Origin of the sequence: Pseudomonas sp. PDM04 (assembly GCF_014851765.1) — a bacterium.
Taxonomy (GTDB): Bacteria; Pseudomonadota; Gammaproteobacteria; order Pseudomonadales; family Pseudomonadaceae; genus Aquipseudomonas.
In genome coordinates this window covers 285212-341595 of sequence record NZ_JACVAI010000004.1, presented here as the reverse complement: position 1 = coordinate 341595, position 56384 = coordinate 285212, and the positions used below count along the sequence as shown (strand labels likewise).

Genomic DNA, 56384 nt, shown 5'->3' with positions numbered 1-56384 from the left:
GATATATCGAATCAGATAATCCAACATTAACGAGATCATGGGTTTTTTTATGCAAAGCGAGCTGGATGGCTACGACCGCAGGATTCTTGCCCTGTTGCAGGAAGACGCTTCTCTCTCCAGCGCGCAGATTGCCGAACAGGTGGGGCTTTCGCAGTCGCCGTGCTGGCGGCGGATCCAGCGGATGAAGGAGGAGGGGATCATTCGCGGGCAGGTGACCTTGCTGGACCGCAAGAAGATCGGTCTCAACACCCAGATCTTCGCGCAGGTCAAACTCAACGCCCACGGACGTTCGAATTTCACCGAGTTCACCGAGGCGATTCGCGGTTTTCCCGAAGTGCTGGAGTGCTACGTGCTGATGGGGGCGGTGGATTTCATGCTGCGCATCGTGGCGGCGGACATCGAGGCGTATGAGCGGTTTTTCTTCGAGAAGTTATCGCTGGTGCCGGGAATCCAGGAAGTGAATTCGATTGTGGCGCTGTCGGAGATCAAATCGACCACGGCCTTGCCGGTCTAGGGGCTTGTGGGGAATGCGCGGGCTTCTTCGCGGGGCCCGCTCCCACACCGGACGGTATCAATCCTGTGGGAGCGAGCCTGCTCGTGATGGACATCAGCCGCGCAGCAGCATTTTCCAGGCACGGTTCTGGTACACCGCAATCGCCTGCTGCTTGCGCGCATCGAGCAACTCATCGCTGATCGTCGGCTCGCTGGCCAGCAGGGCGAGCTGCTTGAGCTCACCGTACAGGCGATCCATCTCGGCAATCTCCAGCACCTGCCGGGCATGGTGCAGCCAGACCTGGATACGCTCGATGCGCGGCAACTGCTCGGCCAGGTCTTCCGGTTGTTGCTGGTAGCGCTGCAATTGCAACGACGTGGCTTCCTCAGCCAACAGGCGCGGCAACCAGCTGGCCAGTTGCGCCGCACCCTGGCGATTGCCACGAACGTTGCGTTCGGCGGTCCAGGTGCGGGCCACCAGCCAGCGCGACGCGTTCAGGGAGAACTGGCCCCAGCGCGGGTCTTCCAGTTCCTCGAGGAACTGTTCAGGCGCGGCCTTGCGCACGTCTTCGTCGTCGATGCCGACTTGCACCAGCGGGCGCCAGTCTTCGAGCAATGCGTCCAGCGCCACGCGCAGGTCGTGGGTGGATTGACGCGGTGCGGCCTGGCCCAGGCTGCTCAGCAATGCACGCAACTCGGCGAGGTTTTCGACCCAGTCCTGCAACAGGCGCCAGTGGCCATTGAAGCGGTACTGTTCGGCCAGGCGCTGGCTGCTGCCCAGCAGGTGCCAGCCCAGCGCGGCGAACGCGTCGTCCAGCGCCGTTTCGGCGGTCAACTGCGGCGCCGGCAGGCTCAGCGAGTAGCTGTTGGCGTCGTACAGGCGATAGCCACGCTCGGCCTTGCTGATGTCACATGGCATCAGCGGCAGGGTGGCGGCCAGCTCGGCGGCCAGTTCCAGCAGGGCCTGCGGTTCGCCTTCGCGCAGTTCGAGCTCCAGCTCGCAGATTTCTTCTTTCTGCTTGCCGACCACCACATGGCCGAGGTCCAGCGCGGCTTCGATGACCACTTTGGCCTTGCCACGGCCCCAGGCGATTTCCGCTCGCTCGCGAACGAAATCGGTGGTGAAGATCGGCTTCAGGGTTTTCTTGTCCAGCTCGGCCAGTTGCTGCGGCCAGCATTCGCCGTCGAGTTTTTTCACGTCGAGCTTGGCTTTGGGCAGGTTCCAATCGTATTCGTTGCGCTCCGACAAGCCGGCGACGCTCTGGCCACGTGTCTTGAGGGTCTGGATCACCTCGTCACCGTCGCGACGCAGGCGCAGGGCCACCTTGGCACGGGCCAGGTCGCGCTCGGGCGTGTCGAAGTACTGGTTCATCAGTTCACGGCGTTCCCAGCCATTTTTGTTGCGTTTTTTCAGGAGCGGGTGCTCGCGCAGGGCGGCGAGGGTTTCGCGGCTGACGCGGAGTTTGATTTCGGTTTCTTTCTGCATGGCCGGAAAATCCAGGATCGGGAGCGCAGCCGGGGGAATGAGAGGCTGCCAAGGTCGTGCAGTGTACAGGACTCGACCCTGCTCCGCCGGGCGACGGTTTATTCCTGTCGCCGGATGGTTCTATGATGGACCTCAATTCGCCAGTCGGAGTCAGCGATGCCTTTGCCTTCCATGAAAGATCAGTTCGCTGCGCTGATTGCCACGCCCTCGGTCAGTTGCACCCAGGCCAGCCTCGATCAGAGCAATCGTCCGGTGATCGACCTGCTGGCCGCGTGGCTGAGCGATCTGGGGTTTGCCTGTGACATCCAGCCGGTCAGCCCGGGCAAGTTCAACCTGCTCGCCAGTTACGGGTCCGGCCCCGGCGGCCTGGTACTGGCGGGGCACAGCGACACGGTGCCGTTCGATGGCGCGTTGTGGCAAACCGATCCATTGAAATTGACCGAAGCCGACGGGCGCTGGATCGGCCTGGGCAGTTGCGACATGAAAGGTTTTTTCGCGCTCGCCATCGAAGCGGTCAAACCCCTGCTCGACCAGCCGTTCAAGCAACCGCTGCTGATCCTGGCCACCTGCGATGAAGAAAGTTCGATGTCCGGTGCCCGAGCCCTGGCTGAAGCCGGGCGGCCGCTGGGTCGCGCCGCGGTGATCGGCGAGCCGACCGGGCTGCGGCCGATCCGCATGCACAAGGGCATCATGATGGAACGCATCGACATCCTCGGTCAGAGCGGGCATTCCTCGGACCCTCGCCTGGGTCACAGTGCCCTGGAAGCGATGCACGATGCCATGGGCGAACTGCGAGGCCTGCGCCTGCTGTGGCAGCGTGAATTCCGCAATCCGCAGTTCGGCGTGCCGATGCCGACCCTGAATTTCGGCTGCATCCATGGCGGCGATAACCCCAATCGCATTTGTGGTCAGTGTTCGCTGGAGTTCGACCTGCGCCCCTTGCCGGGCATGGACCCCCAGGTTCTGCGCGGGGAAATTCTGCAGCGGCTCAAGCCGGTGGCGGAGCGGCATCAGGTCAAGATCGACTACGCGCCGTTGTTCCCCGCCGTGCCACCCTTCGAACAGGCGGAGGATGCCGAACTGGTGAGGATCGCCGAAAAGCTGACCGGCCACCGCGCCGAAGCGGTGGCATTCGGCACCGAAGCACCTTATCTTCAGCGTCTTGGCTGCGAGACCGTGGTACTGGGCCCAGGTGACATTGCCTGTGCACACCAACCGGGGGAATACCTCGAAATGTCACGTTTGCAACCTACCGTGCATCTATTACGTCAGTTGATCGAGCATTACTGCCTGACGCCGGCCGAAACATCAGTCTCGGTCGGTTGAATGCAATCCCTGTGGGGGCAAATTGCCCGGTAAATTGCCGATGTCCCAACCCGTATTCATGAGGAGAGCGCGCGTGTCGCCAAGCCTGTTCCGACGATAACCATCAGCCCGCTGTGCGTTTTCCGTTCCGCCCTTTTTTTGGCTGCTCTTTGTTACAGGCCCAGGTTCATGCCCGACTACGTTAATTGGCTTCGCCACGCTTCCCCTTACATCAACGCCCACCGCGATTGCACCTTTGTCGTCATGCTGCCCGGGGACGGTGTCGAACACCCGAACTTCGGCAATATCGTCCACGACCTGGTGCTGTTGCACAGCCTCGGCGTGCGCCTGGTGCTGGTCCACGGCTCCCGCCCGCAGATCGAAGCCCGCCTCGCCGCGCGCGGCCTGACCCCGCACTATCACCACGGCATGCGCATCACCGATGCGGCGACCCTAGAGTGTGTGATCGATGCCGTCGGCCAACTGCGCATCGCCATCGAGGCGCGGCTGTCGATGGACATGGCGTCGTCGCCGATGCAGGGCTCGCGCCTTCGGGTGGCCAGCGGCAACCTGGTGACCGCCCGCCCGATCGGGGTCCTCGAAGGCGTCGACTATCACCACACCGGCGAAGTGCGTCGGGTCGACCGCAAGGGTATCAATCGCCTGCTGGACGAGCGCTCCATCGTGCTGTTGTCGCCGCTGGGCTACTCGCCGACCGGTGAAACCTTCAACCTGGCCTGCGAAGACGTCGCCACCCGCGCGGCCATCGACCTGGGGGCCGACAAGTTGCTGCTGTTCGGTGCCGACCCGGGCTTGATCGATGAAAACGGTCGCCTGGTCCGTGAACTGCGCCCGCAACAAGTGCCAGCGCATTTGCAACGCCTGGGCAGCAACTATCAGGCAGAGCTGCTGGATGCGGCGGCGGAGGCCTGCCGGGGTGGTGTGGCGCGCAGCCATATCGTCAGTTACGCCGAAGATGGCGCGCTGTTGACCGAGCTGTTCACCCGTGACGGTGGCGGCACGCTGGTGGCGCAAGAGCAATTCGAGGTGGTGCGCGAGGCGGCGATTGAAGACGTCGGTGGATTGCTCGACCTGATCAGTCCGCTGGAAGAGCAGGGGATTCTGGTGCGTCGCTCGCGTGAAGTGCTGGAACGCGAGATCGAGCAGTTCAGCGTGGTCGAGCGCGAAGGCATGATCATCGCCTGCGCGGCGCTGTATCAGATTGCCGATTCCGATGCCGGGGAGCTGGCATGCCTGGCGGTGAACCCGGAGTACCGCCATGGTGGCCGTGGCGATGAGTTGCTCGAACGCATCGAGACCCGCGCCCGGGCCCAGGGCTTGAAGACGCTGTTCGTCCTCACCACACGCACGGCCCACTGGTTCCGCGAACGCGGGTTCGCGCCCAGCAGCGTCGAGCGCCTGCCCTCGGCACGGGCGTCGCTGTACAACTATCAGCGTAATTCGAAGATCTTCGAAAAAGCGCTCTGAGCCGAAGGTATTCCTGTGGGGAAGCGGGCTGGCCCGCGAAGGCGTCCCCACAGGCAACCTGACGCCGGGCCTTCCTGTGGGAGCGAGCCTGCTCGCGAAGTTCGTCAACGATAAGGCGGGCGCCTGACCCCCGTGTGATCTCAGGCTCATCGCGAGCAGGCTGGCTCCCACCGCTCACGGCAGTCCCAACATTGCGGATTACTCCTTGCGGATCGACACGGAAACGACGTTGATCAATTTTTCGCCAATCGTTTTCTCGTAAAGTGCGCCGATGGGCGGACGTGCCGGGGCCCAAACAAAAATTCAACCGATACACAAACTGTAACATTCGCTGTGGATCATGCGCGCTTCGCCATGATCGCGTCGCCTTTTCGATAGGGGTTGACGTTAAACGTACGGATCAAAAGCCAATCGATCTAAGAAAAGTCCGACAAATACTATTTAGAGATTAGCTTGGGTGCCGATATGCTGTGTCCGGTTCAGGCAAAGCGCACAAAGTCATATTCCTGAACGATATGAAAACTGATGAAACAATTCTTTTTGGGTTTATGAAAAAGTCATTACCCTGAAAGGACCAACATCACGGCGATTAGACCTTGGTCGTAGACATATGTGGTTACGATTGACTTATCGGTCACGGTACGGCGCTAATCGCGCATCTTAGGATCCCGGGCGCACGACCCAGGACCAGGAACACAAGAATTAGAAACGAGAGGAGCGAAACAATGAACAAGTCCACCTTGGCCCTGGCTGTGGCCGTAGGGGTTTTGGCGCAGCAGGCAGGCGCCGCCGGTTTCATCGAAGACAGCAAGGCCACTCTGGGCCTGCGTAACTTCTACATCAACACCGATAACCGCAACGGCACTGGCGCGAACAAGAACGAAGAGTGGGGCCAAGGCTTCGATCTGCGTTTCACCTCCGGCTACACCCAGGGCACCGTAGGCTTCGGTATCGACGCCATTGGCCTGTTGGGCGTACGTCTGGATTCGGGCGGCGGCACCAACGGTGGCACTGCTGCTTCCGCGACGAGCTATGGCTCCTACGGCGGCACCGTTTTCCCAAGCAAATCCAACGGCGAAGCGGTTGATAACTTCTCCAGCCTGGGCCTGACTGCCAAAGCCAAGATCTCCCAGACCGAACTGAAGCTGGGTACCCTGCAGCCGAAGAACCCGGTGATCGTGACCAACGACGGTCGTCTGCTGCCACAAACCTGGCAGGGTGGCCAGATCACTTCCGGCGACATCAAGGACCTGACCCTGGTGGGCGGTCAGATCGAAGCCGTGAAAGGTCGTAACTCCAGCAACAACGAGCAAATGAGCATCGCTGGTGCCAACGCCCGCAGCGCGAGTGGTCGCGATAGCAACAAGTTCATCTACGCCGGTGGCGACTACAAGATCACCAAGGATCTGACCGCCCAGTACTACTACGGCAACCTGGAAGACTTCTACAAGCAGCACTTCCTGGGTCTGGTACACAACTGGGCAATCGGTCCAGGCGTGCTGAAGTCCGATTTCCGTTACTTCAACAGCTCGGATGACGGCGCAAACGGTCACGACCCGCTGTACTACAGCACCGGTAACTACAGCAGCACTGGCACCGGCAAAGGCAAGGTCGACAACAACCTGTACAGCGGCCTGTTCCTGTACACCGTTGCCGGTCACACCTTCGGTGGCGGCTACCAGGTCAGCAACGGCAGCAGCGACTTCCCTTGGCTGAATCAGGGTGACGGTTCTTCGAACTACACCATCACCGACATGCAGATCCAGAAGTTCAACCGTGCCGGCGAGAAAACCTGGCAGGCTCGCTACTCGTATGACTTCGCCAAGGTTGGCGTTCCTGGCCTGACAGCCGGTATGGTTTACCTGCGTGGTAGCGACATCGATACTAACCGTCAGAGCGCTACTGTGCCTGCGGGCAACAACAACAGTGAGTGGGAACGTGACCTGACTGTTGCTTACGTTGTGCCAGAAGGTCCGCTGAAAAACGTTGGCTTCATGTGGAAAAACGCTTCGTGGCGCAGTGGCATCCCAGGTCAGCGCGACCAGGACGAAAACCGCCTGATCCTCAGCTACTCGATCCCGCTGTTGTAATAGCGCTCGCGTAACCGCTGAAAAAAAGCCCCGCCCGGCATCACGCCGGGCGGGGCTTTTGCATTCCAGCACGGGGTCACCCCCGTAATCCCGCACTGAAATCCCTCTTTGCAGCAACTCAAGGCCTTCTCGAACCTCGAGCGCGATAGTCCTCGCGATGGCCGGGCAGGTCCAGTGAACAGATCTTTAATATTCTTTAAAGATCTAATAATGTCTTTATTTATTCTTTTTATCAGATCCAGAATACGGGCTACAGTTGAGTTCTACACCACACTCATCAGGAGCCCATCATGAGCATCAGACTCGGCGACATCGCCCCCGATTTCGAACAGGATTCCAGCGCTGGCACTATCCGTTTCCATGAATGGCTGGGCGATAGTTGGGGCGTGCTGTTTTCCCACCCGGCGGACTTCACCCCGGTGTGCACCACCGAGCTGGGCTTCACCGCCAAGCTCAAGGACGAGTTCACCCGGCGTGGGGTCAAGGCCATCGCGTTGTCCGTCGACCCGGTGGACTCGCACCACAAGTGGATCGACGACATCAACGAAACCCAGAACACCCTCGTCAACTTCCCGATCCTGGCCGACGCCGACCGCAAGGTGTCGGACTTGTACGACCTGATCCACCCCAACGCCAGCGACACCCTGACCGTGCGTTCGCTGTTCGTGATCGACCCGAACAAGAAAGTTCGGCTGACCATCACCTACCCGGCGAGCACCGGTCGCAACTTCAATGAAATCCTGCGGGTGATCGATTCGCTGCAGCTGACCGACAACTACAAGGTGGCGACTCCGGCCAACTGGCAGGACGGTGACGAGGTCGTGATCGTGCCGTCGCTCAAGGATGAAGACGAAATCAAGCAGCGCTTCCCCAAAGGCTATCGCGCAGTGAAGCCGTACCTGCGCCTGACGCCGCAACCGAACCGTTAAGCCGTACCCGTGGGAGCGAGCCTGCTCGCTTCCACAGGGGAAATGATCAGTACCGACAAAGCAGGGGATTTCCGGCCGTTTCGACGGCCTTTTTTTATGCCTGGAAAGCGTTGGAATTCATATCTCTTTATCGTATAACCAAATGAATAAATATGATTTAAAGATATATGAATCACCTGTTAAGGTCTCTCCATCGAAGCGAGATCGCACACTGCGAATCGCCTGCACCGTTCAAGGAATCGTCTGAAATGCTGGTCGTCTCACTCGGTGGCAGTCCCAGCCAACGCTCCCGTTCCGGGGTGCTGCTGGAACGCTCCCAACGCTGGTTGCAAGCGCAGGGTGTGGAAGTGGTGAGTTACCAGGTACGGGACTTCCCGGCCGAGGACTTGCTGCACGCACGGTTCGACAGCCCGAAAGTGCTTGATCTGTTGCAACAGATCGAAAACGCCGACGGCCTGTTGATTGCCACCCCGGTGTACAAGGCTTCGTTCTCCGGCGCATTGAAGACTGTGCTGGACCTGCTGCCCGAGCGTGCATTGGCACACAAGGTGGTGTTGCCCATGGCGACCGGCGGCAGCATCGCCCACATGTTGGCGGTGGATTACGCCCTCAAGCCGGTGTTGTCGGCGTTAAAGGCCGATGAGCTGCTGCAGGGGATTTTCGCCGTCGATACCCAGATTGCCTACGGCGAAGGCAGTGCTGCGGCGCAACTGGCGCCGGAGCTGGAACAACGCTTGAACGAGTCGCTGGAACTGTTCTTCGGCGCCATGGCCCGACGGCCCAAGCCGCTCGATCCGAACCTGTTGAACGACCGTCTGTTGAGTGCTCGCTGGAGCATTTGAGCAACACTCGAATTCGATGTACTCACCTTACTCAGCCGTCAACGGCCAAGCAGGTGCAGCCAAAACCCAACTGCAAAAAGGAGAGCGCTATGCGCACTGTCATTTTGCGTCGCGGGCTGGTCGCTCTGTTTGTTGCGGCTGTGTCCTTCGGCGCCATTACTCAAGCTCAAGCCGAGACCCTGCGAATCGGTTATCAGAAGTACGGCACCCTGGTGCTGCTCAAGGCCAAGGGTACGCTGGAAAAACGCCTCGCCGCCCAAGGCGTGGACGTGCAATGGACTGAATTCCCCGGCGGCCCGCAACTGCTCGAGGGTCTGAACGTTGGCTCCATCGACTTTGGCGTGACCGGCGAGACACCGCCTGTGTTCGCCCAGGCCGCCGGTGCCGATCTGCTCTACGTGGCCTACGAACCGCCAGCGCCGCACAGCGAAGCGATCCTGGTGCCCAAGGACTCGCCGATCAAATCGGTGAAGGACCTCAAGGGCAAGAAAGTCGCGCTCAACAAAGGCTCCAACGTGCATTACCTGCTGGTTCGCGCACTGGAAGACGCCGGCCTCAAATACACCGATATCCAGACCGTGTTCCTGCCGCCGGCCGATGCCCGCGCCGCATTCGAGCGTGGCAGCGTCGATGCCTGGGTGATCTGGGACCCTTACCAGGCCGCTGCCGAACAGCAACTGCAAGCGCACACCCTGCGCGATGGCCAGGGCATCGTCGACAACCACCAGTTCTACCTCGCCACCAAGCCCTATGCACAGAAAAATCCCGAGGTGATCAAAACCCTCGTGGACGAAGTGCGCGCCGTCGGCGAATGGTCCAAGGCCAACCCTGAAGACGTGACCAAGCAGGTCGCACCACTGCTCGGCCTGCCGGCGGAGATCACCCTGACTTCGGTGAAACGCCAGGGTTATGGCGCGCTGTTCCTGACCCCTGAAGTGGTCGCCGCGCAACAGAAAATCGCTGACAGCTTCTACCAGCTCAAGCTGATTCCCAAGCCGTTGAGCATCAAAGACGTGATCTGGACACCACCGGCCGCCGTTGCCAAGGCGCAGTAACTCGATTCCCCAAGGAGACCACTCCATGAGCCTCAGTATTTTCTGGTTCCTGCCTACCCACGGCGACGGCCATTACCTTGGCACCGCCGAAGGCGCTCGCGCCGTTGACCACGGCTACTTGCAGCAGATTGCGCAGGCGGCGGATCGCCTGGGCTTCGGCGGGGTGCTGATCCCGACCGGTCGTTCCTGCGAAGACTCGTGGCTGGTGGCCGCGTCGCTGATCCCGGTGACCCAGCGTCTGAAATTCCTTGTCGCCCTGCGCCCCGGGATCATTTCCCCAACGGTGGCGGCGCGTCAGGCGGCGACCCTGGATCGTCTGTCCGGTGGGCGCGCGCTGTTCAACCTGGTGACGGGTGGCGATCCGGAAGAATTGGCCGGCGACGGTTTGTTCCTCAGTCATGAAGAGCGCTACCAGGCCTCGGTGGAGTTCACCCGGATCTGGCGGCGCGTGCTGGAAGGCGAAACCGTGGACTACGACGGTCAGCACATCAGCGTGAAGGGCGCCAAGCTGCTCTATCCGCCGATCCAGCAACCGCGTCCGCCGCTGTACTTCGGCGGCTCTTCGGAAGCGGCGCAGGATCTTGCGGCGGAGCAGGTGGAGATGGTCCTGACCTGGGGCGAGCCACCGGTCGCCGTGGCCGAGAAAATCGAACAAGTGCGGGCGAAAGCCGCGAAACTGGGACGCACCGTGCGTTTCGGCATTCGTCTGCACGTGATCGTTCGGGAAACCAATGCCGAAGCCTGGCAAGCGGCGGATCGCCTGATCTCGCACCTGGACGACGACACCATTGCCCGAGCCCAGGCCTCCCTGGCGCGTTTCGATTCGGTCGGCCAGCAGCGCATGGCGGCCCTGCATGGCGGCAGTCGCGACAACCTCGAAGTCAGCCCGAACCTGTGGGCCGGCGTCGGCCTGGTGCGCGGTGGCGCGGGCACGGCGCTGGTCGGCGACGGTCCCACCGTGGCCGCTCGCGTCAAGGAGTACGCGGACCTGGGCATCGATACGTTCATCTTTTCCGGTTATCCACACCTGGAAGAGTCGTACCGTGTCGCCGAGCTGCTGTTCCCGCATCTGGACATCGAGCGTCCCGAGTTGCCGAAAGGTGCCGGGTACGTCAGCCCGTTCGGCGAGATGATCGCCAACGATGTGCTGCCCAAAGCCGCGTCCCAGAGCTGAGGCGCGCCATGAAGAAAATTATCCACAACCTGGCGCCCTGGGCGTTGCCGGTGTTGCTGCTGGCGGTGTGGCAGTTGTCGGTGTCGGCGGGCTGGTTGTCGACCCGAATCCTGCCGGCCCCCATCGCGGTGATCGAGGCCGGGGTGAGCCTGGTAAGCAGCGGTGAAATCTGGACGCACCTGGCAATCAGTGGCTGGCGCGCGGCGCTGGGTTTTGCCATTGGCGGCGGCATCGGCCTGGCGTTGGGCTTCATCACCGGCCTGTCGAAATGGGGTGAACGCCTGCTCGACAGTTCGGTGCAGATGATTCGCAACGTGCCGCACCTGGCGCTGATTCCGCTGGTGATCCTGTGGTTTGGCATCGATGAGTCGGCGAAGATCTTCCTGGTGGCATTGGGCACCTTGTTCCCGATCTACCTCAACACCTATCACGGCATCCGCAACGTCGACCCGGCGCTGGTGGAAATGGCGCGCAGCTACGGCTTGTCCGGTTTCAGCCTGTTCCGCCAGGTGATTCTGCCGGGTGCGCTGCCTTCGATCCTGGTCGGCGTGCGCTTCGCTCTGGGCTTCATGTGGTTGACCCTGATCGTCGCCGAAACCATCTCCGCCAGCTCCGGCATCGGCTACCTGGCGATGAATGCCCGGGAGTTCCTGCAGACCGACGTGGTGGTGCTGGCAATTCTGATGTACGCGGTGCTCGGCAAGCTGGCCGACCTCGCGGCCCGTGGCCTGGAGCGCGTATGGCTACGCTGGCATCCGGCCTATCAGGTCGCCAAGGGAGGTGCCGCATGACCGCTCAACAACCTCCACGCCTGCTGCGCGGTATTCCGCTGGCGGTGCGCAAGCTGCAGAAAACCTTTGGTTCGCGACAAGTACTGCGCGAGATCGACCTGCACATCCCCGCTGGCCAGTTCGTCGCCGTGGTCGGGCGCAGCGGTTGCGGCAAAAGCACCTTGCTGCGTTTGCTCGCCGGCCTCGACAAGCCCACGGGCGGCGAGTTGCTGGCCGGCTCCGCGCCGCTGAGCGACGCCCGGGAAGACACGCGGTTGATGTTCCAGGAAGCGCGCCTGCTGCCGTGGAAAAAGATCATCGACAACGTGGGGCTTGGGCTGACGGGCGATTGGCGGCCCCAGGCGCTGCAAGCGCTCGAGTCGGTCGGTCTCGCGGACCGCGCCAATGAATGGCCGGCGGCGCTGTCCGGCGGCCAGAAACAACGGGTGGCCCTGGCCCGCGCGCTGATCCATCAACCGCGCCTGCTGCTGCTCGATGAGCCACTGGGGGCGCTGGATGCCCTGACCCGTATCGAAATGCAGCAACTGATCGAGCGGCTCTGGCAGCAGCATGGCTTCACCGTGTTGCTGGTGACCCACGACGTCAGTGAGGCGGTGGCGATTGCCGATCGGGTGATCCTGATCGAAGACGGCGAAGTCGGCCTCGACCTGCATGTGGAACTGCCGCGCCCCCGGGTCCGTGGCTCCCATCGGCTGGCGGCGCTGGAAACCGAAGTCCTCAATCGCGTCCTCGCGCTGCCCGGCGAACCGCCGGAACCGGAACCTGTTTCACCCTTGCCCACGCAGCTGCGTTGGGCTCAATAACTCAAGCCTCATCCCACGACAGGAATCAACATCATGACTATCAAAGCCATCAACGTTCGTAACCAGTTCAAAGGCTCGATCAAGGAAATCGTACTCGGCGACGTGCTGTCGGAAATCGACGTACAGACCGCTTCCGGCATCGTCACGTCGGTGATCACCACCCGCTCGGTGAAAGAGCTGGAACTGGTGGTCGGCAGTGAAGTGATTGCGTTTGTGAAATCCACCGAGGTGTCGATCGCCAAGTTGTGATCGCATGCGGTACGCACAGCCCCGAAAGGCTTGAGCCCTTCGGGGTTTTTTATGCGTGTGATTCAGTCGGGCGGAGCGGGCTTGCTCGCGAAGAGGCCCGTCAGACCTGCAGAAATATCAGCGCTTGGGCAGATAAGGCGGCAAATACAGCCCCAGGTATGCATCGAACACCCGCATGCCTTCCTCGGCCATGCGCGGGGTGATCTGCCCGTGCTGCTGCACCGAGCGGGCGTAGACGCGGTCGCCCAGCTCCATGGCCAGGGCAAACACGTCGACATCGCCGGGCAACCTTGGCAGTTCGAAGTGATGGTCGAACAGCTTGTGCATCAGGTCGCCCAGCTCGATGTCGTGCTGGCGGTCGGCCTGGGTGACTTCGGTCAGCCCGTGCTGGGCGAGGATCAGTTGGCGGGCGGCGGCGTCTTCGTCGTAGATGTCGAGCATCCGTTGCTCCACCAGCCGCGACAGGTCGCGCCAGTCCTTGAGCGTCGCGTGGTCGATGGGCGCTTGCAGGCAGGCGCGAAAGGCGGCGTGGACGTCGGCGGTCAGCGCTTCGAGCAACGCCGGGACGCTGGCGAAGAAGTGGTAGACGGAGGAGGGCGGAATCTGTGCACGCTCGGCCACGCTGTAGATCGACAGGCTGGCCACGCCCTCGGCGGCCAGCAGCGTGCGGGCGGCATCGAGTATCGAATCGATCCGCGCCTGGCTGGCTGCGCGGGGTTTGCGTGGGGTGGCGGCGCGTGTCATTGGGCTCTCCTGCGGGGCAGCGGGCATTGTACGAGCAGGCATCTGTGTTGTCTTGTGGGCCACCATCGCGAGCAGGCTCGCTCCCACATTGGAAATGCGTTCTCATGTGGGAGCGAGCCTGCTCGCGATGGCGGCCGTCTCGTGCCCAATGAAAGAAACCCATAAAAAAACGCCGCAGGTTGTGAGGCCTGCGGCGTTTTTCCTGACTGCAATCGCTTACACGGTATGCAGGTACCAGTTGTACTCAAGGTCGGAGATGGAGTGTTCGAACTCCTCCAGCTCGCTTTCCTTGCAGGCCACGAAGATATCGATGTACTTCGGATCGATGTACTTGGCCATGACTTCGCTGTCGTCCAGCTCGCGCAATGCATCGCGCAGGTTGTTCGGCAGGCTCTGCTCGTTCTGCTCGTAGGAGTTGCCTTCCACGGGCGCGCCCGGCTCGATCTTGTTGGTCAGGCCGTGGTGCACGCCGGCCAGGACCGAAGCCATCAGCAGGTACGGGTTGGCGTCGGCGCCGGCCACGCGGTGCTCGATGCGCACCGCATCGGCGGAGCCGGTCGGCACACGGATCGCAACGGTGCGGTTATCCAAGCCCCAGCACGGCGAGTTCGGCACGTAGAACTGGGCGCCGAAACGACGGTACGAGTTGACGTTCGGGCAGAGGAAAGCCATCTGCGCGGGCAGGGTCTCGAGCACACCGCCGATCGCGTGACGTAGCGCGGCGTTCTGCTCGGGATCCTCGCTGGCAAAAATATTCTTGCCGTCTTTGTCGAGTATCGAAATGTGGACGTGAAGGCCGTTGCCTGCCTGGCCCGGGTAAGGCTTGGCCATGAAGGTGGTGTCCATTTCATGGTCGTAGGCGATGTTTTTGATCAGGCGCTTGAGCAGGACCGCGTAGTCGCAGGCCTTGATCGGGTCGGCCACGTGGTGCAGGTTCACTTCGAACTGCGCCGGGGCACTTTCCTTGACGATGGCGTCGGCCGGGATGCCTTGCTCCTTCGCACCTTCGAGGATGTCCTGGAGGCAATCGACGTATTCGTCGAGGTCGTCGATCAGGTAGACCTGTGTCGAGTGCGGGCGTTTGCCGGAAATCGGCGAGCGAGGCGGTTGCGGACGACCGTTCACGTTCTCCTGGTCGATCAGGTAGAACTCCAGCTCGAAGGCGGCGCAGATGGTCAGGCCCAGCTCGTCGAACTTGGTAACAACTTGTCGCAGGACTTCGCGCGGGTCGGCGAAGAAGGGTTCACCTTCGAGTTCGTGCATGGTCATCAGCAGTTGCGCGGTCGGGCGCTTCTGCCAGGGCTCATTGCACAGGGTGTCGGGGATTGGATAGCAGATTCGGTCAGCATCACCGATGTCCAGGCCCAGGCCGGTGCTTTCCACCGTAGAGCCGTTGATATCCAGGGCAAATAGGGAGGCCGGCAGGTTGATGCCTTTCTCGTAAACCTTGTGGAGGCTGGTGCGTTCGATGCGCTTGCCGCGCACCACACCATTCATATCCGCAATCAGAAGGTCAACGTACAGAACCTCAGGATGTTCCTTAAGGAACACGTTCGCTTCGTTAAGCTGAACGGCACGCGGGGGTACCGACATGATGCAACACCTTTGTTGTTAAAAATATCAATCATTGATCTCTTCGGATTCCAGTCAACCCGAACGGCATGCCGAAGTCAAGCGAGGGCGTTTTTGCCCTAAAAAAGCGCTCGTGAGGCTTTTTTGAAGCACTTTGGGGCGTTTTTATGCCTTCGAGCGCTTGCCCGGCTGCGGGCTTGAGCGGGCCGTGTTGTATTTTTTACGGGGGTGTTGTGTAAAAAAATGAACAAGGCTAAGCTCGATTCAAACCCATAACAGCAATAATACCGGGGTGCTTCATGTCTCGCCTGCCGTTAATCGGCATCACCGAATGCTTCAAGCAGAACGGTCCGCATGCCTCTCACATGAGTGACGATACGAATGTTCGCACCCTGGGCGCAGCGGCTTCGGGCTTGACGGCGATTTCTGCGTCCCTGATCAAACCGGCGCTGGCGTCCGATATTCTGGACGGCACCGATGGCACCCCCATTACGGTTACTCCTTTCAATATAGAACCGATTCACAATGGCGGCCTGGCGATCCGCGGCACGCCCGCGCTCGCGATTCTGCACGCCCGGCACGCGCCGTGCACTTGGGTGAAAACACGATAGCCTGTCGTTGACCTACATTTCAACGCGACGCCGATGCGTCAAAACATCGCCTGGCTTGCGATAGCCAGGAAACTCAAAGCCTAGAGGCATTTATGAGTCACAACCTCGACCAGCTCACCGATTGGTTGAAAGACCACAAGATCACAGAAGTCGAATGCATGATCGCCGACTTGACCGGGATCACCCGGGGCAAGATTTCGCCGACCAACAAGTTCATCGCCGAAAAAGGCATGCGCCTGCCCGAGAGCGTTCTGTTACAGACCGTGACCGGCGACTATGTCGAAGACGACATCTATTACGAACTGCTCGACCCGGCGGACATCGACATGGTCTGCCGTCCCGACCAGAACGCGGTTTACCTGGTGCCCTGGGCCATCGAGCCCACTGCCCAAGTGATCCACGACACCTATGACAAGCAAGGCAACCCGATCGAGCTGTCGCCGCGCAACGTGCTCAAGAAGGTCCTCAAGCTCTATGCCGACAAGGGCTGGCAGCCGATCGTGGCGCCGGAGATGGAGTTCTACCTGACCAAGCGCAGCGATGACCCGGACTATCCGTTGCAGCCGCCCATCGGCCGTTCCGGGCGCCCGGAAATCGGTCGCCAGTCGTTCTCCATCGAAGCGGCGAACGAGTTCGATCCGTTGTTCGAAGACGTCTATGACTGGTGCGAATTGCAGGAACTGGACCTCGACACGCTGATCCACGAGGACGGCACGGCGCAGATGGAAATCAACTTCCGTCATGGCGATGCCCTGTCCCTGGCCGACCAGATCCTGGTGTTCAAGCGCACCATGCGCGAAGCCGCACTCAAGCACGACGTGGCGGCCACCTTCATGGCCAAACCCATGACCGGCGAGCCGGGCAGCGCGATGCACCTGCACCAAAGCATCATCGACATCGAGACCGGCAAGAACATCTTTTCCAATGAAGACGGGACCATGAGCCAGCTGTTCCTGCACCACATCGGTGGCCTGCAGAAGCTGATTCCCGAGTTGTTGCCGCTGTTCGCGCCGAACGTCAACTCGTTCCGCCGCTTCCTGCCGGACACCTCGGCACCGGTGAACGTGGAGTGGGGTGAAGAGAATCGCACCGTGGGCCTGCGGGTTCCGGATGCCGGTCCGCAAAACCGTCGGGTGGAAAACCGCCTGCCGGGCGCCGACGCCAACCCTTACCTGGCCATCGCCGCGAGCCTGCTCTGCGGCTACATCGGCATGGTCGAAGGCATGAACCCGAGTGCGCCGGTGGTGGGGCGCGGCTATGAACGCCGCAACCTGCGCCTGCCACTGACCATCGAGGACGCGCTCGAACGCATGGAAAACAGCGCGACCATCGAACGCTACCTGGGCAAAAATTTCATCACTGGCTACGTCGCGGTCAAGCGGGCCGAGCATGAAAACTTCAAGCGCGTCATCAGTTCGTGGGAACGGGAATTCCTGCTCTTCGCCGTCTGATGCGCCGGGCGCTGCCGCTGTCGGGCAGCGCTTTCACCTGGATTTTTTAGGAGATTCGTATGACCAGCAACAACCCGCAAACCCGTGAATGGCAAACCCTGAGCAATGATCACCACCTGGCGCCGTTCAGCGACTTCAAGCAGCTGAAAGAAAAAGGCCCGCGGATCATCACCAATGCCAAGGGTGTCTACCTGTGGGACAGCGAAGGCAACAAGATTCTCGACGGCATGGCCGGCCTGTGGTGTGTGGCGATCGGTTACGGTCGTGATGAACTGGCCGATGCGGCCAGCAAGCAAATGCGCGAGCTGCCTTATTACAACCTGTTCTTCCAGACCGCTCACCCGCCGGTCCTGGAGCTGTCCAAGGCCATCGCCGACATCGCGCCGCAGGGCATGAACCACGTGTTCTTCACTGGCTCCGGTTCCGAAGGCAACGACACAATGCTGCGCATGGTCCGCCACTATTGGGCGATCAAGGGCCAGCCGAACAAGAAAGTCATCATCAGCCGCAAGAACGGCTATCACGGTTCCACCGTGGCCGGCGCGAGCCTGGGTGGCATGACCTACATGCACGAGCAGGGCGACCTGCCGATTCCGGGCATCGTTCACATCGCCCAGCCGTACTGGTTCGGCGAAGGCGGCGACATGACGCCGGAAGAGTTCGGTGTGTGGGCAGCCAACCAGCTGGAAGAGAAAATTCTCGAAGTGGGCGTGGACAACGTCGGTGCATTCATTGCCGAGCCGATCCAGGGTGCCGGTGGCGTGATCATTCCGCCAGAGACCTACTGGCCGCGCATCAAGGAGATCCTCGCCAAGTACGACATCCTGTTCGTGGCGGACGAAGTGATCTGTGGCTTCGGTCGCACCGGTGAGTGGTTCGGTACCGATTTCTACGGCCTCAAGCCCGACATGATGACCATCGCCAAAGGCCTGACCTCCGGCTACATCCCCATGGGTGGCCTGATCGTGCGCGACGAAGTGGTGGCGGTGCTCAACGAGGGCGGCGACTTCAACCACGGTTTCACCTACTCCGGGCACCCGGTGGCCGCCGCCGTGGCCCTGGAAAACATCCGCATCATGCGCGACGAAAAAATTATCGAACGCGTTCACGCAGAAACGGCACCTTATTTGCAGAAACGTCTGTGGGAACTGAACGATCACCCGTTGGTGGGGGAAGTGCGTGGGGTCGGTCTGCTGGGGGCGATCGAGCTGGTACAGGACAAGGCCACGCGCAAGCGTTACGAAGGCAAGGGCGTCGGCATGATCTGCCGCCAGTTCTGCTTCGACAACGGCCTGATCATGCGCGCCGTGGGCGACACCATGATCATCGCTCCACCGCTGGTGATCACCAAGGCGGAAATCGATGAGCTGGTCGAGAAGGCGCGCAAGTGCCTTGACCTGACCCTGAGTGCGTTGCAGGGCTAAGTGCTAGGCTCTGAGCGGGAGACATGAAACTTTCGCTCAGGGCAGCCATAAAGGGTGGCCTTTCCTTGAAAGACCGCCTCGGATCTTGCCAGACTAGCCGCGGTTCCAGTTGTCCGGGTTCGGCCGCTGAACAAAGTGGTTCAAAAAAGAAAAATTTGGAGCATTAACGCATGAAGGCATTAGGAAAAAAGCTTGCTGGCAAGACTCTCCTCGCCATGTCCCTGATGGGATTGATGGCGGGTGCGGTGCAGGCGGACGACAAGGTGTTGCACGTCTATAACTGGTCCGATTACATCGCTCCGGACACCATCAAGAAGTTTGAAGACGAGTCGGGCATCAAGGTGGTCTACGACGTCTTCGACAGCAACGAAACCCTGGAAGCCAAGTTGCTGGCGGGCAAGTCCGGCTACGACGTCGTCGTGCCGTCGAACAACTTCCTGGCCAAGCAGATCAAGGCGGGCGTCTACCAGAAGCTGGACAAGTCCAAGCTGCCAAACTGGAAAAACCTGAACACCGACCTGCTCAAGGCGGTATCGGTCAGCGACCCGGGCAACGAACACGCCTTCCCGTACATGTGGGGTTCGATCGGCATCGGCTTCAACGCCGACAAGGTCAAGGCTGCACTGGGTGCCGATGCACCGACCAATTCCTGGGACCTGCTGTTCAAGCCTGAAAACGCCGCCAAGTTGAAGTCGTGCGGGATCAGCTTCCTCGATTCGCCAACCGAGATGATTCCGGTGGCGCTGCATTACCTGGGCTATCCGACCGACAGCCAGGACAAGAAACAACTGGCTGAAGCCGAAGCGCTGTTCCTGAAAATCCGTCCTTCGGTGGGCTACTTCCACTCGTCCAAGTACATCTCCGACCTGGCCAACGGCAACATCTGCGTGGCTGTCGGTTACTCGGGTGACATCTACCAGGCCAAGTCCCGCGCGGCTGAAGCCGGCGACAAGGTGAAAGTCAGCTACAACATTCCGAAAGAAGGTGCCGGCAGCTTCTACGACATGGTCGCCATCCCCAAGGATGCTGAAAACGTCGAGGGTGCCTACAAGTTCATGACCTTCCTGCAGAAGCCGGAAATCATGGCTGAAATCACCAACGCCGTGCGCTTCCCTAACGGTAACGCCGAAGCCACCAAACTGGTGGACAAGGACATCACCAGCGACCCGGGCATCTACCCACCAGCCGACGTGCTGGCCAAGCTGTACGCGATTGCCGACTTGCCGGCCGCGACCCAGCGGATCCTGACGCGCAGCTGGACCAAGATCAAATCCGGTAAATAAGCGGGTTTGAAGCGGTTTCCTGTTGCCGCCGCCAACGCGGCGACGGCAACAGGAGCAAATAAATGACGGAAAGTTTTGCTGGATCGGTTTTTCGAGGGTAAGTTGCGCGCCGGTTTTGTTGCTGGGCAGGTACGACTGTCATGTAACGCGGGGCAACTTGGGCCCAACTAATTTTAGAGGACCTCCACTTGCCTATTTTTTCTTTGTTGCGCAATGCCTTGCTGATCGGCACCGGACTGACGATGGCTGTCAGTGCCCAGGCCGCCGGCACCGTGCATATTTATAACTGGTCGGATTACATCGGGGAAACGACCCTGGCCGACTTCCAGAAAGAGACCGGGATCAAGCCGGTCTACGACGTGTTCGACTCCAACGAAACCCTGGAAGGCAAGTTGCTGGCCGGGCGCACCGGTTACGACGTGGTCGTGCCGTCCAACCACTTCCTTGGCAAGCAGATCAAGGCCGGCGCTTTCCAGAAGCTCGACAAGTCGCAGTTGCCGAACTATTCCAACCTCGACCCGGTGCTGCTCAAGCGCCTGGAACAGAACGATCCGGGCAACCTGTACGCGGTGCCGTACCTGTGGGGCACCAACGGCATCGGCTACAACGTCGACAAGATCAAGGCCGTGCTGGGCGTCGACAAGATCGACTCCTGGGCCGCAGTGTTCGAGCCGCAGAACATCAAGAAGCTGCAAAGCTGTGGCGTGGCGTTCCTCGATTCCGCCGATGAAATGATGCCCACGGTCCTCAACTACATGGGTCTGAATGCCAACAGCACCAACCCTGACGACTACAAGAAGGCCGAAGCCAAGCTGCTGGCGGTGCGGCCTTACGTGACTTACTTCCACTCTTCCAAATACATCGCGGACCTGGCCAACGGCGATATCTGCGTTGCCATCGGTTTCTCCGGCGATATCTTCCAGGCCAGGAACCGAGCGGCCGAAGCGAAGAAGGGCGTGAACATCGCCTACTCGATTCCCAAGGAAGGTGGCGCACTGTGGTTCGACATGCTGGCCATTCCGAAAGACTCGGCCAACGTCAAGCAGGCCCACACCTTCATCAATTATCTGTTGAAACCTGAAGTGATCGCGCAGGTCAGTGATTACGTCGGTTACGCCAACCCGAACCCGGCGTCGGACAAACTGATGGACCAGGACATCCGCACCGACGAATCGGTTTATCCACCCCAGGAAGTACTCGACAAAACCTACGTGTCCATCGAGTTGCCACCCAACATTCAACGTTTGATGACCCGCAGCTGGACCAAGGTCAAGTCGGGTAAATAGCGCTTCAAGACTTAAACTATTCAGGGTTGGCTCACCTTGAGCGAACTGCACTCTTTTTTTTGGGAGTTTCGTAAATGGCAGTTGCCTCCGGCGCCTATAAGAAAGCCCTCGAGGGCGACCAGTCACCTAAACAGGTGCTGGTCAAAATCGACCGGGTCACGAAGAAGTTCGACGAGACGATTGCCGTGGACGATGTGTCCCTGGAAATCAAGAAAGGCGAGATCTTCGCCCTGCTCGGCGGATCGGGATCGGGCAAATCCACCTTGCTGCGCATGCTTGCCGGCTTCGAACGACCGACGGAAGGACGCATTTTCCTCGACGGCGTGGACATCACCGACATGCCGCCCTACGAGCGGCCGATCAACATGATGTTCCAGTCCTACGCACTGTTCCCGCACATGACCGTGGCGCAGAACATCGCCTTCGGCCTCAAGCAGGACAAGTTGCCCGCTGCGGAAATCGATGCGCGGGTGGCGGACATGCTCAAGCTGGTGCAGATGACCCAGTACGCCAAGCGCAAGCCGCATCAGTTGTCCGGTGGTCAGCGCCAGCGCGTGGCCCTGGCCCGTTCGCTGGCCAAGCGACCGAAGCTGCTGCTGCTCGACGAACCGATGGGGGCACTGGATAAGAAGCTGCGTTCGCAGATGCAACTGGAACTGGTGGAAATCATCGAACGCGTGGGCGTGACCTGCGTCATGGTGACCCACGACCAGGAAGAGGCCATGACCATGGCCGAGCGCATCGCGATCATGCACCTGGGCTGGATCGCCCAGATCGGCAGCCCGATCGACATCTACGAAACCCCGACCAGCCGCCTGGTCTGCGAGTTCATCGGCAACGTCAACATCTTCGACGGTGAAGTGATCGACGACGCCGAAGGGCATGCGACCATCACCTGCAAGGACCTCGACCGCCAGATCTATGTCGGCCACGGCATCAGCACCTCGGTGCAGGACAAGTCGGTGACCTACGCGATCCGTCCGGAAAAGCTGTTGGTGACGCCAACCATGCCGACCTGCGAATACAACTGGTCCAGCGGCAAGGTACACGACATTGCCTACCTGGGCGGGCACTCGGTGTTCTACGTGGAGTTGCCGAGCGGCAAGATCGTCCAGTCCTTCGTCGCCAACGCCGAACGCCGTGGCGCACGTCCGACCTGGGGTGATCAGGTCTACGTGTGGTGGGAAGACGACAGCGGCGTGGTACTGCGCTCATGAACATGCGCAAATTCAAACGCCGCCTCAATCGAATAATTCCCGGTGGCCGCCAGTTGGTCATCGGGGTTCCCTTCATCTGGCTGTTCCTGTTCTTCATGTTGCCGTTCTTCATCGTCCTGAAGATCAGCTTCGCCGAAGCCGACGTCGCCATTCCGCCGTACACCGAGATCTACAGCTTCGTCGACCAGAAGCTGCAAGTGCTGCTCAACCTCGGCAACTACGCCATGCTCGGCGACGATGAACTGTACATCGCCGCTTACCTCGGCTCGTTGAAGATGGCGCTGATCAGCACCATCCTCTGCCTGCTGATCGGCTACCCGATGGCCTATGCCATCGCCAGCGCCCGCAAGGAACTGCAAACGGTGCTGGTGCTGTTGATCATGATGCCGACCTGGACCGCGATCCTGATCCGCGTCTACGCGTGGATGGGTATCCTCAGCAACAACGGCCTGCTCAATGGCTTCCTGATGAGCATGGGCTGGATCAGTGAACCGCTGCAGATCCTCAACACCAACCTCGCGGTGTACATCGGTGTCGTCTATTCGTACCTGCCGTTCATGATCCTGCCGCTCTACGCCAACCTGGTGAAGCACGACCAGAGCCTGTTGGAAGCGGCATCCGACCTGGGTTCGAGCACCTTCAACAGTTTCTGGAAGATCACCATACCGCTGTCCAAGAACGGCATCATCGCCGGCTGCATGCTGGTGTTCATCCCCGTGGTGGGCGAGTTCGTGATTCCGGAACTGCTGGGCGGCCCGGAAACCCTGATGATCGGTAAAGTGCTGTGGCAGGAGTTCTTCAATAACCGTGACTGGCCGGTGGCGTCCGCCCTGGCAGTGGTGATGCTGGCGATCCTGATCGTGCCGATCATCCTGTTCAACCGTAGCCAGGCCAAAGAAATGGAGGGCAAGGAATGAAGCGCTTCCGTTTTTCCAGCCTGATGCTGGTGTTGGGCCTGCTGTTCATCTACCTGCCGATGCTGATCCTGGTGATCTACTCGTTCAACGCCTCGAAACTGGTGACGGTGTGGGGTGGCTGGTCGATCAAGTGGTACGTCGGCCTGATGGACAATACGCAGTTGATGGGCTCGGTGGTGCGCTCGCTGGAGATCGCCTGTTACACGGCGGTGGCAGCGGTGGCGCTGGGCACCCTGGCGGCGTTCGTCCTGACCCGCATCACCCGCTTCAAGGGCCGCACGCTGTTCGGTGGCCTGGTCACCGCGCCGCTGGTGATGCCGGAGGTGATCACCGGTCTGTCGCTGTTGCTGCTGTTCGTGGCCATGGCGCAGATGATCGGCTGGCCGCAGGAGCGCGGCATCGTCACCATCTGGATCGCCCACACGACGTTCTGTGCGGCCTATGTGGCGGTGGTGGTGTCGGCGCGTCTGCGTGAGCTGGACCTGTCCATCGAAGAGGCCGCCATGGACCTGGGGGCGAAGCCGTGGAAGGTGTTCTTCCTGATCACCATCCCGATGATTGCGCCATCGCTGGGCGCGGGCGGCATGATGTCGTTTGCCCTGTCGCTGGATGACCTGGTGCTGGCCAGTTTCGTTTCCGGTCCGGGTTCCACGACCCTGCCGATGGAAGTGTTCTCGGCGGTGCGCCTGGGCGTGAAGCCCGAAATCAACGCCGTGGCCAGCCTGATCCTGCTGGCGGTATCGCTGATGACCTTCCTGGTCTGGTTCTTCAGCCGCCGTGCCGAAGAAGCGCGCAAGCGCGCCATCCAGCTGGCCATCGAGGAAAGCGCTGCCGACTCCTGGAAACAACCGGACGTGCGCCGCGCGCAGGCACCGGAAGCGGCTTGAAGGTTGGCCACATCTCTGTGGCCAACCCAGATCCAATGTGGGAGCGGGGCCTGCTCCCACATTGTTTTCAGGACACCCAGGGCGACTGGCGGATCACTTCGACGAAGTTCATCGGCTTGAATCCCGGCTCCTGATCCACCAGCACATCGGTCTTGACGTTGCCGAACGTGGTCTGCGGACGATGGCGCAAGCCGTCGGCAAAGGCGCAGATGATGCACTCCTTGAACCCTTCACCCCGTGGATGCGCATGCACCACCGCCTCTCGCTGCACGGTGGAAAACGCCGCGTAGTCCATGCCCAGCACGTCCATTTCAACACCAGCGGTGACCAGCGCCACGGTCGGGCGCAAATGTTGCGGCACGCCTGGCGTGGTGTGCAGGGCAATCGACAGCCAGACCTGCTCGATATCGTCGTCGCTGAACCCGTAAGGTTTGAGGAACGCTGCGGCGGCGTTGGCGCCATCGACTTCGAAGCGCTCGGTGTCGCTGCGATGCCCTTCGACCAGGCCCAGGTCATGGAACATCGCGCCGACGTACAGCAGCTCCGGATTGTAGGCCAGCTGCTTGCGTTCACCGCTCAACGCGCCGAACAGAAACACTCGGCGCGAGTGGTGATAGAGCAAGTCGGATTCGATGTCGCGGATGTATTCGGTGGTGGCCCTGGCCAATGCGCTGTCGGGGATTTTGATACCGGCGATGGTGTTGCTCATGCTGCTGTCCTCGTGGCAGGCGCCGTGGTGGCGCTGATGGGACCAGTCTGTTCCCGGCTCCAGGACCGGACAATCGATGCAGGGCTGCGATCCCGGCCAATGAGCAGGCAAATCGCGCCAGCCTCGCTTGTTGGGCGCGGATTGGCTAATTTGCACACACACATACACCCTGCACGCGTAGTGGGGTGTGCACCTTGTCTCCTTGTGGGAGCGAGCCCGCTCGCGATAACTGAGTGTCAGTCGACAGGGTCGTTGTCTGATGCACCGCTATCACGAGCAGGCTCGCCCCCACAGATGCGGCAAGGTCAGCGCCGGGAAAGCAGAAGGACGATCCCCATCATGAGTAAAACCGTCGCCATCGTGATTTTTTCCGGCGTTCAGTCCCTGGATGTCACCGGCCCCATGGACGTGTTTTGCGAGGCCAATCGGTTTCTTGCACCACAGGATCACTATCGACTCGAAGTGATCGGCGTCGAGCGTGGGCTGATGGCCTGCTCCAACGGCTTGTCGCTGCAGGCCCATCGGCATTTCAGCGAAGCGCTGGGAGGCTACGATTTGCTGCTGGTCGCCGGTGGTCCGCAATTGCCATCCATGGATTTCGGCGCCGCTTTCGACGCCTGGCTGCGCGATGCCTGTGCGCTGGCGCAACGCTTCGGCTCGATCTGCAACGGCGCGTTCATGCTGGGCCGCGCCGGGCTGCTTGAGGGGCGGACGGTGACCACGCATTGGGAAGACGCGGCGGCGCTGGCCGCCTTGTGTCCATCGACCCGGGTCGAAGCCGATCGCTTGTATGTGCAGGATGGCGAGCTCTACACCTCGGCCGGTGTCACTGCCGGCATCGACCTGTCGCTGTACCTGTTGGCCAGGGATCATGGGCCGGAGGTCGCGCTGAGCGTGGCCAAGCGCCTGGTGGTGTTCACCCAGCGCTCGGGCGGGCAGTCGCAGTTCAGCCCCTTCCTGACGCCCCACGCCGAGCCGACGTCGGCGGTGGCGATGGTCCAGCGCTACGTGCTGGCCAACCTGACCGGTGACCTGAGCCTGGCCGACCTGGCCAGCGCAGCCAACATGAGTGCCCGCAACTTTTCCCGGGTGTTCGCCAGGGAGGCCAAGGTCACCCCGGCGGAATTTGTCGAGCGGGCGCGGGTGGATGCGGCGCGGGTGATGCTGGAAAGCACGGCGGCGCCGCTGAAAACCGTGGCGTATGACTGTGGCTTTCGCGATGCCCAGCACATGCGCAGCGTGTTCAATCGTCGGCTGGGGGTGACGCCGCAGCAGTTCAGGTTGAATTTTGCGGCGATGGTTTGAGCGGGAATACGCGTTAGCTTCAGGGCCTATCGCGAGCAGGCTCGCTCCCACAGGGTTTGCCTTCCAGTGTGGGAGCGAGCCTGCTCACGAGGGTCACCTGCGGGCAGCAGGGATTTACTGCGCAGCCCGCGCCGGCAACAGTTTCAAGGTACTGCGCGCATTCGCTGCCACTTCCTCGTCATTCAGGTGCGCCTGGAAGTACAGACCTTCGACATACGCCTCGGCCTGGTCGTCAAAGTGCCGGTCGAACGCCACGCCGCTCTGACCGACCGGGTTGACGGTCAGGCTGTGGGTCGGGTCGGCGAAGTCGATCAGGCGCCGGGTCGACGGCCCGTAGGTCACTGGCCAGGGGGCCGGGCCGATCTTCGCCGAGAGGTTGTTCGGCACTTCATGGGTGCCCGGTGCGGCGAACGGGCCGACGTTGAAGATCCGGTCGAGCGGCTTCTGTTGCCCCAGCGGGTGGCCATGGGTCAGCGTGTGCGCCTTGCCCCATTGCCATTGCGCGAAATCGGCGCCGAGCGTGAGCTTGAGATGAGAGAGGCTGGCCTGCCACGCAGCCTTCACCGTGTCGGCGCGGGTTTCCTTGCCGGGGGTGTTGCGGTTGTCCCACCACGGCGAGTCGGCGTTCGCCGCCAGGCGCGGCAGGGCCGCGTCGATTACCCGGGTCGAGAGCAGGGTTTCGAAAAAGTCGTTGCCCAGTTCGTCGCGCATCGCGGTGTCCGCAAGGTTGAACAGGAACTGGTTGAACAGCGTCGCGCTGGTGGACTCCAGCGGGTAGTCGCCTTGCCATTGGCTCAGTTGTTCCACCAGTTTGAGTTCGGCGGGATCGCTCACCACTTCACGCAGCACCGGCAACAGCGGCGCGAGCAGGCGTGGCCCGTACGCGGTGGTGGTGCCCAATTGCAGTTTCTGGCTGGCCTCCAGGTCCCATTTGACAGATTTGTCGCCGAGCTGGCGATTGAGTTGCTGACCCCGGTCCGCCAGGTTGTAGTAACCCGCAATCTCGCTGCCGGTCGGTGACACCGGCTGGAAATTGGCCGAGACGATGTAGCCGCGTGCCGGGTTCTCTTCCTGCGGGTTGGCACTGAAGGGGTAGAAACCGTCCTTGTCCGCATCGCTGCTGCTGCCGTCGAGGATGAACCACGGTTTTACACCCGCCGCACGCTTGGGCAATTGCGCCGCCGCCCACCAGCCGATATCGCCCCTGGCATTGGCCCAGACGATGTTCAGGCCCGGCGCATGGACCTTGGCGGCGGCACTGCGGGCCTTGGCCAGGGTGTCGGCGCGGTTGAGCTGGTAGAAGCCTTCGAGGATCGGGTTCTGGCTTTCGAGGAACCCCCACCACATGGCGATCGGCGTCTTGCCGGCGTTGCTGCCCAGCGCATCGTTGACGATCGGACCGTGGGGCGACTGGCGCAACACCAGGGTCACCGGTGCCTGGCCCTTGACGGCGATCTGCTGCTCGTGGGTAACCAGGTCGACCCACTGACCGCGATACCAGACCTGGTTGGCGTTGTCCGGGTTGACCTTCTCGGCGATCAGGTCGAGGTCGTCGTTCTGGAACATGGTGATGCTCCAGCCGAAGTCGCGGTTCATCCCCAGCGAGGCGAACGGCATCAGGGCCTGGTAGTGGCCGTAGAGCTCGAAGCCCGGCGCCGAGAGGTGCGCCTCGTACCACACCGACGGCACGGAAAAGCGGATATGCGGATCGCCCGCCAGCAGCGGCTTGCCGCTTTTGGTGCGGCTGCCGGACACCGCCCAGGCATTGCTGCCCTCGAACTGCGGCAGGCCGTTATCGGCCAGGGCCTGCTCGCTGACGCGGGCGAGGGCGTTGAGGTCCTGCCAGTCGCCGCTGGCAAGCGCAGGCCCGCTGTTGGCGTTGTCCGCCAGCACGCCCTTGGGCTGCCAGTCGAGGTCGAACACATTCAGGTAGTCGGCGCCCAACTGATCGCGCACATAGGTCAGCAGGGGTTCGGTGCGGAACGCCGCGGCAAAGCTGTAGGCCATGTAGCCGGCGATGCTGATGGTGTCCAGGGCGGTGAACGGGCGTTTCCTGATGCCCAGTACATCGAACTCAACGGGATTGGGGTGGCTGTCCTGGTACTGGTTGATGCCGTCCAGGTAAGCCTGCATGGCGACGAACGCCGGCGATTGTCGGTCGAGGTTGGCCAGGTAGGTGTCGGCACGCTCGCGAATGCGCAGAGTGCGCATCAACTTGTCGGTGTCGAGCAGTTTCGGGCCCAGCACTTCGGCCAGTTCACCGCGCGCGAGGCGGCGCAGCACTTCCATCTGGAACAGCCGGTCCTGGGCGTGCACGTAGCCGAGCGCGCGGTACAGATCGGTTTCGTTGTCGGCGCGGATATGCGGTATGCCGCGTTCGTCGTAACGCACGGTGACCGAGCCCTGCAGGTGTTGCAGTTCGACCATGCCCTGGCGCGTCGGCTGCTTGCTGTAGACGTAGCCGCCAACGACCACGGCGAGGACGACAATCAGCCCGGCGAGCGCAATCAGGAGACGTTTCATGAAGGTTCCTTGTTCTTGTTATGAGTGACGGCAGTTCCCTGGCCTCACTGTTTAACACGACCTGTTGAATCGTCCCATCGCCCGTAGGAGGGATTCTTGTCTCTCGATTTGTCGCTACTTCAGCGCATCGGTCGGCCACGGGCAGTAACACCCCACCGCCAGTGTGTGCGTGGCACTCACCGGGCGGCCTTCGTTCAGGGCTTGCAGGATCGGTTCGATGAAGCTGTTGTTCGAGTTACAGGTCAGGCCTTCGCTGTAAGGCCCGAAATACGCCAGCTTGCCGTCGCGATCCCAGATCGCCACGGCGGGGCTGGCCGGGATCTGTTCGGCGCCCGGCAGCACGTCGATGGATTTGAGACCGCTCAAGGTGGTGGGCAGCTGGCCGTGGCTGCCGGGCTTCTGCACCGCGTAAAACTCGACGCCCTGCGGCACATAGTGCTCCACCAGTTCGCTCAGGTGCTGTTGATTGCCGACGTTGCACGGGCAGGCCGGATCCCAGAAGTGCACGAGGCGGATGGCGCCGGGGCCGGCGAGGTGGTCGGGCAGGCGCAGGGGATCTCCGGAAAAGACCGCCGTGTGCGAACTGAATGCACGCAGGTAACGCCCCTGGAACCAGTCGTAGGCCGCCCACAGGATACCGGCACAGAGGAGGGCGAGCAGGCTGGCAAGCAGAGTGGTGCGGTAGGGCGAGCGCATGGGGGGCTTCCTCAGAGATCGCCCAGCTTGCCATGCTTGCCGCGACAGATGAATATCGCAGGCTCATAAAGTCCGCTTCGTGCTCTGGAACCTTCCATGTCCGCCACTTTCGACCCCGATCAGCTGCGCGCCGGCCTGCGGCCCCTGGCCCAATGGCAACCGCTGTCCGAGGAGGCGTTGGCGTACCAGCGGTTTTATGGCCTGGATTTTCCGCAGCGGTCGCTGCGCAAGGGGCTGGGGCGTTTCGACGTGGACGGCTATGAGCTGGTCTGCCAGGTCTGGTGGCCGGAACGCGCCAAGGCGACGTTGTTCATGTTCCACGGCTTCTACGATCACACCGGGCTTTACCGGCATGTGATCGAATGGGCGCTGGATCAGGGCTTTGCGGTGATCGCCTGTGACTTGCCGGGGCATGGCCTGTCCAGCGGCGAGCGGGCGAGCATCCGCGATTTCGCCGAATACCAGGACACGCTGCAAGGACTGTTCGCCCAGGCCGTGTCCCTGGACTTGCCGCAACCATGGCACTTGTGCGGGCAAAGCACCGGCGGCGCCATCGTGGTGGACCATGTGCTCAACGCCGGCACGGACAGCCCGGCCCAGGGCCAGGTGATCCTGCTGGCACCTCTGGTCAGACCACGGTCCTGGGGCTGGTCGCAGCTCAGCTATTACCTGCTCAAGCCTTTTGTCCGGGGCATCGCCCGGCGCTTCAGCGAAAACTCCAACGACCCGCAGTTCCTGACGTTCCTGCAGGCCGACCCCTTGCAGGCGCGGCGCCTGCCGACTGCCTGGGTCGGCGCCTTGTCACGCTGGATCAAGCGCATCGAAGCCGCACCGGCCAGCACGCGCCAGCCGTTGATCGTCCAGGGCCAGGCGGACATGACGGTGGACTGGCAACACAACCTCCAGGTGTTGAACGCCAAGTTCAACCGGCCGCAGGTGTTGATGCTCCCCGAAGGGCGGCATCATCTGGCGAATGAGGCGCCGGAAATGCGCCGGGAGTTCTTCGGGTTTTTGAGCAAGCGGATCAAGGGTAACAATCGTCGGTGACTGCACCGCCCTCATCGCGAGCAGGCTCGCTCCCACAATGGACCTGCGTACACCGCACCACTGTGGGAGCGAGCCTGCTCGCGATAAGGGTTCAATAGGCGCAAGAGATCACTGACCGGAATTTGAAGTGCTCTGCCCCACCGCCAATCCCGCCCGAATCGCCGCCAGCGCCGCCTGGTAATACGCCTGGCCTTCCGCCGACTCGGCAAAGGTGGCGAACTCTTCCAGTTCGTTATCCGACAGGTCGCGATAGACATACAGCAGCGTGTTGTTCAGGTCGCTGCCGATCTGCTCCATCAAGCGCTGGCGCTGACCGTTCAACAGGCCTTGCGCCTGTCCGCCGCCCAGCAGGCCGGGAATCATCGAACTCAGGCTGTCGGCCGCGACGCCGGCAATCGCCAGGCTGACCTCCGCGCCGGCTTCACGGGCAGGCAGGGCCAGGGCCAGGTGGCCGATAATCAGCAGGCGGCTGTCGCTGGCTTGCATCTTTGGCAGACCCTTGGCGTTTTTCGCCAGTTGATCGCGACGGGTCGCGAGCAATTCGGCGGCCACGATCTTCTTGCCCAGGGGGGACTGGAAGAAGGTCAGGGCGGGTTTCGGGTCGGCGAGGTTCTTGCGCAGCTGTGCTTCGGCACGCTGGTCGACGGCCTGCGGGGCAAAGCGTTGATTGCTGTTGTTCACCAGCGCCTGAAACACCGCCGGTGGCAGGCTGTTCTGGTAACGCTGCTGAGCCGCTGCCAGGGCGTCGTTGAAATGCGCGCGTTGTTCCGGCCAGCCGGCAACCTTGTACAACTGGTCGTGGCCGTCTGCCCAGGCGGGCATTACGCAGAACATCAACATTGAGAAAAGCAAACGACGCATAGGGACTCCTGTCGGCAGCCGACTATTCTCCGTGCGGCATACCGACTTGTCGAGAATTCGTATCAAGCCGCCGCGTGGCTCTGTCGGATTTTCGGGTACAGGAATACTATGCGCGCCATGCAAATATCCTCTGATCACCCGCTGCTGTTACGTATCGTCGACGAACTGGCTGAACACGGCTGGTCGCAGCAGAATATTTTCCTGCCTATGGATCTGACCCGGGCGCTGGCGGCTGAGTGCCGTAAACGTGCGGCCGAGGGCGAACTGGCCCCGGCCGCCGTGGGGCGCGGGCCGACATCGGAGATCCGCGAAGCCATTCGCGGCGACAGGATCCAATGGATCGAGCCGGGTCAGGCGCCGGCGTGCGACAGCTACCTGGCGTTGATGGACAGCCTGCGCGAAGCGATCAATCGCGGCTTGTTCCTGGGCCTGGAGGATTTCGAAAGCCATTTCGCGCTGTACCCGCCCGGTGCTTTCTACCTCAGGCACCTCGACCGCTTCCGCGATGACGACCGGCGCACGGTGTCGGCGGTGCTGTACCTCAATGAGGCCTGGCTGCCCCAGGAGGGTGGCCAGTTGCGCATGTACCTCAAGGACCGTGGCGAGTACGACGTGCTGCCCACCGGCGGATGCCTGGTGGTGTTCCTGTCGGGCGAGGTGCCCCATGAAGTCCTGCCCGCGACCCGGGATCGCCTGTCGCTGACCGGCTGGTTCCGGCGTCGTGGCAACGAGCCGTTCTGATCATGCGCAAAGTCCTGGTGAGCCGCTGCCTGCTGGGGCACCGCGTGCGTTACGACGGCGGGGCCAGCGGGCCGTTCGATCAGCTCCAGCAATGGCTCGATGAAGGTCGTGTCGTGCCCTTGTGCCCGGAGGTGGCCGGTGGCTTGCCGACGCCTCGGGCAGCGGCGGAGATTCCGGGGGGACAGGGCGGAGACGTGCTGGAAGGGCGGGCGCCGGTGATCACCACCGAAGGCGAAGACGTCAGCGCACAATTCCTGTCCGGGGCTCATCAGGCGTTGGCCTTGGTACAAGCCCATGACATCCGCGTTGCCGTGCTCAAGGCCAACAGCCCGTCGTGCGGAAACCTGCAGACCTACGACGGCACGTTCAGTGGGGTGAAAGTCAGCGGCGAAGGGGTGACGGCGGCATTGCTCAGGTGTCACGGCGTGCTGGTGTTCAGTGAGCTGGAACTGGCCGAGGCGGCTCGGGCCCTGTCAGGACAAGACTGACGGGCCACCCATCCCCCCACCGTGCATCGCCTTCAAGGCTTCGCTGCCTCACCCGCCTCCGTCCCGAACCACTTCTGCTCCAGCGCCTGCAACCGGCCATCGGCCTTGATCCGCTGCAAGGCGTTTTCCAGGCTGGCGTGAAACGCCGGGTTGCCCTTCTGAAACGGAATCGCCAGGTTCACCGGCGAGGCGGCCTTGGGTTTTTCCTGCGCCAGGGACTGCACCAGCAGCATCGACTGCGGTTCTGCTTGCTTCTGCGCGAGCAATTGTCCATCGACCTGTGCATAAGGTTCGCTGAAGTCGAAACGATCCTTGAGTTCCGGGGTCAGTGCTATGTGGTTGATGGCGACGTCGTACTTGCCGCTTTCGACGCCGGTCAACAGATCGCTGGAATCGGTGACGACAAAGTCGGCCCGCACATCCAGTTCGTTGGCCAGCAACTGGCCCAGTTCGACTTCGAAGCCCGAGAGCTGGCCGTCGTCCTTGAAATTGAAGGGCGGTGTATTAGCCTCAAGGGCAATGCGCAATTCACCACGGTCGTTGACATCGTCAATCAGTTCGGCATGGGCCAAAGGGCTCAAAAGGGGCAGCAGACAGATCAGGCCAGGCAGAAAGCGCATGGTCACTCCTTTGAATTTCTTGTTGCGACCCTTTGATTCAGGCTCGCTTTGCTATGGTTGTCGAGTGCCTTCGACAACGAATGGTCATGAAGTTGTCATGACCACGCGAATTTTATGAAAAAACTGGAGAAGAGAATGAAATCCTTTATGTCACGTGCGGCCTTGGCTGGCCTGCTGATGGGTGTTTCGGTGCTGGCCAGTGCGGCAACCCCGGCCCCCAAGGGCGCCGAAGTGTCCATCGTTTCTCCTGCGGACGGCGCCACGGTTCCCAAGACGTTCGTCGTCAAGTTCGCGGTCAAGAACATTGCGCTGGCGCCAGCCGGTGATGTGACCAAGAATACTGGCCACCACCATTTGCTGATCGACGTCAAGACGCTGCCGGCCGCCAACCAGCCGATCCCGACCGATGCCAACCACGTGCATTTCGGCAAGGCGCAGACCCAGGCCGAAGTGACGCTGACGCCGGGCGAGCACACGCTGCAACTGATGCTGGGCGACAGCGGCCACGTGCCGTTCGATCCGCCGATCGTCTCCGAGAAGATCACCGTCAACGTCAAATGACCCGTGCATGAAAAAGGGAGCCCGAGGGCTCCCTTTTTTGTCGCTCAAGTCGCGATCAGAACAGCACGCGGCAACGAATGGTGCCGTTGATGTGCTGCAGCTTCTCTTGCGCCAGGTCCGAGTACTCGGCGTCGACGTCGATGACCACGTAGCCGACTTTCTCGTTGGTCTGCAGGAACTGACCGGAGATGTTGATGCCGTTTTCGGCGAAGACCTTGTTGATCTCGCTCATCACACCCGGAATGTTCTCGTGGATGTGCAGCAGGCGGTGCTTGCCAGGGTGAGCCGGCAGGGCCACTTCCGGGAAGTTCACCGACGATACCGAGGTGCCGTTGTCGCTGTACTTGACCAGTTTTTCCGCCACTTCCAGACCGATGTTGGCCTGGGCTTCGGCCGTGGAGCCGCCGATGTGCGGGGTCAGGATCACGTTGTCCAGGCCGCGCAGCGGGCTTTCGAACTCTTCGTCGTTGGAGCGTGGCTCCACCGGGAATACGTCGATGGCCGCGCCGATCAGGTGCTTGTCCTTGATGGCCGCCGCGAGGTGGTCCAGCTCGACCACGGTGCCGCGAGCGGCGTTGATCAGGATGCCGCCTTTCTTGATGGCGCGGATTTCCTTCTCGCCGATCATCCACTGGGTCGCAGCGGTTTCCGGCACGTGCAGGGTCACGATGTCGGACATGCCCAGCAGTTCGTGCAGGTTGCCGACCTGGGTCGCGTTGCCCAGTGGCAGCTTGGTCACGGTGTCGTAGAAGTACACCTGCATGCCCAGGCCTTCGGCCAGGACCGACAGCTGCGTGCCGATCGAGCCGTAACCGACGATGCCCAGCTTCTTGCCGCGGATCTCGAAGGAATTGGCCGCGCTCTTGATCCAGCCGCCACGGTGGCAGGAAGCGTTCTTCTCAGGGATGCCGCGCAGCAACAGGATCGCTTCGGCCAGCACCAGCTCGGCAACGGAGCGGGTGTTGGAGTACGGCGCGTTGAATACGGCGATGCCGCGCTCGCGGGCCGCGTTCAGGTCAACCTGGTTGGTCCCGATGCAGAAGCAACCCACCGCCACAAGCTTCTTCGCGTGGTCGAAGATCTCTTCGGTCAGTTGCGTGCGGGAGCGAATGCCGATGAAGTGAGCATCGGCGATCTTTTCCTTCAGTTGGGCTTCCGGCAGAGAACCGGTGAGGTACTCGATGCTGGTGTAGCCGGACGACTTGAGGACGTCGACAGCCGATTGGTGGACGCCTTCGAGAAGAAGGAACTTGATCTTGCTCTTATCGAGAGAAGTCTTGCTCATCTGCGTAAACCTGTATCCCGGAGAAAAATGGCAGGAAGGAACAGCCTGGAGCTGACCCCGACGGCAACAAAGCCGTCGCCGCAGCAGCGCCGTTGGGCACTATGCTGCGGGGTCGGTATGCTAGCATAAGCGCCCCGCTAAACACCCGTTCCTGCGACGTGAAGCGTTCTCAGGATGACCATGAATTGTTCGAGAGTTCTGTCGATGACCAATCCTGCCCTGATTGATGAACTGAAGTCTCTGGTCGAGCCTGGCAAGGTCCTGACCGATGCCGACTCCCTGAATGCTTACGGCAAGGATTGGACCAAGCATTTCGCGCCGGCACCGACGGCGATCGTGTTTCCCAAGACCATCGAACAGGTCCAGGCCATTGTCCGTTGGGCCAACCAACACAAGGTGGCGCTGGTGCCGTCGGGCGGGCGCACCGGGCTGTCGGCGGCGGCCGTGGCGGCGAATGGCGAAGTGGTGGTGTCGTTCGACTACATGAATCAGATCCTCGATGTGAACCTGACCGACCGTACCGCCGTGTGCCAACCCGGCGTGGTCACCGAGCACCTGCAAAACGTTGCCGAAGAACAGGGCCTGTATTACCCGGTGGACTTCGCGTCTGCAGGTTCCAGCCAGATTGGCGGCAATATCGGCACCAATGCCGGCGGAATCAAAGTGATTCGCTACGGCATGACCCGCAACTGGGTCGCCGGCATGAAAGTGGTCACCGGCAAGGGCGATGTCCTTGAACTGAACCGCGACCTGATCAAGAACGCCACCGGCTACGACATGCGCCAGCTGTTCATCGGCGCCGAAGGCACCCTTGGTTTCGTGGTCGAGGCGACCATGCGCCTGGACCGGGCACCCAAGAACCTCACTGCCATGGTGCTCGGCACCGCCGATTTCGACGCGATCATGCCGGTGTTGCACGCCTTCCAGGGCAAGCTCGACCTGACCGCCTTCGAATTTTTCTCCGACAAGGCCCTGGCCAAGGTCATGGCCCGCGGTGACGTGCCGGCGCCCTTCGACACGGAATGCCCGTTCTATGCCCTGCTGGAATTCGAAGCGACCACCGAAGAAGTGGCCAACCAGGCCCTGGAAACCTTCGAGCACTGCGTCGAACAGGGCTGGGTGCTCGATGGCGTGATGAGCCAGAGCGAAACCCAATTGCAGAACCTGTGGAAGCTGCGCGAGTACATCTCCGAAACCATTTCCCACTGGACCCCGTACAAGAACGACATTTCGGTCACTGTGTCGAAAGTGCCGGCCTTCCTGAAGGAAATCGACGCGATCGTCGGTGAACATTACCCGGATTTCGAAATCGTCTGGTTCGGTCACATCGGGGACGGCAACCTGCACCTGAATATTCTCAAGCCGGATAACCTCAGCAAGGACGAGTTTTTCGCCAAGTGCGCAACGGTCAACAAGTGGGTGTTTGAAACCGTCGAGAAGTACAACGGCTCGATTTCCGCCGAGCACGGCGTGGGCATGACCAAGCGTGATTACTTGACCTACAGCCGCTCACCGGTTGAGATCGAGTACATGAAAGCGCTCAAGGCGGTATTCGATCCGAATGGCATCATGAACCCGGGCAAGATTTTCGCTGTTTGACGTTTGAATTCAAGAGTCACGAACCAGGAGTCGGTCATGAGCTATCAGCACCAGTATGTCGACGGCACACGTATCCACTTTCCGTTGGGAAAAGTGGTGTGCATCGGGCGTAACTACGCCGAACACGCCAAGGAACTGGACAACCCGGTCCCTACGGAGCCCTTGCTGTTCATCAAGCCAGGCAGCTGCGTCGTCCCCCTTGAAGGCGGCTTCAGCATTCCGACCGAGCGTGGCTCGGTGCATTACGAGGCAGAAATCGCGGTGTTGATCGGCAAGCCGCTGTCGACCAAACCCAGCCGTGAGGAAGTGCTCGACGCGATTTCCGGTTTTGCACCGGCCCTGGACCTGACCTTGCGCGACAAGCAGGCCGAGTTGAAATCCAAGGGCCTGCCCTGGGAAATCGCCAAGTCCTTCGACGGCGCGGCAGTGATTGCCCCGTTCGTGTCCGGCAGCACCTTCGCCGACCTGACCGACATCGGCATTCGCCTGACCATCAACGGTGAAGTCCGTCAGGATGGCAACAGCAGCGTGATGCTCAACCCGATCGTGCCGATGATCCAATACATGGCGGGCTGCTTCTCGCTGCAAGCCGGTGACGTGATCCTGACCGGCACGCCGGTGGGCGTCGGCCCGCTGAATGTGGGCGATGAGATCGTCCTCGAACTGCCGGGCGCCAGCCGCTTTACCAGCAGCGTGCGCTGACTCGGCGCCCCCGCTCTGCAGGAGCGAACCTGCTCGCTCCTGCAGGGGGATTGGTGTGTGAGTTCACAGGGCAATCCCGCCATTTGCCGTTTTTTTCACATCTGGTCTGGATAATTCCGGGGCTTGCGGCGTCTGAGCCGGTCCCAATTGTGCTATTACCCTTAGCCTGAATTTCTGGAAAGCATCCCCGATGGCCACTCAACCGTTGCCCACGCTCAAGACTGCCCGCCGCCCGCGCTTTTTCATGCGCTGGTATTCCTGGCTTTTGTTGGCGGTTGCCGCAGCGTACGGCCTCGCGTTCGCGATGCATTGGGACGACCGTGGCATCCTCTGGGTGCTTGAGCGTTTCGAAAGCCCCGCCGAACGCCAGGAAAGCATCTGGCTGCCGGATTACCGGGTGGTGATCGATGCCAAGCCCCTGCCGGGGATGGAAAAGGACGAGGCGTCCGACCTGGCGTACAACCCTCAAACCAAAACCCTGTTCGCGGTCATGGGCAAGAACCCGTTCCTGGCCGAGCTGACCCTGCAGGGCGAAGTGCTGCGCAAGATGCCGCTGGTGGGCTGGAGCAACCCGGAAGCGGTGACGGTCATGGGCAACGGCCTGCTGGCCATCGTCGATGAGCGCGAACATCTGCTGACCATCGTCAAGGTCGACGCCGACACCCGCGAGCTGAATATCGCCAACTTTCCGAAATACGATCTCGGTCCGTCGGAGGACCAGAACAAGGCCTTCGAAGCGGTCGTCTGGGATGCGCACAAGCAGCAGATGCTGCTGGGTGAAGAGCGGCCCGCGGCACTGTTCACCTGGAAGAGCAGCGATGGTCAGACACTGACCGGCGACAAGCAAAAGCTGGCCAGTGACGAATTGGACATCCGCAATCTGTCGGCGCTGGCCATTGATCCACGCACCCGGCATACGCTGGCATTGTCCGCTGATTCGCATCTGTTGCTGGAGTTGGACGAGAAGGGCGAACAAGTGAGCTTCATGACCTTGCTCGGCGGTTTCAATGGCCTGAAAAAGACCATTCCCCGAGCCGAAGGTGTGACCATGGACGAGGCGGGCACGCTGTACATGGTCAGCGAACCCAACCTGTTCTATCGTTTCGAGAAGCAGCACTGAGCTGTGTTTTGTAGGAAAGATAACGCTCAGTTGTAGGCTTGGGCTAATGGCCATTAAGCTTGAATTCAGACTGCCGTGGTATTTCATCCACCTGTCCTGATCCCGAGTCTGCCTGAATGCGCCGATTTGCCCGTCCCAAACCCCTGATGCTGATCCTGTTGGCGATCGCGCTGCTCGTACTGGTTGCGGTCGGCCAGTACCTGCGATTGTTCGAGCGCGCCTGGTTCAACCTGAATACGCTTTGGCAGCCGGAAAGCGCTCAGTCCATCGGGCTGGGTCACTATCAAGTCACGGTCGAGGGCCGCAGCATCGAGGGCCTGGATGACGACGTGTCGGCGCTGACCTTCGATCCGGTGCGCAAGAGCCTGTTCACCGTCACCAACAAAAATTCCGAACTGATCGAGTTGTCCCACGAGGGGCAGATCATCCGGCGCATTGCCCTGGTCGGTTTCGGCGACCCGGAAGCCGTGGAGTTCATCAGCGCCGACACCTACGTGATCACCGATGAACGCCAGCAGCGGCTGATCAAGATTCATGTCGAGCAAGACACCACGTTTCTCGACGCCGCGGAAGCCGAGCAGATGACGCTGGGCATGCACATTAGCAGCAACAAGGGCTTCGAAGGGTTGGCCTATGACTCGGTGGGCAAGCGCCTGTTTGTCGCCAAGGAACGCGACCCGATGCTGATCTATGAAGTGCAGGGGTTCCCGCATCACAACCCGGAAAAATCCTACGCGGTGCATGTGGTCAACAATCCCAAGCGCGATGCCGGGATGTTTGTCCGGGACTTGTCGAGCCTGCAATACGACGAACGCAGCGGCCATTTGCTGGCGCTCTCCGATGAGTCGGGGCTGATTCTGGAGCTGGATGTGGACGGGCGGCCGCTCAGTACCCTGTCATTGGGTAAGGGGCGCCACGGGCTGAAAAAGACCGTGCCGCAAGCGGAAGGCATCGCCATGGATGACGACGGCACCCTGTACCTGGTGAGCGAGCCGAACCTGTTCTACGTGTTCAGGAAGCCGGCGCAGCCCTGACCGGTACGTCTCGACCCAGATGTGGAAGCGAGCCTGCTCGCGATGCGGCCGGACATTCAACGTTGTCTGATAGACCCTGTCGCGAGCAGGCTCGCTCCCGGATGGCGTTACTCCGCGCGCAGGGTTTTCACGCCTTCGCTCGTGCCCAGCAACAGCAGGTCCGCCGGCCGGGCGGCGAACAGGCCGTTGGTGACCACGCCGACAATCGCATTGATCTGCGTTTCCAGTTCCACCGGGTTGGTGATCTGCAGGTTGAACACGTCGAGGATGATGTTGCCGTTGTCGGTCAGCACGCCTTCACGGTAAACCGGGTCGCCGCCGAGCTTGACCAGTTGGCGGGCCACGTGGCTGCGGGCCATTGGAATCACTTCAACCGGCAGCGGGAACGCCCCGAGCACGGGCACCAGTTTGCTGGCGTCGGCGATGCAGATGAACGTCTTGGCCACGGCGGCGACGATCTTCTCGCGGGTCAGGGCTGCGCCGCCGCCCTTGATCAGGTTCAGGTGCTCATCGCTTTCGTCGGCGCCGTCGACGTAGAACTCCAGGTCGCTGACGGTATTGAGCTCGTACACCGGGATGCCGTGGCCCTTGAGGCGCGCGGCGGTGGCTTCGGAACTGGCGACCGCGCCATCGAAGGCGCCCTTGTGCCGGGCCAGGGCATCGATGAAGCAGTTGGCGGTAGAGCCGGTGCCGACCCCGACGATGCTCTTGTCATCGAGTTTCGGGAGGATGAAGTCGACGGCAGCCTGGGCCACGGCCTGTTTGAGTTGATCCTGGGTCATGCGGGCTCCGGAAGCGGGCAGGGGGAAACGGAAAGGCCGGCATTATAGCCCCTTGCACGACCAAAACCTCTTGATTCGTGTGGTCGCACGGCTGAAAGCCGGGTTAGACTCCCTGGCCCTGCCCAACCCGCTCAGTGATGCTTTCCGATGCTCGAACAGTACGTCAAAAAGATCCTCACCTCGCGCGTTTATGACGTTGCCGTAGAAACCCCGCTGCAAGCTGCCCGCCAGCTTTCCGAACGGCTGGGCAACCATATTCTGCTCAAGCGCGAAGACTTGCAGCCGGTGTTCTCGTTCAAGATTCGCGGGGCCTACAACAAGCTGACGCAACTGAGCGACGAAGAGCGCGCCCGTGGCGTCGTCACCGCATCGGCGGGCAACCACGCCCAGGGCCTGGCCCTGGCCGCGAAAGTGCTGGGGGTCAAAGCCACCATCGTCATGCCCAAGACCACCCCGGAAATCAAGGTCGAAGGCGTGCGTTCACGCGGCGGCAAAGTGGTGCTGCACGGGGACTCGTTCCCGGAAGCCCTGGCCTACTCGCTGAAACTGGTCGATGAAAAAGGCTACGTCTACATCCACCCCTACGACGATCCCCACACCATTGCCGGGCAAGGCACGGTGGCGATGGAGATCCTGCGCCAGCACCCGGGCCGGCTGGATGCGATCTTCGTTCCGGTGGGCGGCGGTGGCCTGATCGCCGGTATTGCGGCGTACGCCAAATACCTGCGTCCGGACATCAAAATCATTGGCGTGGAGCCGGATGACTCCAATTGCCTGCAAGCCGCCATGGCGGCGGGCGAACGCGTGGTCCTGCCGACGGTGGGCATCTTTGCCGACGGCGTCGCGGTCGCGCAGATCGGCCAGCACACCTTTGACATCTGCAAGGATCATGTCGACGAGGTGATTACCGTCAGCACCGACGAGATCTGCGCTGCCATCAAGGATATCTATGACGATACCCGCTCGATCACCGAACCTGCCGGCGCCCTGGGCGTGGCCGGGATCAAGAAGTACGTCGAGCAGCGCGGGGTCACGGGCCACACCTTCGTGGCCATCGATTCCGGTGCCAACGTCAACTTCGACCGCTTGCGGCATGTGGCCGAACGCGCCGAACTGGGTGAAGGCCGCGAAGCCATCATCGCCGTGACCATTCCCGAGAAACCGGGCAGCTTCAAGGCTTTCTGCGAAGCCATCGGCAAGCGCCAGATCACCGAATTCAACTATCGCTACAGCACCGGCAGCGAAGCGCACATCTTCGTCGGCGTGCAGACGCACCCGGAAAACGATCCGCGCAGCGCACTGATTGCCAGCCTGACCGGGCAGGGTTTTCCGGTGCTGGACCTGACCGACAACGAACTGGCCAAGCTGCACATCCGTCATATGGTCGGTGGCCGCGCGGCCCAGGTCGTCGATGAAGTGGTGCTGCGTTTCGAATTCCCGGAGCGGCCGGGGGCGCTGTTCAACTTCCTCAACAAGCTTGGCGGTCGCTGGAACATTTCGATGTTCCACTACCGCAACCACGGTGCGGCGGACGGCCGGGTGGTTGCGGGCCTGCAGGTGCCGCACGATGAACGCCATCTGGTGCCGGCGGCCCTCGAGGAAATCGGCTATCCGTACTGGGACGAGAGCGACAACCCGGCTTACCAGCTGTTTCTTGGCTGAGCGGCTACGCTGATGGGCAACGCATAAGGAAATCGAACCATGGAAACGTTGACCGCCCTGAAACTGGCGCATGTCGTGGCCACGGTGCTGCTGTTGCTCGGCGCGCTGGGGCTGGCGATCTGGGTCTGGCATGCCCGGCGCAAGGGGGATGCCACGGCCGCCAGCCGCACGCTGCAGCGGCCTCGGGTTTTCGTCTGGCTGGTGATGGGGCTGGCGTTGCTGAGCCTGCCGTTTACCGGCTGGTCGATGGTGCATCAGGTGGGCTGGCCGTTGGGGCAGACCTGGCTGCTGGCCTCCAGCGTGCTTTATACCGTGGCGGCGCTGGCGTGGTTCTGGCTGTTGGTGCGGCTGAACAGGCTGCGGGGGACGCCGGGCAGCGTGGGCAAGTTCAGCGTTGTGCTGGCGATGTTCGGTTTTGTCTGTTTCATCGCGATTGCGGGGTTGATGGGGGCCAAGCCGGTTTAGGGCGCTGAGTCGGGCTGGACCTTTCGCGAGCAGGCTCGCTCCCACCTGGAAGGGGATCTCTTGTGGGAGCGAGCCGGCTCGCGATAGCGATGTCAGCCTCGCAACGAAATCACCGGCCAGCCACGCTTCTCGGCCTCGGCGCGCAGGTTCGGGTCCGGATCGACCGCCACCGGGTTGTCCACCTGCTCCAGCAGCGGCAAGTCATTCATCGAGTCGCTATAGAAGTAGCTGTCCTGCAGCGAATGCCCGGTTTCTTCCAGCCAGCGGTTCAGCCGCGTCACCTTGCCTTCCCGGAAGCAAGGGATGTCGGTGCTGCGCCCGGTGTAGCGACCATCGACCATTTCGCATTCGGTGGCGATCAGGGTGTCGACGCCCAGTCGTGCGGCAATTGGCCCGGTGACAAAACGGTTGGTGGCGGTGATGATCACCAGCTTGTCACCCGCTTCACGGTGTTTGGCCAGCAGCGCCATGGCCTTGGGCAGCACGATGGGTTCGATGCAGTCGCGCATGTAGTCCAGGTGCCATTGGTCCAGCGTGGCCATTTCGGTGCGGCCCAGCACTTCAAGGCAGAAATTCAGGTAGGCGGCGTTATCCAGCTGGCCGGCCAGGTAGTCCTGGTAGAACGCATCGTTGCGGGTCTTGTAGGCCACGGCGTCGAGGAAGCCGCGTTCACACAGGTAATCGCCCCAGGCGTGGTCACTGTCGCCGCCCAGGAGGGTGTTGTCCAAGTCGAATAAAGCCAGGCGCATTGCGGTTACTCGCTGAAAAGTCTGTAGAAAGGCGCCCAGAATACGGACTTTTCACCAGAGTGCACATAAGGTCGGTCGGCGCGTTGCTGCCTTCACGACCTTTGTGGAACAATGCGGCGACATGCGTTTGCGAGGTTGTTGCCGTGATCGACCCCGATGGTTTCCGCCCCAATGTCGGGATCATTCTCACGAATGATGCCGGACAGGTGCTATGGGCTCGCCGTATCAATCAGGATGCCTGGCAGTTTCCGCAGGGGGGGATCAACCCTCAGGAGACGCCGGAGGACGCCTTGTACCGCGAGCTGAACGAAGAAGTGGGCCTGGAGCGCGAGGATGTTGAAATTCTCGCCTGTACCCGGGGCTGGTTGCGCTATCGTTTGCCGCAACGCCTGGTCCGTACCCACAGCCAACCGCTGTGCATCGGCCAGAAGCAGAAATGGTTTCTCCTGCGCCTGATCTCCAACGAGCAGCGGGTGCGGATGGATTTGACCGGTAAACCGGAGTTCGATGGCTGGCGCTGGGTCAGCTATTGGTATCCGTTGGGCCAGGTGGTGACATTCAAGCGCGAGGTGTATCGACGCGCTCTCAAAGAGCTTGCCCCGCGCCTTTTAGCGCGCGACTGACGACGGAGTTCGACCCCGAGCCATGCTCAATACGCTGCGCAAGATCGTCCAGGAAGTTAACTCCGCCAAGGATCTCAAGGCGGCGTTGGGGATTATTGTGTTGCGCGTCAAAGAGGCCATGGGCAGCCAGGTCTGCTCGGTCTACCTGCTTGATCCCGAGACCAACCGCTTCGTGCTGATGGCGACCGAGGGCTTGAACAAGCGCTCGATCGGCAAGGTCAGCATGGCGCCCAACGAAGGTCTGGTCGGCCTGGTCGGCACGCGTGAAGAACCCCTGAACCTCGAAAACGCCGCGGATCACCCGCGCTACCGCTACTTCGCCGAGACCGGTGAAGAGCGCTACGCCTCCTTCCTCGGGGCGCCGATCATCCACCACCGTCGCGTCGTCGGCGTGTTGGTCATCCAGCAAAAGGAACGTCGCCAGTTCGACGAAGGTGAAGAAGCCTTCCTCGTGACCATGAGCGCGCAGCTCGCCGGCGTTATCGCCCACGCCGAGGCCACCGGTTCGATCCGCGGCCTGGGCCGCCAGGGCAAGGGCATCCAGGAAGCCAAGTTCGTCGGCGTGCCGGGTTCGCCGGGCGCGGCGGTCGGCACCGCAGTGGTCATGCTGCCACCGGCCGACCTGGACGTGGTGCCGGACAAGACCATCACCGACATCGACGCCGAGCTGAAGCTGTTCAAGACCGCCATCGAAGGCGTACGCGCCGACATGCGTGCCTTGTCCGCCAAGCTGGCCACCCAGTTGCGGCCCGAGGAGCGGGCGCTGTTCGACGTCTACCTGATGATGCTCGACGACGCCGCGCTGGGTAATGAAGTGACCACGGTGATCAAGACCGGCCAGTGGGCCCAGGGCGCGTTGCGCCAGGTGGTCACCGATCACGTCAACCGTTTCGAACTGATGGACGACGCCTACCTGCGCGAGCGCGCCTCGGACGTCAAGGACCTGGGGCGTCGCCTGCTCGCCTACCTGCAGGAAGAGCGCCAGCAGAACCTGGTCTACCCGGAAAAAACCATTCTGGTCGCCGAGGAACTGACACCGGCCATGCTCGGCGAGGTGCCGGAAGGCACCCTGGTCGGCCTGGTCTCGGTGCTCGGCTCGGGCAACTCCCACGTCGCGATCCTGGCCCGGGCCATGGGCATCCCGACGGTGATGGGCCTGGTCGACCTGCCGTACGCCAAGGTCGACGGCATCGACATGATCGTCGACGGCCATCGCGGTGAGGTCTTCACCAACCCCAGCGAAGTATTGCGCAAGCAATTTGCCGAGGTGGTGGAAGAAGAGAAGCAACTGGCCCTGGGCCTCGACTCCCTGCGCGACCTGCCGTGCGTGACCGTCGACGGTCACCGCATGCCGCTGTGGGTCAACACCGGCCTGTTGGCGGACGTGGCGCGGGCGCAGAAGCGCGGTGCCGAAGGCGTAGGTCTGTACCGCACCGAAGTGCCGTTCATGATCAACCAGCGTTTTCCCAGCGAAAAGGAGCAGTTGGCGATCTATCGCGAGCAGCTCGCCGCGTTCCACCCGCAACCGGTGACCATGCGTACGCTGGACATCGGTGGCGACAAGGCGCTGTCGTACTTCCCGATCAAGGAAGACAACCCGTTCCTTGGCTGGCGCGGGATTCGCGTCACCCTCGACCACCCGGAAATCTTCCTGGTGCAGACCCGCGCGATGCTCAAGGCCAGCGAAGGCCTGAACAACCTGCGCATTCTGCTGCCGATGATCTCCGGCATTCATGAACTCGAAGAAGCCCTGCACCTGATTCACCGGGCCTGGGGCGAAGTGCGCGACGAAGGCACCGACGTGCCGATGCCGCCGATTGGCGTGATGATCGAGATACCGGCAGCGGTGTACCAGACCAAGGAACTGGCGCGGCAGGTGGACTTCCTGTCGGTCGGCTCCAACGACCTGACCCAGTACCTGCTGGCCGTGGACCGTAACAACCCACGAGTGGCCGATCTCTACGACTACCTGCACCCGGCGGTGCTCCAGGCGTTGCAGAACGTGGTGCGCGACGCCCATGCCGAAGGCAAGCCGGTGAGTATCTGCGGCGAGATGGCCGGCGACCCGGCGGCGGCGGTGTTGTTGATGGCGATGGGTTTCGACAGCCTGTCGATGAACGCCACCAACCTGCCGAAGGTGAAGTGGATGCTGCGCCAGATCAACCTGGACATGGCCAAGGAGTTGCTGGCCGAATTGATGACCATCGACAACCCGCAGGTGATCCACAGCTCGCTGCAACTGGCGCTGAAGAACCTCGGGTTGGCGCGGATGGTCAACCCGGCGGCGGCCAAGGCCCTCTGAAACCCCGAGGGCGCCTTCGCGAACAGGCTCGCGCCCACGGTGGAACTGTGTACACAGACCCCATGTGGGAGCGAGCTTGCTCGCGAGGGCGTCAGCCCGGACAACGCTATACGCGGATGTGCACCTCCCCAAGATGCCCGCCATAGGGCCCGAAACTCCGCTCAACCATCTGCCGCGAACCATCCGCCCGGACAATCAACGCCGTACTTGCCCGCGTGCCGTAACTCTGGCTGGCAATGAACACGCTCGACAACAGCGTCTCGGTCGCCAGCCCCACTCCGGTGTCCGGCAGCTCGGCGAACGGCGCCGTCTGCGTGTCACTGAGCAGCGCCAGCAACGCCTCGGGCTGCGGGTCGTCCAGCACCGTCTGCAGCATGGCCCGGGCCTTGAGCAACTTCGGCCACGGCGTGTCCAGCCCCGCATTCGACAAACCGTAGACCCCCGGCTGCAACATCACCGCCTCGGCGGCGCGGGCGTGGTAGTACCACAACTCGTTGGCATTGCCGACCAGCAGGTTGAACCCGGCATATTCCAGCGAACGGCCGACAACGTCGTCCAGATAGTCATCGATCGGCATCTCGCCGCCGAGAAAGCGCGCGACCAGTTCGCCACGGGATTTGCGTGCGGCCGGTTGGTGGGGATCGCGGATATTGGTCAGCGCGGCAAAGCGCCCGTTGGCGCCGACCCCGAGCCAGGTGCCCCCGGCCTCCAGGTCGCGGCCGGCATAGACCTGCGGGGCGTGCGGCCATTGCGCCAGTGGCTGGCTGGGCCGGGCATAGAATTCGTCGCGGTTGGCCGCGACGATCAGCGGCAGGGCATGACCCGGGCGCCAGGCAAAGACAATCAGGCACATAAGGTGGTCCCTGTGTGTTTTTGCCCACTCTACGCAGACATCGCTCATCGATCCATCGGCTTCACAGTAGAGCCGGAGGCCGTGCATCCGTTACCATGCCGATCCGGTTTTGACTCGAGAGTAGGGATCATCCATGGAGTTTCTGCTCTATCTGGCGCTTGGCGCCTGCGCAGGCGTGCTGGCCGGCCTGTTTGGCGTCGGTGGCGGAATCATCATCGTGCCCGTGCTGGTGTTCAGTTTCACCCTGCAGGGTTTCGATGCCTCGATCCTGACGCACCTGGCGGTCGGCACCTCCCTGGCGACGATCATCTTCACCTCGGTCAACGCGGTGCGCGAGCATCATCGTCGCGGCGCCGTGCGTTGGCCGATCTTCGCCTGGATGACCGTCGGTATCCTGATGGGGGCCGGTGTCGGCGCGCTGACCGCAGAAGCGATCTCCGGGCCCAACCTGCAGAAGATCATCGGCGTGTTCGCCCTGGTCATCGCCGTGCAACTGATGCTGGACGTCAAGCCCAAGGCCAGCCGAACGGTGCCCGGCAAAGTCGGTCTGACCCTGGCGGGCACCGTCATTGGCTGGGCCTCGGCGATCTTCGGGATTGGCGGCGGGTCGCTGACCGTGCCGTTTCTGACCTGGCGCAGCGTGCCGATGCAGCAAGCCGTGGCGACGTCGTCGGCCTGCGGCCTGCCAATCGCCTTGGCCAGTGCATTGAGTTTCATGATTCTGGGGTGGCACGATCCGCTGTTGCCGGCCCATAGTCTCGGTTTCGTTTATCTGCCGGCGCTGCTGGGCATTGCCCTGACCAGCATGGTCTTCGCCCGCCTGGGGGCGCGACTGGCCCACAGGCTGTCGCCGCGCTTGCTGAAAAGGCTGTTCGCCGCTTTGCTGTTCTGCGTGGGTTTGAACTTCCTGCTCTGAGGCACCGCAATCCTGGCTTAATCCTGGCGTGACAGCGTCGCCCGGGAATTTTCAATGTTTCAACGCTTACGAGGAGTCGCAATGCTGCCTTACCCGCAGATCGACCCGGTGGCCCTGGCCATCGGTCCGCTGAAAATCCACTGGTACGGCTTGATGTACCTGATCGGCATCGGCGGTGCGTGGCTGCTGGCGTCGCGCCGGCTCAACCGCTTCGACCCGACCTGGACCAAGGAGAAACTCTCCGACATGGTGTTCTGGATGTCGATGGGCGTCATCGTCGGCGGTCGCCTGGGTTACGTGCTGTTCTACGATCTGAGTGCCTACCTCGCCAACCCGATGCTGATTTTCGAGGTGTGGAAGGGCGGCATGTCCTTCCATGGCGGCTTCATCGGCGTGATGCTGGCAGCGCTGTGGTTCGGCAAGAAGCACAACAAGTCGTTCTTCCAGCTGATGGACTTCGTGGCGCCGATGGTGCCGATCGGCCTGGGCGCCGGGCGTATCGGCAATTTCATCAACGCCGAATTGTGGGGCAAGGCCACCGACGTGCCGTGGGCCATGGTGTTCCCGCCGTTCAGCGATCCGGCACAACTGCCGCGTCACCCGTCGCAGCTGTACCAGTTCGCCCTGGAAGGCGTCGCGCTGTTCCTGATCCTGTGGCTGTACTCGCGCAAGCCGCGGCCCACCATGGCGGTGTCGGGGATGTTCGCGCTGTTCTACGGGATCTTCCGGTTCATCGTCGAATTCGTCCGCGTACCGGATGCGCAACTGGGCTACCTGGCCTGGAACTGGCTGACCATGGGTCAGGTGCTGTGCGTGCCGATGATCATCGGCGGCCTGTTCCTGATCTGGCTGGCCTACAATCGCGCACCGGCGCCGCCAGCGGCTGCTGCATAAATTCGAACCCCGGGGCTCCGGCCCCGGGTTCAAGGACACAGGTAACTCATGAAGCAATATCTCGAACTGGTCGCCCACGTCATCAAGAACGGCACCAAGCAAGCCAACCGCACTGGCGTGAACACCATCAGCTTCCCCGGCGCGATGCTGCGTTATGACCTGCAGGAAGGTTTTCCGGCGATCACCACCCGCAAGATGGCCTTCAAGTCGGCCATTGGCGAAATGTGCGGCTTCCTGCGTGGGGTGAACAATGCCGCCGAGTTCCGCGCGCTGGGTTGCAAGGTCTGGGACCAGAACGCCAACGAAAACGCCCAGTGGCTGGCCAACCCGTTCCGCCAGGGCGAAGACGACCTCGGCGAGATCTATGGCGTGCAATGGCGCAAGTGGCCGGCGTACAAGCAGATCCCGCTCAGTAACCAGGCCGCCATCGAGCAGACCTTGAGCCAGGGCTATCGCCAGATCGCCGAAGGCGAAGAGGACGGCCAGGCCTACGTGGTGCTGTACAAGGCGATCGATCAGGTCCGCCAGTGCGTCGACACCATCATCAAGGACCCGGGCAGCCGCCGCATCCTGTTCCACGGTTGGAACGTTGCGCAACTCGATGAAATGGCCTTGCCGCCGTGCCATCTGTTGTATCAGTTCCACCCGAATGTCGAGACCAGAGAGATTTCCCTGACCCTCTACATCCGCTCCAACGACCTGGGCCTGGGCACGCCGTTCAACCTCACCGAGGGCGCGGCACTGCTGAGCCTGATCGGTCGCCTGACCGGTTATACGCCGCGCTGGTTCACTTATTTCATCGGTGACGCGCACGTCTACGAAAATCACCTGGACATGCTCAACGAACAGCTCACGCGCGAGCCGTTCCCGATGCCGAAACTGGTGATCAGCGACCGTGTGCCGGAGTTTTCCAGGACGGGTGTGTATCAGCCGGAATGGCTGGAGTTGATCGAGCCGGGTGATTTCTCGCTAGAGGGTTATCAGCACCATGCGCCGATGACGGCGCCGATGGCCGTTTGAAAAATACGCAATCGCTGGGGGAGCGAGCTTGCTTGCGAAAGCGCTACATCAGTCGACTTCACGGTTGAATGATCCACTGCATTCGCGAGCAGGCTCGCTCCCACACTGGGTTTCATGACGGGTTCAGTGGCCGTGACTACGCCCCACATGCGAAGGCTCGACCTCCGTCGCCACCACCCCGCCACTGACCTCCAGCCGCTGCAGGATCCCGCACTGATCGATATCCGGCCCTTCGCCACAGCGGCGGCGCAGGTCGATCAACTGCGCCTGTAACGCCAGCAACCCGTCGATCCGTGCCTTCACGTGATGAATGTGTTCGTCGACCAGCGCATTCACGCTTTCGCACTGGTCCTGCGGGCTGTCGCGAAACGCCAGCAGGCTGCGGATCTCCTCGAGCGTCATGTCGAGGGTGCGGCAGTTGCGGATAAAGGTCAGGCGTTCGGCGTGAGCCTGGGTATAGACCCGGTAGTTGCCGTCACTGCGGGCCGGTTCCGGCAGCAGGTTCTCGCGCTCGTAGTAGCGGATGGTTTCCACCGCGCAGTCGGTCAATTTTGCCAGTTCGCCGATTTTCATGACGCTGCTCTCCAAATGGGTGCTTGACCCTATAGTGGCTACAGGGTCTTTACTTGGCAACAGGCACTTTCATGGACGCAACCAATGAGCGATTCCCGGCACTCCCACACTTCCGAAACCCACTGCTGCAGCAAACTGACGCCGGTGCCCAAGCCCGTGCACGGCAGTCATGGCGATGCCTGCTGCTCGTCAACGCCCGTGGCGCCGGCATTGGTCCAACTGACCGAAGCTCCCAGCGCCAACGCACGGCTGAGCAGTTTCCGCATCGAAGCCATGGACTGCCCGACCGAGCAGACGTTGATCCAGAACAAGCTCGGCAAGCTGGCAGGGGTGCAGCAGCTGGAGTTCAACCTGATCAACCGCGTGCTGGGCGTCACCCACGACCTGCCGGACACGGCGCCCATTATCGAGGCGATCAAGTCCCTGGGCATGCAGGCCGAGCCGCTGGAGCCGGGCGTCGAAGCACCTGCGCCAGCCCCTGAGAAAAAGCCGTGGTGGCCATTGGCGCTGTCGGGTGTGACCGCGCTCGCCGCCGAAGTGGTGCATTTCACCAGTGCGGCGCCGGATGGGGTGGTGGCGATCATCGCGTTGATCTCGATCTTCAGCGGCGGCCTCGGCACCTACAAGAAGGGCTGGATTGCCCTGAAGAACCTCAACCTGAATATCAACGCGCTGATGAGCATCGCGGTGACCGGTGCGATCCTGATCGGCCAGTGGCCGGAAGCGGCGATGGTGATGTTCCTGTTTACCGTCGCCGAGTTGATCGAAGCCAAATCCCTGGACCGCGCGCGCAATGCCATCAGTGGCCTGATGCAGATGACGCCGGAACAGGCCACGGTGTTGCAGGCCGATGGCCGCTGGCTGGAACAGGACGTCAAAGTGATCGAGTTGGGCGCGCGGGTGCGGGTGCGGCCCGGCGAGCGGATCGCCCTGGACGGTGAGGTGGTCTCTGGCCGTTCGACCATCGATCAGGCGCCGATTACCGGCGAAAGCCTGCCGGTGGAGAAAACCGTGGGCGACAAGGTCTTCGCCGGCACCATCAATCAGGCCGGTGCCCTGGAATACGCCGTGACGGCCGCCGCGAACAACTCGACCCTGGCGCGGATCATCCACGCCGTCGAGCAGGCGCAGGGCGCACGGGCACCGACCCAGCGTTTCGTGGACCAGTTCTCGAAGATCTACACCCCTGCGGTGTTTATCCTGGCCCTGGCGGTGGCGGTGATTCCACCGTTGTTCATCGCAGGCGCGGCCTGGTTCGACTGGATCTACCGGGCGCTGGTGCTGCTGGTGGTCGCCTGCCCTTGTGCGCTGGTGATTTCCACCCCGGTGACCATCGTCAGCGGCCTCGCGGCGGCGGCGCGCAAAGGGATCCTGGTCAAGGGCGGCGTCTACCTGGAGGGCGGCTACAAGCTCGATTACCTGGCGCTGGACAAGACCGGGACGATCACCCACGGCAAGCCGGTGCAGACGGATTACCTGGCGCTCGACCCCACGGCCGAAGCCCGCGCGCCGGCGATTGCCGCCGCGCTGGCCGGGCGCTCGGATCACCCGGTGTCGCTGGCCATCGCCCAGGCGGCTGTGGATAAAGGCTTGGCGCTGCTGCCTGTGGATAACTTCGCCGCACTGGCCGGCCGCGGTGTACGCGGCGAGATCGACGGTCAGGTCTACCACTTGGGCAATCACCGCCTGGTGGAAGAGCTGAAGTTGTGCTCGCCGGCGTTGGAGGAAAAGCTGTTTGCCCTGGAGAAACAGGGCAAATCCGTGGTGTTGCTGCTCGACGCCTCGGGCCCGTTGGCGCTGTTTGCCGTGGCCGATACCGTGAAGGATTCCAGCCGCGAGGCGATCCGGCAACTGCATGAGTTGGGCATCAAGACCCTGATGCTTACCGGCGACAATGTTCACACCGCCCAGGCGATTGCTGCGCAGGTGGGCATCGACGAAGCCAAAGGCGATCTGCTGCCGACCGACAAACTGCAGGCCATCGAGGCGCTTTATGCGCGGGGGCATCAGGTCGGCATGGTCGGCGACGGTATCAACGATGCCCCTGCACTGGCGCGTGCGCAGATCGGTTTCGCCATGGCCGCAGCGGGCACCGATACGGCCATCGAAACCGCCGATGTCGCCCTGATGGACGACGATTTGCGCAAGATTCCAGCGTTTATCCAGCTGTCCCGGCAAACCTCGAGCATCCTCAAGCAGAACATTGCCCTCGCTTTGGTCATCAAGGCGATCTTTCTTGGGGTAACCTTCTTCGGGTTCGCCACCATGTGGATGGCGGTGTTCGCCGACATGGGCGTGAGCCTGTTGGTGGTGTTCAACGGTTTGCGCCTGTTGCGCAAGTAACGGATGAGGGGCGGGTGTGCTGAGTGCCGAGCTGAAGGCGTTTTACATGGTGGCCCGCCTGGGCAGCATTACCCTGGCGGCGAAAAAGCTCGGCTTGAGCCAGCCCACGGTGACGACCCAGATTCGTCACCTGGAAAGCCAGTACTCCGTCGAGCTGTTCTACCGTGGCGGCCGTCGGCTCAGCGTCAGCGATGAAGGGGCGCGGCTGCTGCCGATGGTCAAGGCGCTGTTGCAGCAGGAAGCGGACATCGAGTTTTTCCTGCGCAACAGCGGCCAGGTCCAGGGCACGTTGCGTATTGCGGCCACGGCGCCTTACTACATCCTCGATCTGGTGAAGACCTTTCGCGAACGCTTGCCCCAGGTCGACGTGTCGGTGGAGATCGGCAACTCCCAACAGGTGCTCGAAGCCCTGGAGGATTACCGGGTGGACGTCGCCGCCTCCTCCCAGTTGCTCGATGATGCGCGGTTGATTCGCCGGGTGCTCGGCAGCGATCCCCTGGTGCTGGCGGTGCATCGCAACCATCCATTGGCGGTGCATGATCATGTGCCGCTCAGCGCGCTGGTCGGGCACACGTTGCTGATGCGCGAATCAGGCTCCACGACCCGGCGCCTGACCGAAGAACTGTTGGCCGGCGCCGTCGTGGATTTCGGGCCGCTGCTGGAGATCGGCAGCCGGGAATCGATCCGTGAGGCGGTGCTGCGCAACATCGGCATCAGCATCATTGCCCGGCAGGAAGTCCCGCACGACCCGCAATTGCGGGTGCTGACCCTCGAGAATGCGCCGCAGATTCCCGAGTACCTGTATTGCCTCAAGGAGCGCAAAGGGGCGCGGTTGCCGGCGGCATTTCTCGGGGTGGCGCAGGAAATGTCCCCGGCCTGAGGTCTTCGTTGTCTGAACTGGCCCCATCGCAGGGGCGCCACAGGCCCCGAATCTTCCGAACCCAAATCCCCGAATACCACTATCGGCCGTTTTTGCCTCACTGCCACATGACGGACGCATTACAACTCTAGGATGGCCTTCATCTGCTCGATGAGGTCCACCCATGAACAACCCGATCCTGACCACCCCCGGCGCCCCGATGAAGGTGCGTGGCGTGCAGAAACGCTTCGGCGCGTTTACCGCGCTGGATAACGTCTCCCTCGATGTGGCGGCCGGTGAACTGGTGTGCCTGCTGGGCCCGTCAGGTTGCGGCAAAACCACCTTGCTGCGCTGCATCGCCGGTCTGGAAAAACAGGATGACGGCGAGCTGTACCTCGGGGGGCGTAACGTCTCCGACCTGCCGCCGCAGGCCCGTGACTACGGGATTCTGTTTCAGTCCTACGCGCTGTTCCCCAATCTCACCGTCGAGGCGAACATTGCCTACGGCCTCGCCGGCAGCGGCCGCGAGGAAATGCGCCAGCGTGTCGCTCAGATGCTGGAGCTGGTAGGCCTGGCCGGCAGTGAGAAGAAATACCCCGGCCAATTGTCAGGCGGACAGCAGCAGCGCGTGGCGCTGGCCCGAGCCTTGGCGCCGTCGCCGTCGCTGTTGCTGCTCGACGAGCCGATGTCGGCGCTCGACGCCCGGGTCCGCGAGCACCTGTGCACCGAGCTGCGCCAATTGCAGCGCAGCCTCGGCATCACCACCCTGATGGTCACCCACAATCAGGAAGAGGCCATGCTGATGGCCGACCGCATTGCCGTGATGAACAACGGCAAGGTCGAGCAGTACGCCACGCCACAGGAAATCTACGATCGCCCGGCCACGCCGTTCGTTGCGGAGTTCGTCGGACAGGGCAACTGGCTGCCTTTCCACCGCAGCAGCGACAGTCACGCCCGGGTCGGCGGGCTGAACATGCGCCTGGTGGATGGCAGCGCCAGGACGGCCTCGGGCCGTCTGTTCTGTCGCCCCGAGGCGATCAGCGTCAACCCGGTGATGCATGAGGAAAACCTGTTCCCGGCCAGGGTTCGCGAAATCACCTTCCTCGGCAACCGCTGCCGCATGAGCTTCGAGCTCGACCAACTGCCGGGCCATGCGCTGTTGGCGGAACTCACGCCGCAAGCCATGCCGCGCCTCGGCGCGCAGCAGATCATGGTCGCCTTGCCGCCCCACAGCCTGCAGGTGTTCGCCTGATGAGCGCCAACGTCGCGCTGCCGATGCCGAACAAGCAGGTCCGGCAGGCCTCCCGTGCCGAGATCGGCGATCGGGTGTTCGTGGTCGGTGGCAAGGTCCTGTTGCTGCTGTTGCTCACCCTGGCGGTGCTGATGCCGCTGCTGGCGATCTTCTGGCGCGGGTTCAGTTCGCAGGCCGGGCAGGGCGGTGGCCTGGCCGCTGCCGCTGAATTGGTGACCAGTGCCAACTTCCACTGGCTGCTCGGCAATAGCCTGAAGGTGTCCCTGAGCGTCGCGGCCATTGTCGTGCCGCTGGCGTACCTGTTCGCCTACGCCCTGCAACGCACGTTGATTCCGGGCAAGGGCCTGTGGCGTGGCATCTCGCTGTTGCCGTTGATGGCGCCGTCGATGCTGCCCGGTATCGCGCTGGTCTACCTGTTCGGCAACCAGGGGCTGTTGCGCGGCCTGCTCTCGGACAACATCTACGGTTTCTGGGGCATCGTGCTGGGCGAGGTCATCTACACCTTTCCCCACGCCTTGATGATTCTGCTGTCGGCGCTGTCTCTGGCGGATGCGCGGCTGTTCGATGCCGCTTCGAGCATGGGCGCGAGCCCGGCAAAAGCCTTTCGCAGCATCACCTGGCCGGCCACGCGTCAGGCCGTGTTCGCCGCGTTCTGCCTGGTGTTCACCCTGACCATCACTGACTTCGGCGTACCGGTGGTGGTCGGTGGCGACTATCAGGTGCTGGCGCTGGAAGCCTACAAGGCCGTGGTCGGCCAACAACAGTTTGGCCGTGGCGCCTTGATCGGCATGGTCCTGCTGCTGCCGGCACTGTTCAGTTTCGGTGTCGATGCCTGGTTGCGTCGACGCCATGGCGACGCCATGAGCGGTCGGGCGCAGGTGTTCCAGCCGGCACCCTGCAGGCGCCGTGATGGCTGCTACCTGGCCATCGTCTTGCTGATCTGCGCGGTGTTGTTGCTGGTGTTCGGCATGGCCGTGTTCTCTTCGCTGGTGAAATTCTGGCCCTACAACCTGTCGCTGTCGCTCAACCATTACCAGTTCAACGACACGGCCGGTGGTGGCTGGCTGGCCTATGGCAACAGCGTGAAGATGGCTATCTATTCAGCCTTGATCGGCAGCGTGCTGATCTTCACCGGCGCGTACCTGATGGAAAAAACCCGGGGCCAGCGCGGCCTGAACCTGACCCTGCGCCTGCTCAGTTTCGTGCCGATGGCGGTGCCGGGGCTGGTGCTGGGCCTAGGTTACGTTTTCTTCTTCAACCTCACCGGCAACCCGCTGCATGTGCTGTACGGGAGCATGACCCTGCTGGTGGTCTGCACCATCGCTCACTATTTGACCACCGCGCAAATGACGGCAACCACCGCGCTGCGCCAACTCGACAGCGAGTTCGAAGCTGCCGCGCTGTCGCTCAAGGCGCCGCTGTACCGGCATTACCTGCGGGTCACCGTGCCGATCTGCCTGCCGGCGCTGCTGGACATCGTGCGCTACCTGTTCGTCTCGGCCATGACCACCGTTTCGGCGGCGATCTTCCTCTACAGCCCCGACACGATTCTGGCGGCGGTGGCGGTACTGAACATGGACGACGCCGGCAACGTCGGCGGCGCGGCGGCGATGTCGACCCTGATTCTGTTCACCTCGGCGGGCGTGTCCCTGCTGCTGGCCTGGGCCTCGCGCGGGTTGTTGCGCCGCTCCCAGGCCTGGCGGC

Annotated in this window: 52 protein-coding genes (1 of these 52 cut by a window edge); 39 read left to right on the top strand and 13 right to left on the bottom strand. The window is 62.0% G+C overall.

Going from position 1 to position 56384, the window contains the following annotated elements:
- Window positions 1-49 precede the first annotated feature (49 nt).
- A complete protein-coding gene (locus IB249_RS17625; RefSeq protein ID WP_192306999.1) occupies window positions 50-514 on the top strand; it encodes an Lrp/AsnC family transcriptional regulator in 465 nt (154 codons plus the stop codon).
- 93 nt (window positions 515-607) lie between these two features.
- Here the strand turns inward: IB249_RS17625 and IB249_RS17620 are convergent, their stop codons facing one another.
- Window positions 608-1978 (bottom strand): inorganic triphosphatase, encoded by a 1371-nt coding sequence (locus tag IB249_RS17620; protein WP_192306997.1) that lies wholly within the window; start codon window positions 1976-1978, stop codon window positions 608-610.
- A gap of 156 nt (window positions 1979-2134) precedes the next feature.
- Between IB249_RS17620 and argE the strand changes: the two genes are divergently transcribed.
- The 10 genes from argE (at window position 2135) to IB249_RS17570 (ending at window position 12704) form a co-directional block, all read left to right on the top strand.
- Window positions 2135-3304, top strand: coding sequence for an acetylornithine deacetylase (gene argE, locus IB249_RS17615; RefSeq protein WP_192306995.1), 1170 nt, complete (start codon window positions 2135-2137; stop codon window positions 3302-3304).
- A 168-nt stretch (window positions 3305-3472) separates the two neighbouring features.
- Entirely contained in the window at window positions 3473-4771 is a 1299-nt protein-coding gene (gene argA / locus IB249_RS17610; RefSeq protein ID WP_192306993.1) for an amino-acid N-acetyltransferase, read from the top strand.
- A 725-nt stretch (window positions 4772-5496) separates the two neighbouring features.
- Window positions 5497-6861 carry an OprD family porin gene (locus tag IB249_RS17605; RefSeq protein WP_192306991.1) on the top strand — a complete coding sequence of 455 codons (1365 nt, stop codon included), beginning with the start codon at window positions 5497-5499 and terminating at the stop codon, window positions 6859-6861.
- Window positions 6862-7151: 290 nt separating this feature from the next.
- Window positions 7152-7790 carry a peroxiredoxin gene (locus tag IB249_RS17600; RefSeq protein ID WP_192306989.1) on the top strand — a complete coding sequence of 213 codons (639 nt, stop codon included), beginning with the start codon at window positions 7152-7154 and terminating at the stop codon, window positions 7788-7790.
- A gap of 248 nt (window positions 7791-8038) precedes the next feature.
- Complete coding sequence (ssuE, locus tag IB249_RS17595; protein ID WP_192306987.1) at window positions 8039-8632, top strand: NADPH-dependent FMN reductase; 594 nt, start codon at window positions 8039-8041, stop codon at window positions 8630-8632.
- Between the two features lie 89 nt (window positions 8633-8721).
- Window positions 8722-9687, top strand: a complete 966-nt coding sequence (locus IB249_RS17590; RefSeq protein WP_192306985.1) for a sulfonate ABC transporter substrate-binding protein — start codon at window positions 8722-8724, stop codon at window positions 9685-9687.
- 25 nt (window positions 9688-9712) lie between these two features.
- Window positions 9713-10861, top strand: a complete 1149-nt coding sequence (gene ssuD / locus IB249_RS17585) for an FMNH2-dependent alkanesulfonate monooxygenase (protein ID WP_192306983.1) — start codon at window positions 9713-9715, stop codon at window positions 10859-10861.
- 8 nt (window positions 10862-10869) lie between these two features.
- The gene (gene ssuC, locus IB249_RS17580; protein WP_192306982.1) at window positions 10870-11652 is read left to right on the top strand and encodes an aliphatic sulfonate ABC transporter permease SsuC; all 783 of its coding nucleotides are present in this window, start codon (window positions 10870-10872) and stop codon (window positions 11650-11652) included.
- Complete coding sequence (ssuB, locus tag IB249_RS17575) at window positions 11649-12455, top strand: aliphatic sulfonates ABC transporter ATP-binding protein (RefSeq protein WP_192306980.1); 807 nt, start codon at window positions 11649-11651, stop codon at window positions 12453-12455. The genes ssuC and ssuB overlap by 4 nt, the downstream gene beginning before the upstream one ends.
- Window positions 12456-12488: 33 nt before the next feature.
- Window positions 12489-12704, top strand: coding sequence for a TOBE domain-containing protein (locus IB249_RS17570; protein ID WP_003229256.1), 216 nt, complete (start codon window positions 12489-12491; stop codon window positions 12702-12704).
- A gap of 117 nt (window positions 12705-12821) precedes the next feature.
- On the opposite strand, the gene IB249_RS17565 is transcribed toward IB249_RS17570, so the two are convergent.
- Complete coding sequence (locus tag IB249_RS17565; RefSeq protein WP_192306978.1) at window positions 12822-13448, bottom strand: TetR/AcrR family transcriptional regulator; 627 nt, start codon at window positions 13446-13448, stop codon at window positions 12822-12824.
- 216 nt (window positions 13449-13664) lie between these two features.
- The gene (locus tag IB249_RS17560) at window positions 13665-15041 is read right to left on the bottom strand and encodes a glutamine synthetase family protein (RefSeq protein WP_192306976.1); all 1377 of its coding nucleotides are present in this window, start codon (window positions 15039-15041) and stop codon (window positions 13665-13667) included.
- A 278-nt stretch (window positions 15042-15319) separates the two neighbouring features.
- Here IB249_RS17560 and IB249_RS17555 point away from each other — a divergent pair, with 278 nt between their 5' ends.
- From IB249_RS17555 to IB249_RS17520, 8 genes are all read left to right on the top strand, one after another.
- On the top strand, window positions 15320-15631 hold the full coding sequence (locus tag IB249_RS17555) for a hypothetical protein (protein WP_192306974.1): 312 nt from the start codon (window positions 15320-15322) through the stop codon (window positions 15629-15631).
- Window positions 15632-15723: 92 nt separating this feature from the next.
- Window positions 15724-17082, top strand: a complete 1359-nt coding sequence (locus IB249_RS17550) for a glutamine synthetase family protein (protein ID WP_192306972.1) — start codon at window positions 15724-15726, stop codon at window positions 17080-17082.
- Window positions 17083-17141: 59 nt separating this feature from the next.
- Window positions 17142-18506, top strand: a complete 1365-nt coding sequence (locus IB249_RS17545; RefSeq protein ID WP_192306970.1) for an aspartate aminotransferase family protein — start codon at window positions 17142-17144, stop codon at window positions 18504-18506.
- Window positions 18507-18676: 170 nt separating this feature from the next.
- Window positions 18677-19789 (top strand): polyamine ABC transporter substrate-binding protein, encoded by a 1113-nt coding sequence (locus IB249_RS17540; protein ID WP_192306968.1) that lies wholly within the window; start codon window positions 18677-18679, stop codon window positions 19787-19789.
- A gap of 188 nt (window positions 19790-19977) precedes the next feature.
- Entirely contained in the window at window positions 19978-21075 is a 1098-nt protein-coding gene (locus IB249_RS17535; RefSeq protein ID WP_192306966.1) for a polyamine ABC transporter substrate-binding protein, read from the top strand.
- A gap of 74 nt (window positions 21076-21149) precedes the next feature.
- Window positions 21150-22292 carry an ABC transporter ATP-binding protein gene (locus IB249_RS17530; RefSeq protein WP_192306964.1) on the top strand — a complete coding sequence of 381 codons (1143 nt, stop codon included), beginning with the start codon at window positions 21150-21152 and terminating at the stop codon, window positions 22290-22292.
- Window positions 22293-22327: 35 nt separating this feature from the next.
- Complete coding sequence (locus IB249_RS17525) at window positions 22328-23209, top strand: ABC transporter permease subunit (protein ID WP_192307367.1); 882 nt, start codon at window positions 22328-22330, stop codon at window positions 23207-23209.
- The gene (locus tag IB249_RS17520; protein WP_192306962.1) at window positions 23206-24096 is read left to right on the top strand and encodes an ABC transporter permease subunit; all 891 of its coding nucleotides are present in this window, start codon (window positions 23206-23208) and stop codon (window positions 24094-24096) included. The genes IB249_RS17525 and IB249_RS17520 overlap by 4 nt, the downstream gene beginning before the upstream one ends.
- Window positions 24097-24163: 67 nt before the next feature.
- On the opposite strand, the gene IB249_RS17515 is transcribed toward IB249_RS17520, so the two are convergent.
- A complete protein-coding gene (locus IB249_RS17515; RefSeq protein WP_192306960.1) occupies window positions 24164-24805 on the bottom strand; it encodes an HD domain-containing protein in 642 nt (213 codons plus the stop codon).
- A gap of 339 nt (window positions 24806-25144) precedes the next feature.
- Here IB249_RS17515 and IB249_RS17510 point away from each other — a divergent pair, with 339 nt between their 5' ends.
- Window positions 25145-26110 carry a GlxA family transcriptional regulator gene (locus IB249_RS17510; protein WP_192306958.1) on the top strand — a complete coding sequence of 322 codons (966 nt, stop codon included), beginning with the start codon at window positions 25145-25147 and terminating at the stop codon, window positions 26108-26110.
- A gap of 114 nt (window positions 26111-26224) precedes the next feature.
- Here the strand turns inward: IB249_RS17510 and IB249_RS17505 are convergent, their stop codons facing one another.
- Window positions 26225-28633, bottom strand: a complete 2409-nt coding sequence (locus IB249_RS17505; RefSeq protein ID WP_192306956.1) for a penicillin acylase family protein — start codon at window positions 28631-28633, stop codon at window positions 26225-26227.
- 114 nt (window positions 28634-28747) lie between these two features.
- Window positions 28748-29329, bottom strand: a complete 582-nt coding sequence (locus IB249_RS17500; protein WP_192306954.1) for a DUF6436 domain-containing protein — start codon at window positions 29327-29329, stop codon at window positions 28748-28750.
- Between the two features lie 96 nt (window positions 29330-29425).
- On the opposite strand from IB249_RS17500, the gene IB249_RS17495 reads away from it, so the two are divergent.
- A complete protein-coding gene (locus IB249_RS17495) occupies window positions 29426-30376 on the top strand; it encodes an alpha/beta hydrolase (RefSeq protein ID WP_192306952.1) in 951 nt (316 codons plus the stop codon).
- 108 nt (window positions 30377-30484) lie between these two features.
- On the opposite strand, the gene IB249_RS17490 is transcribed toward IB249_RS17495, so the two are convergent.
- Window positions 30485-31237: a DUF2059 domain-containing protein gene (locus IB249_RS17490; protein ID WP_192306950.1), complete on the bottom strand. Its 753-nt coding sequence runs from the start codon at window positions 31235-31237 to the stop codon at window positions 30485-30487.
- Window positions 31238-31345: 108 nt separating this feature from the next.
- On the opposite strand from IB249_RS17490, the gene IB249_RS17485 reads away from it, so the two are divergent.
- Window positions 31346-31978 carry a 2OG-Fe(II) oxygenase gene (locus IB249_RS17485; RefSeq protein WP_192306948.1) on the top strand — a complete coding sequence of 211 codons (633 nt, stop codon included), beginning with the start codon at window positions 31346-31348 and terminating at the stop codon, window positions 31976-31978.
- 2 nt (window positions 31979-31980) lie between these two features.
- Window positions 31981-32466 carry a DUF523 domain-containing protein gene (locus IB249_RS17480; protein WP_192306946.1) on the top strand — a complete coding sequence of 162 codons (486 nt, stop codon included), beginning with the start codon at window positions 31981-31983 and terminating at the stop codon, window positions 32464-32466.
- Window positions 32467-32498: 32 nt separating this feature from the next.
- Here IB249_RS17480 and IB249_RS17475 read toward each other — a convergent pair whose 3' ends face one another.
- Entirely contained in the window at window positions 32499-33086 is a 588-nt protein-coding gene (locus IB249_RS17475; RefSeq protein WP_192306944.1) for a transporter substrate-binding domain-containing protein, read from the bottom strand.
- Between the two features lie 135 nt (window positions 33087-33221).
- On the opposite strand from IB249_RS17475, the gene IB249_RS17470 reads away from it, so the two are divergent.
- Window positions 33222-33647: a DUF4399 domain-containing protein gene (locus tag IB249_RS17470; protein WP_192306942.1), complete on the top strand. Its 426-nt coding sequence runs from the start codon at window positions 33222-33224 to the stop codon at window positions 33645-33647.
- A 55-nt stretch (window positions 33648-33702) separates the two neighbouring features.
- Here the strand turns inward: IB249_RS17470 and serA are convergent, their stop codons facing one another.
- Window positions 33703-34932: a phosphoglycerate dehydrogenase gene (serA, locus tag IB249_RS17465; RefSeq protein WP_192306940.1), complete on the bottom strand. Its 1230-nt coding sequence runs from the start codon at window positions 34930-34932 to the stop codon at window positions 33703-33705.
- A 204-nt stretch (window positions 34933-35136) separates the two neighbouring features.
- Here serA and IB249_RS17460 point away from each other — a divergent pair, with 204 nt between their 5' ends.
- From IB249_RS17460 to IB249_RS17445, 4 genes are all read left to right on the top strand, one after another.
- Window positions 35137-36531: an FAD-binding oxidoreductase gene (locus IB249_RS17460; RefSeq protein WP_192306938.1), complete on the top strand. Its 1395-nt coding sequence runs from the start codon at window positions 35137-35139 to the stop codon at window positions 36529-36531.
- A gap of 36 nt (window positions 36532-36567) precedes the next feature.
- Window positions 36568-37233: a fumarylacetoacetate hydrolase family protein gene (locus IB249_RS17455; protein WP_192306936.1), complete on the top strand. Its 666-nt coding sequence runs from the start codon at window positions 36568-36570 to the stop codon at window positions 37231-37233.
- 190 nt (window positions 37234-37423) lie between these two features.
- Window positions 37424-38353: an SdiA-regulated domain-containing protein gene (locus IB249_RS17450; protein WP_192306934.1), complete on the top strand. Its 930-nt coding sequence runs from the start codon at window positions 37424-37426 to the stop codon at window positions 38351-38353.
- A gap of 116 nt (window positions 38354-38469) precedes the next feature.
- Window positions 38470-39387 carry an SdiA-regulated domain-containing protein gene (locus IB249_RS17445; RefSeq protein ID WP_192306932.1) on the top strand — a complete coding sequence of 306 codons (918 nt, stop codon included), beginning with the start codon at window positions 38470-38472 and terminating at the stop codon, window positions 39385-39387.
- A 107-nt stretch (window positions 39388-39494) separates the two neighbouring features.
- On the opposite strand, the gene rpiA is transcribed toward IB249_RS17445, so the two are convergent.
- On the bottom strand, window positions 39495-40169 hold the full coding sequence (rpiA, locus tag IB249_RS17440) for a ribose-5-phosphate isomerase RpiA (RefSeq protein WP_192306930.1): 675 nt from the start codon (window positions 40167-40169) through the stop codon (window positions 39495-39497).
- Between the two features lie 147 nt (window positions 40170-40316).
- On the opposite strand from rpiA, the gene ilvA reads away from it, so the two are divergent.
- Both ilvA and IB249_RS17430 read left to right on the top strand, forming a co-directional pair.
- Window positions 40317-41831 (top strand): threonine ammonia-lyase, biosynthetic, encoded by a 1515-nt coding sequence (gene ilvA / locus IB249_RS17435; RefSeq protein WP_192306928.1) that lies wholly within the window; start codon window positions 40317-40319, stop codon window positions 41829-41831.
- A 39-nt stretch (window positions 41832-41870) separates the two neighbouring features.
- Window positions 41871-42296: a DUF2269 family protein gene (locus tag IB249_RS17430; protein WP_192306926.1), complete on the top strand. Its 426-nt coding sequence runs from the start codon at window positions 41871-41873 to the stop codon at window positions 42294-42296.
- Between the two features lie 92 nt (window positions 42297-42388).
- Here IB249_RS17430 and IB249_RS17425 read toward each other — a convergent pair whose 3' ends face one another.
- Window positions 42389-43045: an HAD family hydrolase gene (locus IB249_RS17425; RefSeq protein WP_192306925.1), complete on the bottom strand. Its 657-nt coding sequence runs from the start codon at window positions 43043-43045 to the stop codon at window positions 42389-42391.
- Between the two features lie 143 nt (window positions 43046-43188).
- On the opposite strand from IB249_RS17425, the gene IB249_RS17420 reads away from it, so the two are divergent.
- Both IB249_RS17420 and ptsP read left to right on the top strand, forming a co-directional pair.
- Window positions 43189-43668, top strand: a complete 480-nt coding sequence (locus IB249_RS17420; RefSeq protein WP_007897732.1) for an RNA pyrophosphohydrolase — start codon at window positions 43189-43191, stop codon at window positions 43666-43668.
- 22 nt (window positions 43669-43690) lie between these two features.
- Window positions 43691-45970 (top strand): phosphoenolpyruvate--protein phosphotransferase, encoded by a 2280-nt coding sequence (ptsP, locus tag IB249_RS17415; RefSeq protein WP_192306923.1) that lies wholly within the window; start codon window positions 43691-43693, stop codon window positions 45968-45970.
- Window positions 45971-46076: 106 nt separating this feature from the next.
- Here ptsP and IB249_RS17410 read toward each other — a convergent pair whose 3' ends face one another.
- The gene (locus IB249_RS17410; protein ID WP_192306921.1) at window positions 46077-46823 is read right to left on the bottom strand and encodes an NRDE family protein; all 747 of its coding nucleotides are present in this window, start codon (window positions 46821-46823) and stop codon (window positions 46077-46079) included.
- A 133-nt stretch (window positions 46824-46956) separates the two neighbouring features.
- Between IB249_RS17410 and IB249_RS17405 the strand changes: the two genes are divergently transcribed.
- The 3 genes from IB249_RS17405 (at window position 46957) to IB249_RS17395 (ending at window position 49653) form a co-directional block, all read left to right on the top strand.
- Window positions 46957-47739 (top strand): sulfite exporter TauE/SafE family protein, encoded by a 783-nt coding sequence (locus IB249_RS17405; protein WP_192306912.1) that lies wholly within the window; start codon window positions 46957-46959, stop codon window positions 47737-47739.
- An 81-nt stretch (window positions 47740-47820) separates the two neighbouring features.
- Window positions 47821-48633: a prolipoprotein diacylglyceryl transferase gene (lgt, locus tag IB249_RS17400; protein ID WP_192306910.1), complete on the top strand. Its 813-nt coding sequence runs from the start codon at window positions 47821-47823 to the stop codon at window positions 48631-48633.
- 48 nt (window positions 48634-48681) lie between these two features.
- Entirely contained in the window at window positions 48682-49653 is a 972-nt protein-coding gene (locus IB249_RS17395) for a thymidylate synthase (protein ID WP_192306908.1), read from the top strand.
- Window positions 49654-49776: 123 nt separating this feature from the next.
- Here the strand turns inward: IB249_RS17395 and cadR are convergent, their stop codons facing one another.
- The gene (gene cadR, locus IB249_RS17390; protein WP_192306906.1) at window positions 49777-50226 is read right to left on the bottom strand and encodes a Cd(II)/Pb(II)-responsive transcriptional regulator; all 450 of its coding nucleotides are present in this window, start codon (window positions 50224-50226) and stop codon (window positions 49777-49779) included.
- An 84-nt stretch (window positions 50227-50310) separates the two neighbouring features.
- On the opposite strand from cadR, the gene IB249_RS17385 reads away from it, so the two are divergent.
- From IB249_RS17385 to IB249_RS17370, 4 genes are all read left to right on the top strand, one after another.
- Entirely contained in the window at window positions 50311-52569 is a 2259-nt protein-coding gene (locus tag IB249_RS17385) for a heavy metal translocating P-type ATPase (RefSeq protein WP_192306904.1), read from the top strand.
- A 16-nt stretch (window positions 52570-52585) separates the two neighbouring features.
- Complete coding sequence (locus tag IB249_RS17380; protein ID WP_192306902.1) at window positions 52586-53449, top strand: LysR family transcriptional regulator; 864 nt, start codon at window positions 52586-52588, stop codon at window positions 53447-53449.
- Window positions 53450-53612: 163 nt separating this feature from the next.
- Entirely contained in the window at window positions 53613-54680 is a 1068-nt protein-coding gene (locus IB249_RS17375) for a putative 2-aminoethylphosphonate ABC transporter ATP-binding protein (protein WP_192306900.1), read from the top strand.
- Window positions 54680-56384, top strand: partial view of a putative 2-aminoethylphosphonate ABC transporter permease subunit gene (locus tag IB249_RS17370; protein ID WP_192306898.1) — the 5' portion only. The gene runs 20 nt beyond the window's last position; only the first 1705 of its 1725 coding nucleotides appear in the window; it begins with the start codon at window positions 54680-54682; the stop codon falls past the right edge of the window. Before IB249_RS17375 ends, IB249_RS17370 begins: the two co-directional genes overlap by 1 nt.

Excerpts from the sequence above, each read along its gene's own strand:
- IB249_RS17625 (WP_192306999.1), top strand. The coding sequence starts at position 50 with ATGCAAAGCGAGCTGGATGGCTACGACCGCAGGATTCTTGCCCTGTTG.
- IB249_RS17620 (WP_192306997.1), bottom strand. The coding sequence starts at position 1,978 with ATGCAGAAAGAAACCGAAATCAAACTCCGCGTCAGCCGCGAAACCCTC.
- argE (WP_192306995.1), top strand. The coding sequence starts at position 2,135 with ATGCCTTTGCCTTCCATGAAAGATCAGTTCGCTGCGCTGATTGCCACG.
- argA (WP_192306993.1), top strand. The coding sequence starts at position 3,473 with ATGCCCGACTACGTTAATTGGCTTCGCCACGCTTCCCCTTACATCAAC.
- IB249_RS17605 (WP_192306991.1), top strand. The coding sequence starts at position 5,497 with ATGAACAAGTCCACCTTGGCCCTGGCTGTGGCCGTAGGGGTTTTGGCG.
- IB249_RS17600 (WP_192306989.1), top strand. The coding sequence starts at position 7,152 with ATGAGCATCAGACTCGGCGACATCGCCCCCGATTTCGAACAGGATTCC.
- ssuE (WP_192306987.1), top strand. The coding sequence starts at position 8,039 with ATGCTGGTCGTCTCACTCGGTGGCAGTCCCAGCCAACGCTCCCGTTCC.
- IB249_RS17590 (WP_192306985.1), top strand. The coding sequence starts at position 8,722 with ATGCGCACTGTCATTTTGCGTCGCGGGCTGGTCGCTCTGTTTGTTGCG.
- ssuD (WP_192306983.1), top strand. The coding sequence starts at position 9,713 with ATGAGCCTCAGTATTTTCTGGTTCCTGCCTACCCACGGCGACGGCCAT.
- ssuC (WP_192306982.1), top strand. The coding sequence starts at position 10,870 with ATGAAGAAAATTATCCACAACCTGGCGCCCTGGGCGTTGCCGGTGTTG.
- ssuB (WP_192306980.1), top strand. The coding sequence starts at position 11,649 with ATGACCGCTCAACAACCTCCACGCCTGCTGCGCGGTATTCCGCTGGCG.
- IB249_RS17570 (WP_003229256.1), top strand. The coding sequence starts at position 12,489 with ATGACTATCAAAGCCATCAACGTTCGTAACCAGTTCAAAGGCTCGATC.
- IB249_RS17565 (WP_192306978.1), bottom strand. The coding sequence starts at position 13,448 with ATGACACGCGCCGCCACCCCACGCAAACCCCGCGCAGCCAGCCAGGCG.
- IB249_RS17560 (WP_192306976.1), bottom strand. The coding sequence starts at position 15,041 with ATGTCGGTACCCCCGCGTGCCGTTCAGCTTAACGAAGCGAACGTGTTC.
- IB249_RS17555 (WP_192306974.1), top strand. The coding sequence starts at position 15,320 with ATGTCTCGCCTGCCGTTAATCGGCATCACCGAATGCTTCAAGCAGAAC.
- IB249_RS17550 (WP_192306972.1), top strand. The coding sequence starts at position 15,724 with ATGAGTCACAACCTCGACCAGCTCACCGATTGGTTGAAAGACCACAAG.
- IB249_RS17545 (WP_192306970.1), top strand. The coding sequence starts at position 17,142 with ATGACCAGCAACAACCCGCAAACCCGTGAATGGCAAACCCTGAGCAAT.
- IB249_RS17540 (WP_192306968.1), top strand. The coding sequence starts at position 18,677 with ATGAAGGCATTAGGAAAAAAGCTTGCTGGCAAGACTCTCCTCGCCATG.
- IB249_RS17530 (WP_192306964.1), top strand. The coding sequence starts at position 21,150 with ATGGCAGTTGCCTCCGGCGCCTATAAGAAAGCCCTCGAGGGCGACCAG.
- IB249_RS17520 (WP_192306962.1), top strand. The coding sequence starts at position 23,206 with ATGAAGCGCTTCCGTTTTTCCAGCCTGATGCTGGTGTTGGGCCTGCTG.
- IB249_RS17515 (WP_192306960.1), bottom strand. The coding sequence starts at position 24,805 with ATGAGCAACACCATCGCCGGTATCAAAATCCCCGACAGCGCATTGGCC.
- IB249_RS17510 (WP_192306958.1), top strand. The coding sequence starts at position 25,145 with ATGAGTAAAACCGTCGCCATCGTGATTTTTTCCGGCGTTCAGTCCCTG.
- IB249_RS17505 (WP_192306956.1), bottom strand. The coding sequence starts at position 28,633 with ATGAAACGTCTCCTGATTGCGCTCGCCGGGCTGATTGTCGTCCTCGCC.
- IB249_RS17500 (WP_192306954.1), bottom strand. The coding sequence starts at position 29,329 with ATGCGCTCGCCCTACCGCACCACTCTGCTTGCCAGCCTGCTCGCCCTC.
- IB249_RS17495 (WP_192306952.1), top strand. The coding sequence starts at position 29,426 with ATGTCCGCCACTTTCGACCCCGATCAGCTGCGCGCCGGCCTGCGGCCC.
- IB249_RS17490 (WP_192306950.1), bottom strand. The coding sequence starts at position 31,237 with ATGCGTCGTTTGCTTTTCTCAATGTTGATGTTCTGCGTAATGCCCGCC.
- IB249_RS17485 (WP_192306948.1), top strand. The coding sequence starts at position 31,346 with ATGCGCGCCATGCAAATATCCTCTGATCACCCGCTGCTGTTACGTATC.
- IB249_RS17480 (WP_192306946.1), top strand. The coding sequence starts at position 31,981 with ATGCGCAAAGTCCTGGTGAGCCGCTGCCTGCTGGGGCACCGCGTGCGT.
- IB249_RS17475 (WP_192306944.1), bottom strand. The coding sequence starts at position 33,086 with ATGCGCTTTCTGCCTGGCCTGATCTGTCTGCTGCCCCTTTTGAGCCCT.
- IB249_RS17470 (WP_192306942.1), top strand. The coding sequence starts at position 33,222 with ATGAAATCCTTTATGTCACGTGCGGCCTTGGCTGGCCTGCTGATGGGT.
- serA (WP_192306940.1), bottom strand. The coding sequence starts at position 34,932 with ATGAGCAAGACTTCTCTCGATAAGAGCAAGATCAAGTTCCTTCTTCTC.
- IB249_RS17460 (WP_192306938.1), top strand. The coding sequence starts at position 35,137 with ATGACCAATCCTGCCCTGATTGATGAACTGAAGTCTCTGGTCGAGCCT.
- IB249_RS17455 (WP_192306936.1), top strand. The coding sequence starts at position 36,568 with ATGAGCTATCAGCACCAGTATGTCGACGGCACACGTATCCACTTTCCG.
- IB249_RS17450 (WP_192306934.1), top strand. The coding sequence starts at position 37,424 with ATGGCCACTCAACCGTTGCCCACGCTCAAGACTGCCCGCCGCCCGCGC.
- IB249_RS17445 (WP_192306932.1), top strand. The coding sequence starts at position 38,470 with ATGCGCCGATTTGCCCGTCCCAAACCCCTGATGCTGATCCTGTTGGCG.
- rpiA (WP_192306930.1), bottom strand. The coding sequence starts at position 40,169 with ATGACCCAGGATCAACTCAAACAGGCCGTGGCCCAGGCTGCCGTCGAC.
- ilvA (WP_192306928.1), top strand. The coding sequence starts at position 40,317 with ATGCTCGAACAGTACGTCAAAAAGATCCTCACCTCGCGCGTTTATGAC.
- IB249_RS17430 (WP_192306926.1), top strand. The coding sequence starts at position 41,871 with ATGGAAACGTTGACCGCCCTGAAACTGGCGCATGTCGTGGCCACGGTG.
- IB249_RS17425 (WP_192306925.1), bottom strand. The coding sequence starts at position 43,045 with ATGCGCCTGGCTTTATTCGACTTGGACAACACCCTCCTGGGCGGCGAC.
- ptsP (WP_192306923.1), top strand. The coding sequence starts at position 43,691 with ATGCTCAATACGCTGCGCAAGATCGTCCAGGAAGTTAACTCCGCCAAG.
- IB249_RS17410 (WP_192306921.1), bottom strand. The coding sequence starts at position 46,823 with ATGTGCCTGATTGTCTTTGCCTGGCGCCCGGGTCATGCCCTGCCGCTG.
- IB249_RS17405 (WP_192306912.1), top strand. The coding sequence starts at position 46,957 with ATGGAGTTTCTGCTCTATCTGGCGCTTGGCGCCTGCGCAGGCGTGCTG.
- lgt (WP_192306910.1), top strand. The coding sequence starts at position 47,821 with ATGCTGCCTTACCCGCAGATCGACCCGGTGGCCCTGGCCATCGGTCCG.
- IB249_RS17395 (WP_192306908.1), top strand. The coding sequence starts at position 48,682 with ATGAAGCAATATCTCGAACTGGTCGCCCACGTCATCAAGAACGGCACC.
- cadR (WP_192306906.1), bottom strand. The coding sequence starts at position 50,226 with ATGAAAATCGGCGAACTGGCAAAATTGACCGACTGCGCGGTGGAAACC.
- IB249_RS17385 (WP_192306904.1), top strand. The coding sequence starts at position 50,311 with ATGAGCGATTCCCGGCACTCCCACACTTCCGAAACCCACTGCTGCAGC.
- IB249_RS17375 (WP_192306900.1), top strand. The coding sequence starts at position 53,613 with ATGAACAACCCGATCCTGACCACCCCCGGCGCCCCGATGAAGGTGCGT.